Below are 56,761 nucleotides of genomic sequence, written 5' to 3'. Positions count from 1 at the left end.
AGCTGCCGTTTCCGGATAATCACTTCGATTGCGTGACCATTGCCTTCGGCCTGCGCAACGTGACCCGCAAGGAAGATGCACTGCGTTCAATGCTGCGCGTGCTCAAACCTGGCGGTCGTCTGTTGGTCCTGGAGTTCTCCAAACCGACCAACAAGCTGATGTCCAAGGCCTACGACGCCTATTCCTTCGCGTTCATGCCGGTGATGGGCAAGCTGGTGACCAATGATTCGGAAAGCTACCGCTATCTGGCCGAGTCGATCCGCATGCACCCCGATCAGGAAACCCTCAAGTCGATGATGGTCGACGCCGGTTTCGACCGCGTGACCTATCACAACATGACTTCCGGGGTCGTTGCCCTGCACCGGGGCATCAAGCCCTGATGCTGCTGCGAGGCTTGCTGGCCAGTGCCGAACACGGCATCAACCGGGTGCTGCGCATGGACAGCACCGCGTTGCCACGCCTGGGTGCGCTGAGCGGCACGGTGATTGCCGTGGACTGCCGCGACCCGGCGCTGCAACTGTTCATTCTGCCAAGCGACCAAGGTTTGCTGCTGGCCTCGCAATGGGCGGCGCCCGCCGACTGCACCTTGCGCGCCCCGGCCGCGAGCCTGTTGCACCTGGCCTTGAGCCAGGACAAGAGCGCCGTGCTGCATGGCCCGAATGTCGAGCTTGATGGCGACAGCGGCATCCTGCTGGAGCTGGCCGGCATTCTTCAGGACCTGGAACTGGACTGGGAGTACGAGCTGTCACGCTGGCTCGGACCGGTCGCCAGCCAGGTACTGGGCAGCCAGCTGCGCAGCCGCGCCCGCTGGACCCGCAGTAGCCTGGCAAGCCTGGGCCAGAATCTGGCCGATTACCTGAGTGAAGAATCACGTACCCTGGTCGGCAAGCATGAAGCCGAAGCGCACTTCAATGAACTGGACCGGATCAAGCTTGATCTGGAACGTCTTGAAGTACGGGTAGCCCGTCTCTCTCAATCATTGACCCCCAGCGATAGCGATAACGCATGAAGTTGCTTGCCGTCCGCCGCCTGTTGCGCATCCAGCGTGTCGTAATCCGCTACCGCCTCGATGACCTGTTGTTTGGCCTGCCGCTGCCCTGGTGGCTGCTGGCAGTACGCTTCGTCCTGCCATGGCGCTGGTTGCCGCGCAAACCCTCGCCCTTGAGCCGGGGCGAACGTCTGCGCCTTGCCCTGCAGGATCTCGGGCCGATTTTCATCAAGTTCGGCCAGCTGCTCTCGACCCGCCGCGACCTGCTGCCCGAAGACATTGCCGACGAACTGATGCTGCTTCAGGACCGGGTCCCGCCGTTCGACCCGAAGCTGTCGGTCCAGCTCATCGAAGAGCAACTCGGCGCGCGGATCAGCGAAGTGTTCAGCCGCTTCGATGTCGAACCGCTGGCCTCGGCCTCGGTCGCCCAGGTGCATGCTGCACGCCTGAAAAGTGGCGAAGAAGTGGTGGTCAAGGTCGTGCGCCCGGGCCTGAAGCCGGTCATCACCCAAGACATGGCCTGGCTGTTCCTGCTCGCCCGTGTTGCCGAACGGGTATCGGCCGACGCGCGCCTGCTGCACCCGGTGCAAGTGGTCAACGATTACGAAAAAACCATTTACGACGAACTCGACCTGCTACGCGAAGCGGCCAACGCCAGTCAGTTGCGGCGCAACTTCGAAGGCTCGCAACTGCTTTATGTGCCGCAGGTGTACTGGGACTGGTGCCGCCCGAAAGTACTGGTGATGGAGCGCATCTACGGCATTCAGGTCACCGACCTGGCGACCCTGGCCGATCAGCGCACCGACATGAAGATGCTCGCCGAACGCGGCGTGGAGATCTTCTTCACTCAGGTATTCCGCGACAGTTTCTTCCATGCCGACATGCATCCCGGCAATATCTTCGTCAGCACCGTCACCCCCTGGAGCCCGCAATACATCGCCATCGACTGCGGCATCGTCGGCAGCCTGACCCCGGAAGACCAGGACTATCTGGCGCGCAACCTGTTCGCCTTCTTCAAGCGCGACTATCGCCGCGTCGCACAACTGCACATCGATTCAGGCTGGGTACCGGCAGAGACCAAACTCAATGAATTCGAGGCCGCGATCCGTACCGTTTGCGAACCGATCTTCGAAAAACCGCTCAAGGACATCTCGTTCGGTCAGGTGCTGATGCGTCTGTTCCAGACCGCACGGCGCTTCAACATGGAAGTGCAGCCGCAACTGGTGCTGCTGCAGAAAACCCTGTTGAACATCGAAGGCCTGGGTCGCCAGCTGTACCCGGACCTGGACCTGTGGAGCACTGCCCAGCCGTTCCTTGAGCGCTGGATGCGCGAGCGGGTCAGCCCCAAAACCCTGTTGGGCAACCTGCAATCGCAGGTCGAGCAGTTGCCACACATCGCCGGCATGACCCGCGACCTGCTGGAGCGCCTGTCCAGGCCGCATGCCAACGATCCACCGCCACCGGGCCGTGAGCGCGGCGACAGCCGTGCCCTGCGCCTGCTCGGCGCGGCACTGCTGACCGGCGGTGCGATCCAGAGTTGGGCGCTGACCGCCGCGGGGACTGCGCTGCCGGGGCTGACCGGCATACCGGCAGGCATCATGCTGGCCGCAGGACTGTATCTGATCGTTCGTCGATAGCCAGCAGCGCGTGGCGCTGGCACACTGTTCAATCCGCCGGGCAGCGACCCCCGGCAGCGGAGAAGTTATGAAAGACTGGCTGGACGAGATTCACTGGAACAGCGACGGTCTGGTGCCTGCAATCGCTCAGGACCACAAGACCGGTCGGGTATTGATGATGGCCTGGATGAACCGCGAATCGCTGGCGCTGACGGCCGCCGAAAACCGTGCCATATACTGGTCACGTTCGCGTGGCAAACTGTGGCGCAAGGGCGAGGAATCGGGCCATGTGCAGAAGTTGCACGAGCTGCGTCTGGACTGCGATGCCGACGTCATTATCCTGATGGTCGAGCAACTGGGCGGCATTGCCTGCCACACTGGCCGGCAAAGCTGCTTCTACCGCGTGTTCGAAAACGGCAACTGGAAGACCGTCGATCCGGTCCTCAAGGACCCGGACGCCATCTACCACTCAGGACACTGAACATGACCGACACCCTGGCCCGTCTGGCCGAAGTACTGGAGTCGCGCAAAGGCGCGGCTGCTGACAGCTCCTATGTCGCCAGCCTGTATCACAAGGGTCTGAACAAGATCCTGGAGAAAGTCGGCGAAGAGTCGGTCGAAACCATCATCGCTGCCAAGGACGCCGCTGTCAGCGGTGACTGCAGCGATGTCATTTATGAAACCGCCGATCTGTGGTTCCACAGCATGGTCATGCTGGCGGCCCTGGGTCAGCATCCGCAGGCCGTGCTCGACGAACTGGATCGCCGTTTCGGGCTGTCCGGCCACGCGGAAAAAGCTGCGCGCACGCAAGGTTAAGGCCTGGGCGCACGCCTGAAACTTCAAGAGGATTGCTGTAATGGGTATTTTTGACTGGAAACACTGGCTCGTCATTCTGATCGTCGTCGTCCTGGTGTTCGGCACCAAGAAGCTGAAAAACCTCGGCACTGACGTCGGCGAATCGATCAAGGGCTTTCGCAAAGCCATGAACGACGACGAAAAACAGGCTGCACCCGATGCAACGGCTCAGCCGCAGCAGTCTCAGGCCGCGCCACAACCGGCTCAGCCGACCCAGCCGCACACCATTGATGCCCAGGCCCAAAGGGTTCCAGAGCCGCAGCGCAAGGACCAGGTCTGATTCATGTTCGGTATCAGCTTTTCCGAACTGCTGCTGGTCGGCCTGGTTGCCCTGCTGGTGCTCGGCCCCGAGCGTCTGCCAGGTGCCGCACGCACCGCCGGCCTATGGATCGGGCGCCTGCGGCGCAGCTTCAACGCCATCAAGCAGGAAGTGGAGCGCGAGATCGGTGCCGACGAAATCCGTCGACAACTGCATAACGAGCACATCCTGTCGCTGGAAGAAGAGGCCCGCAAGATCTTCTCGCCATTGCAGGAAGAGGTTCTGAACCGTGATGCCTCGGCCGCCGAACCGGACCCGCAGCCCATCGAGCTGCAACCTGAACCACAACCGCAGCCGGCCGTGGCCAACACCCCGGAAAAGCCGCGTCTGAGCCTGGAAAAACAGCCAAAACCGCTGGTCACTGCCGTGCCCGTCGCCCAACCGGCCAGCCCTTCTGATTCGTCATTGCCGCCGCGAGCCCCATGAGCGCTGAAATCCCGGAAAACGACCAGCCGATGCCGCTGGTCTCGCACCTGACCGAACTGCGGACCCGCCTGCTGCGTTGCGTGGCGGCCGTGTTTCTGGTGTTCGCCTGCCTGTTCTATTTCGCCCAGAAGATCTACACCCTGGTTTCGGCCCCGCTGCGCGCCTACTTGCCCGAAGGCGCGACGATGATTGCCACTGATGTGGCCTCGCCGTTCCTGACGCCGTTCAAGCTGACCATGATGGTTGCCCTGTTCGCCTCGATGCCGATCATCCTGCATCAGGTGTGGGGCTTCATTGCGCCGGGCCTGTACAAGCATGAAAAGCGCATTGCGGTTCCGCTGCTGGTTTCCAGCATTATCCTGTTCTATGCCGGCATGGCGTTCGCCTACTTCCTGGTGTTCCCGCTGATTTTCCACTTCTTCGCCAGCGTGACACCTGAAGGCGTGTCGATGATGACTGACATCGCCAGTTATCTGGATTTTGTCATGACCCTGTTCTTCGCCTTCGGCGTGGCCTTCGAGATTCCGGTGGCCGTAGTGCTGCTGGTGTGGATTGGCGTGGTCGATGTGGCGTACCTGAAGAAGATTCGCCCGTACGTGATCATCGGCTGCTTCGTGGTCGGCATGATCCTGACCCCACCGGACATCTTCTCCCAGACCTTGCTGGCCGTGCCGATGTGGCTGCTGTTCGAGCTCGGCGTGCTGTGCAGCGGCATGATCAGCAAGCGCGGCGAACACCCTGAGGATCCCAAGCCCGATCAGCCGCCAGCACCGCTGTCGTGAACCTGCTGTTGCTTGAGGAGGCCGACTTTATCGCGGCCGACCGGGTGATCCTGCGTGATCGCCGCCTGCGGCATATGCAGGAGGTGCAGCGCGTCGAGGTCGGCGACACCCTGCGGGTCGGCCGCATTGACGGCCTGCTGGGCCAGGCCGAGGTGCTGCGCCTGGAGCCGCGTGAAGCCGAGCTGCAGGTGAGCCTGCACAGCGCACCACCGGCCAAGCTGCCGTTGACCCTGATACTGGCCGTGCCACGACCGAAAATGCTCCGTCGGGTGTTCCAGACCATGGCCACCATGGGTGTGCCACGGCTGATTCTGGTCAACAGCTACCGGGTAGAGAAGAGTTTCTGGCAGACACCGTTCCTGCAACCGGCGAGCATCCGCGAGAATCTGATTCTCGGCCTGGAACAGGCCCGCGACAGCGTTCTGCCTGAGGTGTTGATCGAAAAGCGCTTCAAGCCGTTTGTCGAAGACCGCCTGCCCGCGATTGCGCAAGACACCCTGGGCCTGACCGGTCACCCCGGTGACTTCCCCGCCTGCCCGCGGGCTGTGAGCGGGCCGGTCACACTGGCTATAGGCCCCGAAGGCGGCTGGATTCCTTACGAAGTCGAACTGCTGGGCAAGGCCGGCCTGCAACCGGTGCAACTGGGCGAGCGCATCCTGCGCGTCGAGACCGCCGTGACGGCATTGCTGGCGCGTCTGTTTTAAGACGCTGCCAACTGTCATTTTGCTGACTGAACGCTTCAGTTTTAACAACACAGGCCGATGCAGTAGGACGTTTCGCGTTGATACATCCTACAAGGAGCCGCCATGCCTCGCTGGTTTACTGAAAGTCTCGCTAACGCCAGTGTTCGCCTGAAGCTGACTATAGGGTTTAGTCTGGTTGTATTGATGGCACTGGCAATCAGCAGCGTCGGCTGGAGCAGCATCCAGTCCCTGATCGCCCGCAGCGATCGGGTTGCCGCAATCAATGACGTCAACCAGCAGACCCTCGAACTGCGCATTCTGCGTCAGCAGTATGAAGCCAGGGTCAGCCCTGAAGCGGCGAAAAATGTCATCGATGCTCTGGACCGACTCGATGCAGGATTGCTGGCCGCCAAGAGCATGATCAGAACGCCAGAAAATCACCGCCGCCTGGAGACCCAGATCAAGGCCGCCAGTGATTATCGCCAAGCGTTCACAGACATGAGCCGTGCCATTACGACCCGTGAAGGTACGCGTAGTTTGATGGGCGACAGTGCCGATAAAGCCGTGGCCGAAATTGGCAAACTCGAAGCCGAGCTACTCAAGGGCAACGATATTCTGGCCTTCAACAATATCGTCGGGGTCAGCAAACTGCTGCAGCAGGCGCGTTTCCAAGTACGTGGTTATACCTATAGCGGACGGGCCGAATTCGAAAAGAACGCCAACGCGGCCATTGATGAGGCCATGGTCGGTATCAATAGCCTGGCTGGCGACATTCCTGCATCGTTCCTGCCCACCCTGCAAGCGGCACAGGAAGGCCTCAAAGGCTACCGCGCCGCTGTCGGTCAGTACCGCGATGCACATGGCGCAGCCAACGCAGCGCTTGAGCGGATGACGCCACTGGGCGAGACGCTGGTCAAAACCAGTGATGAACTGATTCAGAACCAGAAAGCCAACCGCGATGCGGAAAGTCAAAAGGCGCTGGTGACGATCAGCCTGGCAACTCTGGTGGCGGTGCTGCTCAGCATTCTGGCCGCCTGGATCATCACCCGGCAAATCACCAAACCACTTGAGGACACTCTCAAGGTGGTCGAGCGTGTCGCCTCCGGCGATCTGAGCCATGACCTGAAAATCGATCGTGGCGACGAACTCGGCAAACTGCAAGCCAGTATCCAGCGCATGACCCTCAACCTGCGTGATCTGGTCGGCGGTATCCGTGACGGTGTGACCCAGATTGCCAGCGCCGCCGAAGAGCTGTCCGCAGTGACCGAGCAGACCAGCGCCGGGGTCAACAGCCAGAAGGTCGAAACCGACCAGGTGGCAACGGCCATGCACGAGATGACCGCGACGGTACAGGAAGTGGCACGCAACGCCGAAGAAGCCTCCGAAGCGGCCAAGGCCGCCGACCTGCAGGCACGCGAAGGCGACAAGGTGGTCAACGAGGCGATTCAACAAATCGAACGCCTGGCCTCGGCCATGGGCAACTCGACTCAGGCGATGAGTGACCTCAAGCAGGAAAGCGACAAGATCGGCAGCGTGCTGGACGTGATCAAGTCGGTGGCCGAACAAACCAACCTGCTGGCCCTCAACGCCGCCATTGAAGCGGCGCGGGCGGGCGAGGCCGGGCGCGGCTTTGCCGTGGTGGCCGATGAGGTGCGCAGCCTGGCGCAACGCACCCAGAAGTCCACCGAAGAAATTGAAGCGCTGATTGCCAGCCTGCAAAACGGTACTGCGCAGGTGTCGAGCATCATCGACAGCGGTCTGAGCCTGACCGGCAGCAGCGTGGAGCTGACCCGCCGCGCAGGGGTTTCGCTGGAAAGCATCACCCGTACGGTCTCGGCCATCCAGTCGATGAACCAGCAGATCGCCGCCGCCGCAGAACAGCAGAGCGCCACCGCCGATGAGATCAATCGCAGCGTGATCAACGTCAGCGATATTTCCCAGCAGACCTCGGCCGCCAGCGAAGAAACCGCCGCTTCCAGCGTCGAACTGGCCCGTCTGGGCAACCATCTGCAGACTCTGGTCAGCCGCTTTATCGTCTGACGTGCCCCGTATCACAAGCGCGGCAGGCCGCGCTTGTGATAACTGCATCACCCTCTGCAACCGTTCAGAAATGTCCTACGACCGGTTCAGGTCGACTCTCCCCGACTCCTGCCGATGCGCTCATGACGCACTCAATAGCGCAGGAGCTTCCCGATGTTTGCATTGATCAACCGCACGCTCGACAACCTGAGCGTCAGAGTCAAACTCACCCTGGGTTTCGGCCTGGTCCTGGCCTTGACCCTGGCCATCACCCTCACCGGCTGGCATGGCCTGGACAACATGATCGAACGGTCCGAGGCGATCTCGTCCATCGGCCAGCTCAGCAACCTGACCAAGGACCTGCGTGCCGAGCGGATCATCTTCCGTGAAGAAAGCACCCCACAGAGCGCCGCTCGCGTTGAGAACCGCCTCAACGAACTGGAAAGCCATCTGGGCGTGCTGCGCAAGGAGGTCGAAAGCCCGCAGAGTCTTGACCTGCTGACGGCACAAAGCCGGATCATCGCCAGCCTGGAGAAGACCTTCGCCGAACTGAGCCTGCAACGTCAGATGCGCGACCAGACCAGCCAGAAGCTGGTGCAGCAGTCGGCGCAGGCCGTCACCGCTGTTGGCCAGGTGGAAACCGAGGTGCTCAAGTCACTGAGCCAGGAACAGGACAACGCCGAGCGTCTGGAGGAGTTCACCAACCTGGCGCAGCTCAAGCAGCAGATCCAGCTGGCCCGCTTTCAGGTCCAGGCCTACACCTTCAGCGCCAAACAGGAAGATGAACACGCCGCCGTAATGGCCATCGACGAAGCGCTCAAGGAGGTCCAGGAGATTGCCCGCGAGCAAGCCGACGACAATCTGCAAGCGCTCAAGCCAGCTGCAGAAGCGCTGCAACAGTACAAGGAACAATTGGGGCGTTTTCGCGATGCGCAGGCGGGGGTCGAGCAAAGTCAGGAGGCCATGGAAAGCCTCGGCGACCAGATGCTCGAATCGGTGGCCGAGCTCATCAGCCAGCAAGGCGCACAGCGCGATGATCAGGCCAGCCGCTCGCGCACCGCTCTTACCGGGGTCGCCGTGCTGGCAATGGGTATGGGATTGCTGGCAGCCTGGGTGATGACCCGGCAGATCATCGTGCCGTTGCGCCAGACCCTGGCGGCCGCCGGGCGTATCGCCCAGGGTGACCTGAGCCGCAATCTGATCGTTGAGCGCAATGATGAGCTGGGCCAGTTGCAACGCAGCATGCAAGACATGACCGAGAACCTGCGCGGGCTGCTCAGCGGCATCGGCGATGGCGTCAACCAACTGTCCAGCGCCGCCGAGCAACTGTCGGCAGTCACTGAGCAGACCAGCGCCGGGGTCAACAGCCAGAAGACCGAAACCGACCAGGTCGCTACCGCCATCAACCAGATGGCCGCCACCGTACTGGAAGTGGCCAGCAGCGCCCAACAGGCCTCGAACGCGGCGGTTCAGGCTGACCAGCAAGCCCGCGATGGCGATCGGGTGGTGGGCGAAGCCATCGGCCAGATAGAGCAGCTGTCCCAGGAAATGCTCAACTCCACCCAGGCAATGAATCGCCTGCGCCAGGAGAGTGACAAGATTGCTGGCGTTCTGGATGTGATCAAGTCGGTGTCACAGCAGACCAACCTGCTCGCCCTCAACGCCGCTATCGAGGCCGCTCGTGCCGGCGAAGCAGGACGCGGGTTTGCTGTGGTGGCCGACGAAGTTCGAAGCCTGGCGCAACGCACCCAACAGTCCACCGAAGAAATCGAAGAGTTGATCGCCGCCCTGCAAAGCGGCACGCAGCAGGTGGTCAGCACCCTGGACAACAGCCGCAGCCTGACCGAGCAAAGCGTCGAACTGAGCCGCCGGGCGGGCGCTGCGCTTGAGCAAATCACCCGCACCGTCACCGGCATCCAGGACATGAACCGCCAGATCGCCACCGCCAGTGAGCAGCAGAGTGCAGTGGCCGAACAGATCAACCGCAGCGTGGTTAATGTGCGCGAGATCTCGGAGCAGACCGCCACGGCCAGCGAACAGACGGCCTCCTCGAGCATTGAACTGGCGCGGCTGGGCACCCGGCTCAAGGAACTGGTGAGCCGTTTCAAGGTTTGATTATGCGAGGCTGGCCGGCAGGCGACTGACGTCCTTATCAAACAAGATCACAAACCATTGATCGGGAAGGGATACCCGGTAGGAGCGGCCGAACGACGATCCGCTTTAGCCGCAATACTGTTCAGATAAGCACTGCGGACCCAGTGGGAGGGGGCTCTGCCCGCGAAGAAGCCGGTAAAGTCACAGCATCTGCTGCGACTTTGCCGCCGTCTTCGCGACCAAGGTCGCTCCCACCCAATCCTGATCTGAAATACAGTGGGAACGAGCTTGCTCGTGAAGGCGGCATTACATTCACAGCAAATGTGCGGCCTCGCGCATCAGGCCGGCACCGGTACCGGTTCAGGCCTGACCGGTTGCAACGGCAACAACGGCGCATGCGGGTCGGCGTCGATGGACGCGTGCCAGGCCGCCAGCCACTCAGGATGACGCTGGCTCCACACTTGCTCGTGCAGGCGCGACAGAGCGACCGGGTCACTGAGCAGCATCAACCGCTCATGATTACCAAGCTTCTCTGGCCCGGCCTGCAACGCCTGCTCCACCCGCTCGACGCGCAAGGCCTCGATAGGCGCAGCCTCACGGTGTCGTGAGGTGGCCATGGCACAGGCCAGGGCGTTCTGCTGCGGATCGACCACGGCCCGAACGAAGCCGTCATTAAGGGCATGCCAGCGGTTCTCGTGGGTGTACTGATCAGTGGAGATCAGTTCCTGTGGCGTGTCGTACTCCTCAGGAATCAGGAACAGCTTCTCGTCACGCGCCTTCAGGCCCAGGCCGGTACGGCTGGAAATCACCGAGACGGGAATCGACAGCATAAGCGACACCACGATAGGCGCCAGCCACCACAGAAAGCTCGGGTTCAGCCAGGCCACCAGAGCGGTCCACAACACCCCCAACAGGGTCTGCGGACCGTGACGCTTGATGGCCTCGGACCATGGTGTGGAGTCGTCGTCACGCTGCGGTGAGTTCCAGGTCGCTGCCCAGCCGAGGAACGCGGCCAGTACGAAACGGGTATGAAACAGCATGCGCACCGGTGCCAGCAGCATCGAGAACAGCATCTCGACGAACATCGACACCGTGACCTTGAACTTGCCACCGAACGACTTGGCGCCCTGAGCCCAGATCAGGATCACACTGAGCAGCTTGGGCAGGAACAACAGCACAATGGTCGTCGAGAACAGGGCGATGGCTTTTTCCGGGTGCCACTGTGGCCACAACGGGTACAGCTGGCGCGGCTCCAGGAAGTAGGTCGGCTCCATCAGGGTGTTGACCGCCAGCAGCGCGGTGGACAGCACCAGAAACAGAAACCACAACGGCGCTGACAGGTACGACATCACCCCGGTGAGGAACACCGCACGGTGGACCGGGTGCATCCCCTTGACCAGAAACAGGCGGAAGTTCATCAGGTTGCCGTGACACCAGCGTCGATCACGCTTGAGCTCGTCGAGCAGGTTGGGCGGCAATTCTTCGTAGCTGCCCGGCAGGTCATAGGCAATCCACACGCCCCAGCCGGCACGGCGCATCAGCGCTGCTTCAACGAAGTCATGGGACAGAATCGCACCGGCGAACGCACCTTTACCGGGCAATGGCGCCAGGGCGCAGTGCTCGATGAACGGCTTCATGCGAATGATCGCATTGTGTCCCCAGTAATGGGATTCACCCAGTTGCCAGAAGTGCAGGCCGGCGGTGAACAGCGGGCCGTAGACGCGGGTGGCGAACTGTTGCAGACGCGCGTACAGCGTGTCCATGCCCGACGCCTTCGGCGCGGTCTGGATAATCCCGGCGTCCGGCGTGGCTTCCATCAGGCGCACCAGGCTGGTCAGACACTCGCCACTCATCACGCTGTCGGCGTCGAGCACTACCATGTAGCGGTAGTCGCTGCCCCAACGGCGGCAGAAGTCGTCCAGGTTACCGCTCTTGCGTTTCACGCGGCGACGGCGACGGCGATAGAAGATCTTGCCGAAGCCATTGGTTTCGCGGCACACGTCAAGCCAGGCCTGTTGCTCGGCCACGGCGATGTCGGTGTCGTTGGTATCGCTGAGGACGAAGAAATCGAAGCGATCCAGGTCGCCGGTGGCAGCCACCGACTCGAAGGTCGCACGCAGGCCGGCAAACACCCGTGGTACGTCTTCGTTACAGATCGGCATCACCAGCGCGGTGCGGGCACCGGGTTCAATCGGCTCGTTACCCGCACTGGCTCCGGAGATCCGGTACTTGTCGCGCCCGGTCAGCAGTTCCAGAAAGCCCATCAGAGCGGTCCAGAAACCGGCCGACACCCAGCAGAACAGAATGCCGAACATCAGCAGGATGGTGGTCTGCAAGGCATACGGCAGCACCTGCATGGCGGTCTGCACGAAGGTCTGGCGGGTGATCTCGTCCAGCGACACCAGTGACCAGCCCTGGTACGGCAGGATGCCCTTCATGTACCAGCCCGCCACGGCGGTCTGGCCGAGCATCAGCAGCAGCAGGATATAGCGACGAATCGAGCCTACGGTACGCCAGCGCGACTTGGGCAAGTCCCGCGGCAGATCGCTGTAGTCCGGCTTGGGCGGATTGGTCTTGCCAGTCAGCCGCCGCCAGCCACGCACCAGAATATTGGTGCGCCATGGCTCCGGCACGACCCGGGTACGCTTGATCGGCGGCGCCACCTTGAGGCGGATCCGGCCGTTGGCATCGACATCGAGCAGTTCGGCTTCGCGCAGTTCGTCAGCAGTCGACAACGCCAGGCGGGTGCCCACCGAGGCCTGGGCGGCCTCGTCGGATGCACTGCCAGGCTGCGCCGACAGGCGCCGGTGCAGTTCGGAGAAAGACGTGCAGCCGGCCAGTTCGGCGCGCTGCTCGTCACTCATTGGCAGGTGTGCCAGGTACTCGTTGAGCGACTCTGGCACTGGAACGGAATTACTCATCGCTAGGCAACTGGTAGCTCCAGGTCTCGGTCAGGACTTGCAGAGTCTTGGCCGGTTCTGGAAGGGTGGGCGCAGCCTCGGCAGCAGGCTGCTGGGCGTCTTTGTTGGTGGCATCGGCATCTTTACCTGCTTCAGCCTTGGCCACTTCAGGCTTGCCAGCCTCAGGCTTGGCGGCCTCGGCCTTGCCTGCTTCAGGCTTGGCCGCTTCAGGTTTGCCTGCATCGGCCTTGGCGACTTCGGCCGCTTTGACCGCTTCAGCCTTGACCACCGCTTTGTCGTCTTTGACCGCGTCTTTGGCAGGCGACTTGGCAGCAGCCTTCTTCTCTTCATTGGCCACCAGCACCGCTGGCTCCTTGCCTGGCTCTGCTGGAACTTCACGCAGCAGGTAGGCACGCATCTCGACCGGACGGCTGGCGTCCTTGACCTTGATCCTCAGGCTCAGGCGGTAGCCTTTGGTGACCGGGTTGTAACGCAGGGTGTTTTCGACCAGCTCGGTGTTTTCATCGGTGGTCACCTGGCTGCGAATGGTCTTGTCTTCTGGCTGCGCAGCCAATACAGGACCGACAAAGTCGACCTGGAAGGCAATGCTGCCGTCAGGCTGGCGAATCAGGTTGGCCTGACGCACATCACCCAGAGAACGCAGGGTCTGCTTGACCCAGCCCAGATCTGGCGAGTGGATGGCGTTTTCATCCTTGGTCCAGTGGATCCGGTAGTTGAACTCCATCGGCTCACCCGGAGCCGGCAAAGTGTCAGGCTTCCAGAACGCCACAATGTTGTCGTTGGTCTCGTCGGCAGTCGGGATCTCGATCAGCTCGACCACGCCCTTGCCCCAGTCGCCACGCGGCTCGATCCAGGCACTTGGACGCTTGTCGTAGCGATCGTCGAGGTCTTCGTACTGGCTGAAGTCACGACCGCGTTGCAGCAGGCCGAAACCACGCGGGTTTTCCACCGAGAAACTGCTCACAGCGAGGTGTTTGGGGTTATTCAACGGACGCCATACCCACTCACCATTGGCTGCCTGGATCGACAGACCGCTGGAGTCGTGCAGCTCACGACGGTAGTTGGACATGCGCGGCGGCTGATGGGTGCCGAACAGGAACATGCTGGTCAACGGCGCCACACCAAGCTTGGTGACCTTGTCGCGCAGGAACACCCGCGAGCGGACGTCGACGCGGCTGCCGCTGCCAGGACGCAGGATGAACTGATAGGCACCGGTGGCACGCGGCGAGTCGAGCAGCGCGTAGATCACCAGGTGGTTGTCGTCTGCACCGGGTTTTTCGATCCAGTATTCCTTGAAGCGAGGGAATTCTTCGCCGGACGATACGGCAGTATCGATGGCCAGACCACGGGCCGACAGGCCATAGACCTGGTCCTTGCCGATCACGCGGAAGTAGCTGGCGCCCAGCATGGTCATGATTTCGTCGAGCTTGTCATCCTTGTTGATCGGATACAGCACGCGAAAACCGGCGTAGCCGAGTTTCTCGGTCGCCTTGGGGTCGAACTTCAGTTCGCCGAAATCGAACCGCGAAGGATCGTACTTGATCTCCTCGACCGTGGTAGCGGTGACTTCGTTGATCTTCACCGGCGTGTCGAAATGCATGCCCTGATGATAGAACGACAGCTTGAACGGAATCTTTTCGCCCGCCCACTCGGCCTTGTCTTCGCGGAAACGGATTTTCTGGTAGTCCGCGAATTTCATCTCACGGAACTCGCCCGGCAGGTTGCTCTTCGGAGCTTCAAACTTCTGCCCGGCCAATTCCTTGGCCTTTACCGCCACATCATCAAGATTGAATGCCCATAGCTGGCCTGAGCCAAGCAGGCAAAGCATGGCAGTGCCAGCCATCAACGCGCCACGCAGCCGCGTTACAGGTTTTTTTGGAGCATTACAGGGACTAACGATCACGAGCAACCCTCGCCGAAAACAGATGAAAAAACCAACGGCCAGCTATCCAGTGCCGGTTGGCGAGCATTGTTCCGACTGCGAAAGGGGCCAATGATTCCCCAAATCGCTGCCGAAGGTTTATTTGCCCGACCGTCCGACAGGCCACCAATGATGGCCATTTAGCGCGCGATTATCCTGTAGCGCGCGCCACAACGCATCAGGTGTGACAAAGTTTTTATTGCCTGGTTACCCAATCGATACAGGACGCAGCGTTTGAGCGCTTTTTTCAGGTCTCGAACAGGAAAGTCACAGGACCGTCGTTGGTCAGGTGAACTTGCATGTCAGCTCCGAAACGCCCGGACTCGACTCTTGGATGAACCGTTTTTGCCTGTTGCAGAAGATAGTCGAAAAGTTCGGCCCCGAGAGCCGGCGGCGCTGCTTTGGAGAAACCCGGACGCAAACCGCTGCGGGTATCAGCCGCCAGAGTGAACTGGGAAACCAGCAACAGACCGCCCTGCACGTCGCGCAGAGACAGGTTCATCTTGCCGTCGGCATCGCTGAATACCCGGTAGTTCAGCAGCTTGTGGAGCATCTTGTCGGCACTGGCCGGCGTGTCTTGCGGCTCTACCCCCACCAGAACCAGCAGGCCCTGGTCGATAGCCCCGACCACTTCACCCTCTACTTCAACACGCGCGCCACGCACGCGCTGTAGCAAGCCTTTCATCAAGCATCCTTAACACAGAGAGAGGATGGCCGAGCCGCAGACACCGGGCCGGCCAGACAGATCAGGCCTCTTCAGGCGCCAGATCCAGCAACTGGCGGGCGATCTGCGCCGCGGCCCGTACCAGTGCATCAGTGATACCCGGCTCGGCGGCGGCGTGGCCGGCCTCGCGGATGATTTGCAGTTCACTGCCCGGCCAGGCCTGATGCAGGTCCCAGGCGTTGTCCAGCGGACAAATCACATCGTAGCGGCCATGAATGATGATCCCCGGCAGATGGGCAATCTTGTGCATGTCGCGCAGCAACTGGTTGTCTTCCAGAAACGCATTGTTAACGAAATAGTGCGACTCGATGCGGGCAATCGACAGCGCCCGCTGCGGCTCGCAGAAGCGCTCGACCACCTGCGGATTGGGCCGCAAGGTGGCGGTGCGTCCTTCCCAGCCAGACCAGGCCTTGGCCGCGTGCATCTGGGCGATCTGGTCGCTGCCGGTCAGGCGTTTGTAATAGGCGCCCAACAGGTCATGCCGCTCTTCGACCGGGATCGGGGCCAGGTAATCCTGCCAGTAGTCGGGGAACAGCCGGCTGGCACCGGACTGGTAAAACCACTGAATCTCCTGCGGGCGGCACAAAAATATGCCACGCAGGATCAACGCGTGCACGCTTTCGGGGTGCGCCTGGGCATAGGCCAGGGCCAGGGTCGAGCCCCATGAGCCGCCGAACAGCACCCATTTTTCGATACCCAAATGCAGGCGAATGCGCTCCAGGTCTTCGATCAGATGCGCGGTGGTGTTGTTTTCCAGGCTCGCGTGCGGCGTCGAGCGGCCACAGCCGCGCTGGTCAAAAGTGATAATGCGGTACAGGGTCGGGTCGAAATAACAGCGGCTTGCCGCATCGCAGCCAGCCCCCGGCCCGCCATGAATGAACACCACCGGCAGCCCCTCGGGCGAACCACTTTCATCGACATAGAGCACATGCGGATCTTCCACGGCCAGATCATGCCGGGCGTAAGGTTTGATCTGTGGGTACAAAGTCTGCATAGCGGCTCCATGTTCCGGTTCGAGGGCGTCATCAATACTGCCGAGGTCATCATAAACCCGAAACGAGTCATCAGCATGCTGCACGTTGATGATCGTCCGTTTCTGAACGCCAAGCGTGCGAACCAGAGCGCGCAGCTCCGGTCAGAGACCCCATGCGGTTTTTTATTGATTGCGATTTTTTCAGGAAATAACCGGCGACACGCCTACAGTCAAATAACTTGAGGGCGCCTCTAAAAACGTGAGCGAGACAGCCAGCGCAAGGCAAAAACAGGCGAGCAAGCGGAGTTTACGGGGTGTAAATGAGCAGTGTGAGCCTGTTTTTAACGCAGCGATGGCAACGCAGGCCGTTCTTAGCGGGGCCGTTGAACCTTCACTCGTCTGATAGCTTGAGGTCGTAAAGATGTCTCAGGAACCACTTGTTCGCGACGCTGAAGTGGCCGCATTCCGCGCCGCTGTTCTCGCCAAACTCACCTATGCAGTGGGCAAGGACCCTGACCATGCGTTTGAGCATGACTGGTTCGAAGCGGTAGCCCTGGCTGCCCGCGACCATATGGTCGAACACTGGATGGACCATACCCGGCAGATCTACCGCAAGGTTCAGAAACGGGTGTATTACCTGTCGCTGGAGTTCCTGATCGGCCGCCTGCTTTACGACAGCCTGAGCAATCTGGGTCTGCTGGAAGTGGCCCGCGAGGCGCTGACCGAGCTGGGTGTGGACATCGAGCGTATTCGTCTGCTCGAACCGGATGCCGCGCTGGGCAATGGCGGCCTGGGCCGTCTGGCCGCCTGCTTCATGGAGAGCATGTCGACCCTCGGCATTGCCGGGCATGGCTACGGCATCCGCTACGAACACGGCCTGTTCCGTCAGGCCGTGGTCGATGGCTGGCAACAGGAGCAGACCGAAAACTGGCTGGACTTCGGTAACCCCTGGGAGTTCGAGCGCCCTGAAGTGGTCTACCCTGTCGGCTTCGGCGGCTACGTCGAAACCGTACCGGGCGAGGATGGTGAAACCCATCAGGTCTGGCGGCCCGGCGAAACCGTGCGCGCGATTGCCTACGACACCCCGGTGGTCGGCTGGCGCGGCGCCAGCGTCAACACCTTGCGCCTGTGGCGCGCCCGGGCCATGGAAGACCTGCACCTGGAGCGTTTCAATGCCGGCGATCACTTTGGCGCGGTAGCCGAGGTGGTGCGTGCCGAGAGTATTTCCCGCGTGCTGTACCCGAACGATGCCACTGAAGCGGGCCAGGAATTGCGCCTGCGTCAGGAGTACTTCTTCGTTTCGGCGTCGCTGCAAGACCTGCTGCGCCGCCACCTGAACATGCACGCCACGCTGACCGACCTGGCCGATCATGCGTCGATCCAGATGAACGACACCCACCCGTCCATCGCGGTGGCCGAGCTGATGCGCCAGTTGATCGACACCCACGGCATCGCCTGGGACCAGGCCTGGAAGATCACCGTCAACACCCTGTCCTACACCAACCACACCTTGCTGCCTGAAGCACTGGAAACCTGGTCAGTAGGCCTGATGGAGCGCATGCTGCCGCGCCACATGCAGATCATCTACCTGATCAACGCCCAGCACATCGACGACCTGCGCGCCAAAGGCATCCATGATTTCGACGTGCTGCGCGCCGTCTCGTTGATCGAAGAAGACAATGGCCGCCGGGTACGCATGGGCAACCTGGCGTTCCTCGGCTCGCACAGCATCAACGGCGTTTCGGCGTTGCACACCCAATTGATGCGCAAAACCGTGTTCGCCGACTTGCACAAGCTGTACCCCGAGCGCATCAACAACAAAACCAACGGCATCACCTTCCGCCGCTGGCTGTTCCAGTCCAACCCACGCCTGACCCGGATTCTGGTCGAGACCCTGGGCGAGGACGTGCTGGACAACGCTGAAACCCGGCTGATCGACCTTGAGCCGTTTGCCGAGAAAAGCTCGCTGCGCAAGCAGTTCGCTGACCAGCGCCTGCATAACAAACGCGCCCTGGCGGCGATCATCCAGGATCGGCTGGGCATTGCCGTCAACCCGGCGGCGATGTTCGACGTTCAGGTCAAACGGATCCACGAGTACAAGCGCCAATTGCTCAACCTGTTCCACACCGTGGCGCTGTACCAGGCAATCCGCGCCGAACCCGGTACTGACTGGGTACCGCGGGTAAAGATCTTCGCCGGCAAGGCAGCGGCCAGCTATCACTCGGCCAAGCTGATCATCAAGCTGACCAACGACATCGCCCGTACTGTGAACAACGACCCGACCGTGCGCGGTCTGCTCAAGGTGGTGTTCCTGCCCAACTACAACGTCAGCCTGGCCGAAAGCATCATCCCGGCGGCCGACCTGTCGGAGCAAATCTCCACCGCCGGCCTGGAAGCTTCGGGCACCAGCAACATGAAATTCGGCCTCAACGGCGCACTGACCATCGGCACCCTGGACGGCGCCAACGTGGAGATGAGCGAACAGGTCGGCCTGGAGCACATGTTCATTTTCGGCATGAGTTCGCAGCAGGTTGAATCACGCAAGCGCAGCGGCGACTTCAGTGCCCATCCTGACGTGACAGCCTCGCCACGCCTGGGTGATGTGCTGCAAGCGATTCGCGGCGGAGTCTTCTCACCCGATGACCCGAACCGCTACGTCGGCCTGGTCGATCAACTGCTGGCCTATGACCGCTTCCTGGTCTGCGCCGACTTCGACTCTTACTGGAATGCTCAACTCAAGGTCGAAGAAACCTGGCACGACTCGAAGAAGTGGTGGCGCTCGGCGGTGCTCAACACCGCACGCATGGGCTGGTTCTCTTCGGACCGGACCATTCGTGAATACGCCACCGAGATCTGGAAGGCACTGGACTGACCGTTTGCCGTGGGGGCGCCCGCCCCCACGGCCACTTGCAGCGCCCCCCGAAATTTTTCCTTTCTTGATGTGTCCAACCGGCCAATATACTTACCCTTGTTGCTGTTAAACCGGCCGAAAAGGATGTCATCACGTGCCATGGTTCGTTCTGGTCTTCGGCGCAGCGGCGCTGGGCTACCTCCTCAGTTATCCAGACTCTGAAGCCGGCACGGCCTTCGGTGCACTGCTTGGTTGGCTGGTCTGGCAAGGTTTGCGCTTGCGTGAACTGGGCCGGCAGACCGATGCCCAGGCCCAGCTGCTCAATACGGTGCAAAAGGACCTGCAAACGCTGCAGCAGCGGCTGGAGCAGACCGCGCCTGCCGGCCTTAGCGGCCTGGCTGCTGCCGCCTCTGTTCCGAGCCCGCCGCCACAAGCCGAACTCCATCCAGAACCCGAACTGGTCTGGGAGCTGCCGCCCATGGCGGTGCAAAACACCCCGCAAGCCGATGCCTGGCAGCCTGGCCAGCATGCTCCAAACCTGTTCGAACGGGCTTTGGGCGCAGCGCGCGACTGGCTGCTTGGCGGCAATACCGTGTTGCGGGTCGGGGTGGTGCTGTTGTTTCTTGGCCTGGCCTTTCTGTTGCGCTATGCCACCGAAGGCATGGTGGTGCCGATCGAGGCGCGCTATGCCGGGGTCGCGGCCAGCGCCCTGGCCTTGCTGGGCCTGGGCTGGTGGCTGCGCGGCCGTAATCCGGGATTTGCCCTGATGCTGCAAGGCACCGGGGTCGCCGTGTTGTACCTGACGGTGTTCGCAGCAATGAAACTGCATCCGCTGCTGGACCCGACCCTGGGGTTCGCCCTGCTGGTAATCATCATGGCCTGCTCGGCGATTCTGGCGGTGGCCCAGGACTCGCTGGCGCTGGCCTGCGCCGCAACCCTCGGCGGTTTTGCCGCGCCCTTGCTGGCATCAACCGGGCAAGGCAGCCATGTGGCGCTGTTCAGTTACTTTGCCCTGCTCAATACCGGTATTTTTGCCATTGCCTGGTTCAAGGCCTGGCGACTGCTGAACCTGATCGGCTTCATCGGCACCTTCGGCATCGGATTTGCCTGGGGGCTCAACACATACACCCCTGCCCTGTTCTGGAGCACCGAGCCGTTCCTGGTGCTGTTCTTCTTGATGTACCTGGCCATCGGCTTGCTATTTGCCCGACGCAAACTGTTACAAGCGCCGCAGCCAACTGCGCATGACAGCCCCGCAGCACAGCTGCGCTGGGCTGCCCGGCAAAGTGACTACGTCGATGGCAGCCTGCTGTTCGGCACACCGCTGGTCGGCTTTGGCCTGCAATACGCAATCGTTGAACACCTGCAGTTCGGCGCAGCCTTCAGCGCGCTGGTGCTGGGTCTGGTGTACATGGGCATCGCCCGCCTGCTGGCCAGTCGCGCCACCGGGCAAACCCGGTTGTTGCTGGAAGCCTGCCTGGCCCTGGGCGTGGTGTTTGCCACGCTGACGATCCCGCTGGGCCTGGATGCGCAATGGACGACCGCCGCCTGGGCAATCGAAGGCGCGGCAGTATTCTGGCTGGGCCTGCGCCAGCAGCGGTTGCTGGCCCGCGGCTTTGGTTTGTTGCTGCAACTGGCCGCCGGCCTGGTGTTCAGCGCCCAACTCAGTGACAGCTACCTGCTGCAAGCGGCGGCCAGCCTGGATTTCTGGACCCCGATGCTGCTCGCCCTGGCCGGCTTGAGCAGTGCCTGGTGCGCCTGGCATCTGCGCACTGCGTTGCGGATCGACCCGCTGACCCTGGGCATTGTATTGCTGACCTGGAGCGGCGCTTGGTGGGCGTGTTCACTGGGCACGGCGGTGCTGCGTTTTGCCCCCCAAACCTGGCAACTGACCTGGCTGCTGCTGGCCGCAGCCGTCAGCGTGCTGCTCTGGACGCTAGTGTCTGCCCGCCTGCGCTGGCCGGGGCTGGCCTTGCTGTGCTGCGCCTTGATGCCGGTCAGCGCCCTGTTGCTGCTCGGCGCGTTGGCCAATGACTACCATCCGGCCGACCATGGTGGCTGGTTCGCCTGGCTCGCGGTCATTGCCGTGCACCTGCTGAGCCTGCGTCGTCTGGCCGACCAGTTGCCCGACTGGGTACAGGATGGCGCCCATGCCTTGGGCTGTTGGGTGATATTGGGCGTATTGGCCATGGAACTGCGCTACCTGCTGCTGCAACTGGCCGAGCAACGCAATGCCTGGCGCTGGCTGGGCTGGGCGCTGTTGCCGAGCCTGTATCTCTGGGCCATGGCGGCGCAGCGCAACTGGCCGTGGCCTGTGGCCGAGCGGCCGCGCGCCTACCGTCAATGGGCTGGCGCGCCATTGGCAGCGCTGATGCTGCTGTGGTTCTGGCTGGCCAATGCGCTCAGTGATGGCAGCGCCGCGCCCCTGCCATACATTCCGCTACTCAACCCGCTGGAGATCGGTCTGTTACTGGCCTGCGGCGGCATCGTGCTGTGGCTGCACAGACACCTGCCGGCGTTTGGCATCGCCCCGGCCAGGTCGAGCCAATTGGCAGCACTGGTCGCTGGCAGCTCGTTATTCGCCCTGCTCACGGCGATGGTGATGCGCACCGGCCACCACTGGAGCGATGTGGCCTGGGATACCGCTGCCTTGCTGGATTCCATGCGTGTGCAGGCAGGCCTGTCGATCGTCTGGACCCTGATGGCCCTGGCCTTGATGATCGGCGGACACCTCAAGGCACGCCGCGAGGTATGGCTGGCCGGCGCAGCGCTGATTGGCCTGGTGGTGATCAAGCTATTCTTTGTCGAACTGAGCGATCGCGGCTCGCTGGAGCGGATTGTTTCGTTCATAGGTGTTGGCATATTGCTATTGGTAGTGGGATATTTCGCACCACTACCGCCGAAATCTTCTGTCATAAAAATCGGCGACGAGCCCGGTCATCACCCCCTGCAAGACCCGGCAAAACCGTGAGGAACACTGCTTGAGCCGTCCGCTGATGATGAAAATCGCCGCACTGGGCATGGTCTGGTGCGCGGCGATCAACGCTTACGCCCAGGACAAACTGGCCGATTTCGCCAGCCAGACGCCGCTGACCGTGAGCGGCGAAGGCCCGTGGTACAAGCTGCAATTACCACTGGCCGTACAGCTCAATGCCCGCCAGGCCAATCTGGGCGATCTGCGGGTATTCAATGCGCAGGGTCAGGCCATGGCCTATGCCTTCACTCGCGACGCTGCGGTGATCGAAACTGAAGCAGAGCCGATTGCAGTGAAATGGTTTCCGCTGTACAGCACCGCAGAAGCCAGCGACAGCGCACCGGGGATTCGTATCGAACGCTCCAGCACCGGCGCCCTGATCGAAGTCCAGCCGCTGGGTGCCATTGAAGCGGGCGAAGAGGTGCTGCGTGGCTGGTTGCTCGATACCAGCACCGTCCAGGCACCGCTGGAGCAGTTGATCATTGACTGGAGCACCGAGCGCGAAGGTTTTCAGCAATTCAGCATTGAGGCCAGTGACGACCTGCAAAGCTGGCAGCCGTGGGGCGAAGGCCGGGTGGCGCGCCTGTCGTTCGCAGATGAGGTGGTCGAGCAACGCGAGGTCGGCTTGCCCGGCCTGAACGCCCGCTATTTGCGCCTGCTCTGGTCATCGGCCCAGAACGCCCCGACCCTGACCGCCGCCCATGTGGTCAGCGCCCGCCCGGAAAGCCCGGCACTGCCGCTGAGCTGGTCGCCACCGGTTGGCGGCAGCCTGGCCCAGCCGGGCCAATACCTCTGGCAATTACCGGTCAGCCTGCCGTTGCAGCGGGTCAGCATCGACATCGAGCAGCCCAACAGCCTGGCGCCGGGCACCTTGTATGGCCGCCTGGATGCCAGCCAGCCTTGGCAACTGCTCGGCAGCAGCCTGCTGTATCGCCTGACCCAGAACGGCCAGGACGTCGTGCAAAACGAAATCCAGCTCGACGGCCAGACGGTGCGGCAATTGAAACTGGACGTGGACGAACGCGGCGGTGGCCTGGGCGACCAGGTGCCGAAACTGCGCTTTGCAATGCAGGCGACCCAAGTGGTGTTTCTGGCCCGCGACAAAGGCCCGTTCACCCTGGCCATCGGCAACCCGACCGCCACCGCGGCCAACCTGCCGCTGACCACACTGATTCCTGAACTCAACCCGCAGACCCTGGCCACTCTGGGCAAGGCCGCGCCGGTAGCCGCCAAGGTGCCCGACCTGAGCGCGCCACTGCCTGTAGCGGCGCCCGGCCCTGACTACAAACGTCTGGGCCTGTGGGGCGTTCTGCTGCTCGGTGCACTCATCCTCGCCTGGATGGCCTGGAGCACGCTGCGCGCCATGCGCTCCAGACCCTGATATGCGGCGCCTCTGGCAGCCGTTTTTGCGGCTACGCTTTGCCCACACATGAACCAGCCCCTGCAGATCCGGTCTGACAGGGCAGTATTACCTTGCGACTCGCGCTAAACTGCGCGGGTTTTTTACTCCCCCCTGTTTCGGAGCTATCCATGTCCCGCGTTACCCTGAGTCGCTATCTGATTGAGCAGACCCGCAGCAACAACACTCCTGCCGATCTGCGTTTCCTGATCGAAGTGGTGGCGCGTGCGTGCAAAGAGATCAGCCACGCGGTGTCCAAAGGCGCCCTGGGCGGCGTGCTGGGCAGTGAAGGCACCGAAAACGTGCAAGGCGAGGTCCAGAAGAAGCTCGACGTGATCTCCAACGAGATCCTGCTTGAAGCCAACGAATGGGGCGGTCACCTGGCCGGCATGGCCTCCGAAGAAATGGACAACGCCTACCAGATCCCCGGCAAATACCCCAAAGGCGCCTACCTGCTGGTTTTCGACCCGCTGGACGGCTCGTCGAACATCGACATCAATGCCCCGGTCGGCACCATTTTCTCGGTTCTGCGCTGCCCTAACGAATACCTGAGCCAGAACGAAGCACTGAACGAAAAAGCCTTCCTGCAGCCAGGTTCGCAGCAGGTTGCCGCCGGTTACGCGATCTACGGCCCACAGACCATGCTGGTCCTGACCTTGGGCGACGGCGTCAAGGGCTTCACGCTGGACCGCGAGATGGGCAGCTTCGTGCTGACCCACGAAGACATCAGCATTCCTGAGTCCACCCAGGAATTTGCCATCAACATGTCCAACCAGCGCCACTGGGAAGCCCCGGTAAAACGCTACGTGGACGAGCTGCTGGCTGGCGAAGAAGGCCCGCTGCAAAAGAACTACAACATGCGCTGGGTCGCGGCGATGGTCGCCGATGTACACCGCATTCTGACCCGTGGCGGCCTGTTCATGTACCCGCGTGATTCGCGCGAGCCATCCAAGCCCGGCAAATTGCGCCTGATGTACGAAGCCAACCCGATGTCGTTCCTCATCGAACAGGCCGGCGGCGCTTCGACCAACGGCAAGCAACGGATCCTCGACATTCAGCCTGAAGGCCTGCACGAGCGCGTTGCGGTATTCCTCGGTTCCAAAGAGGAAGTGGCGCGCGTTACCGGTTACCACCAGCAATAAGCCATGCCAGCTCCTTGGCAGGCGTTGCTGGACTGGTGGTTCGGCGATTTCGAATCGGCCGGCGAGACCGCCAGCGCCAGGAACACGCTGTGGTTCGGTAAGCGCAAGGCTAACGACACCGAGACGCACGAGCGCTTCGGTGATCTGGTGCAACAGGCCCTCGAGGGTGGCCAGGAACACTGGCTCAATGACCCGCAGGGTTGGCTGGGCACGATCCTGCTGCTCGACCAGTTGCCGCGCATGATCTACCGCGACACCCCTCGTGCCTGGAGCGGCGATGCCCGCGCCCAGGCACTTTTGCATGAAGGTCTCAGGCAAGGCCATGACCTTAAGCTGTCCCCCGTGCACCGCAGCTTCGCCTACCTGGTGCTGGAGCACAGCGAAAACCTTGACGACCAGAATCAGGCGGTAGCTTGCTTTACCAGCCTGTTGCAGACGGCATCCGATGCCGACCGCGCCTATTTGCGCCAGAGCCTGGACTACGCCGAGCGCCATCAGCGGATCGTTGAGCGCTTTGGTCGCTTCCCGCATCGCAATGCCGTGCTTGGCCGGACCAGCACCGCTGAGGAAATCGCCTTCCTGAAGACATCGGGTTCAAGTTTCTAAATGTAAACCTGCGTCACAAATCGTTTCAATGGTCGGGAACCTGAGAGCATTTCGCTCATCAAAGTTCGTGGCACGGTATCGCTCGAATACCGGCCCACATCTTTCAGGAGCTCTCGTTCATGCCTCTGCGTTACATTGCCTTGCTGGCATCGCTGGTCTTTCTTGGCGCGTGCAACAAGATCAATCAGGAAAACTACTCGAAACTGTCGTCAGGCATGCAAAAAGCCCAGGTCGAAGACCTGCTTGGCAAGCCGACCGAATGCTCTGGCGCACTGGGCATGTCCAGTTGCACCTGGGGTAACGAGAAAACCTTTATCAGCGTGCAGTACGCCGGTGACAAGGTGCTGATGTTCTCTGGCCAGGGCCTGAATTGAGTTATGGCGATCCGACTGCTGCGCTTTGCCCTCGTCGTTCTGGCCGGTTTTCTGGCCATTGGCTTTGCCCACTCGGCAGAGAACCTGGACCCTAAAACGGCCGGCAATATCGACCTTAAACGCTACCAGGGCACCTGGTATGAACTGGCGCGCCTGCCCATGCACTTCCAGCGCGACTGCGCCCGCTCAGAGGCACGCTATCTGCTCAAGGATGATGGCAACGTAGCGGTCACCAATCGCTGCCAGAACCATGACGGCGAATGGCAAGAAGCCAAAGGCACGGCTTCGCCGCAGGTTGAGGGCAAGACCGACAAGCTGTGGGTGGTATTCGATAATTGGTTCTCGCGCCTGCTGCCATGGGTTGGCAAGGGCGATTACTGGGTCCTGTACGTCGACGACCACTACAAGACCGCAGTGGTCGGTAACCCCAATCGCAAGTACCTGTGGTTGCTGTCTCGCACGCCCAGCGTACCGGAATGGGTCAAACAGGAAATGCTCAGCAAGGCTCGCCAACAAGGCTACGACACCAGCCGACTGATCTGGCGCGAGGCGGACCTGAAGGCCGCCCGCAACCAGTAAGGCGGATCGAGCAGCTTCAGGCTTCAGGCGATCTTTTCGAACTTCAGATCCCACACACCGTGGCCAAGGCGCTCACCGCGACGCTCGAACTTGGTGATCGGGCGCTCTTCAGGGCGCGGTACATACTGGCCATCGGCAGCCTGGTTACGATAACCCGGCGCCACACTCATCACCTCAAGCATGTACTCGGCATACGGTTCCCAGTCGGTGGCCATATGGAACACACCACCTGGCTTGAGCTTGCTGCGCACCAGTTCAGCAAACTCGGGCTGCACGATACGCCGCTTGTGATGGCGGCTCTTGTGCCAGGGGTCCGGGAAAAACAGCATCAGCCGATCAAGGCTATTATCGGCCACGCAGCGGTTGAGCACTTCGATCGCATCGCAATCGTAGACCCGCACGTTACTCAACCCCTGAGTCAGCACACCGTTGAGCAGCGCACCCACACCCGGTGAATGCACCTCGACACCAATGAAGTCATGCTCTGGCGCAGCAGCGGCCATCTCCAGCAGCGAATGACCCATGCCAAAACCGATCTCCAGCGTGCGCGGCGCAGCGCGACCGAACACCTGGTCGAAGTCCACCGGCGCATCGCTCAGTTGCAGACCGAATTGAGGCAAGCCCTGGTCCAGGCCGCGCTGCTGGCCTTCAGTCATGCGCCCGGCGCGCATCACGAAGCTTTTGATACGGCGGTGCGGACGCGCATCAGCGGCTTCGTCAGCAGGTGACTCTGGATGTGGAACGTGTGGATCAGTCATCAACGGGCTCTTACTTGATCAGGCCATCCAGCGGCGAAGACGCGCTGGCGTAGAGTTTGCGGGGCATGCGGCCGGCCAGATAGGCCAGGCGGCCAGCGATCACCGCGTGTTTCATGGCTTCAGCCATCTGTACCGGATGCTGGGCATGGGCGATAGCCGAGTTCATCAGTACCGCTTCGCACCCCAGCTCCATGGCGATGGTGGCATCCGAAGCCGTACCGACACCGGCATCGACCAGCACCGGTACTTTGGTTTCTTCCAGGATGATCTGCAGGTTGTACGGGTTGCAGATCCCCAGGCCACTGCCGATCAGCCCGGCCAGCGGCATGATCGCAATACAGCCGATTTCCGCCAGTTGACGGGCGACGATAGGGTCATCGCTGGTGTAGACCATGACGTCAAAACCATCCTTGACCAGCACTTCGGCGGCCTTGAGGGTCTCGATGACATTGGGAAACAGGGTCTTCTGGTCGGCCAGCACTTCGAGCTTGACCAGATTGCGCCCGTCGAGCAGCTCACGGGCCAGGCGGCAAGTGCGCACCGCTTCGGCGGCATCGAAGCAGCCAGCGGTATTGGGCAAAATGGTGTAGCGATCCGGCGGCAGCACGTCGAGCAGGTTTGGCTCACCTGGGTTCTGGCCCAGATTGGTGCGGCGCACGGCAACCGTGACGATCTCGGCACCCGAAGCCTCGATGGCCTCGCGGGTCTGGTTCATATCCACGTACTTGCCGGTGCCGACCAGCAGGCGCGACTCGAAAGTGCGACCCGCCAGGACGAACGGCTTGTCGCTGCGAACATTGCTCATCGTGATTCCTCTAGAGATACGTTTTGACCTTTACTCAGACGCGTTGAGAACGTAACGCCATCTGACTCAGCCGCCGCCGATGGCATGAACCACTTCAACCTGATCGCCTTCGCGCAGGGCAGTGGTGTCATGCTGGCTACGCGGCACGATGTCCAGGTTCAATTCCACAGCGACGCGCCGCCCGGCAAGGTCCAGACGGGCCAGCAATGCGGCGACGGTCTCGCCGTCAGGCAATTCAAAGGTTTCACCGTTCAACTGAATGTGCATGCGCGACAGCAGCCATCATTGTTAGGGGGCCAGCATTCTAGCCCGGCCAGCCGGTCTGACCAAGCTGCAGCCGCACCATTCGTCTCAGGCGCTGCCCACCCGCCAGGCCAGCACCCCGAGGATCGACCAGCCGAACAAGAAGCACAGCCCGCCGAAGGGGGTGATGATACCCAGCTTGCCGATACTGCTCAGGGTCAACAGATACAGGCTGCCGGAGAACAGCACGATGCCGGCGGCGAAGGCGTAACCGGCCCAGTTCACCAGACGGCCAGGCATATGCATCGCCAGCAGAGCGACCCCGAACAGCGCCAGGGCATGGACCAACTGATACAGCACCCCAGTCTGGAAAATCGCCAAATACTCGGCACTCAGACGCCCCTTGAGGCCGTGCGCGGCAAAAGCGCCAAGCGCTACACCGGTGAAGCCGAAAAACGCCGCCATCATTAAAAAACCACGAAACATCTGCAGCTCCAGGCAAAAATCGTTCAATCATCTGTGGTCTGTATAATGGCCCGCTCAATCGGTTCGGCCAAGCGATCTCTATGCTGCGTATCCTTTTCCGTCGTCTAGCAAAAGCGCTGCTGTGGTTTGCTGCAGGCAGCTTTGTGCTGGTACTCGTATTGCGCTGGGTCCCGCCACCGGCTACGGCATTGATGGTCGAGCGCAAGATTGAATCATGGATTGATGGTCAGCCCATTGACCTGCAGCGCGATTGGGTGGCCTGGGAGCAAATCGCCTCGCCCCTGAAAGTCGCGGTGGTCGCCGGTGAAGACCAGAAGTTCGCTGAACACTGGGGCTTTGACGTGGCAGCCATCCAGGCGGCAATTGCCCATAACGAACGCGGCGGCTCGCTTCGCGGCGCCAGTACCCTCTCCCAGCAAGTGGCCAAGAACCTGTTTCTGTGGTCGGGTCGCAGCTACCTGCGCAAAGGGCTGGAGGCCTGGTTCACCGCATTGATCGAGTTGCTGTGGTCCAAACAGCGCATTCTTGAGGTGTATCTCAACAGCGTGGAATGGGACGATGGCGTGTTCGGCGCCCAAGCGGCTGCCCGGCATCACTTCAACACCAGCGCCGCGAACCTGAGCACCCAGCAGGCCAGCTACCTGGCCGCGGTGCTGCCCAACCCGCGCCGCTGGAGCGCCAGCAGTCCCGGCAGCTACATTGCACGCCGCGCCGGCTGGATCCGCCAGCAGATGCGTCAGCTGGGCGGCGACAGCTACCTGACAGCGCTGGAGGGAAAACCATAACGGCTGGGCGGCGAACACGGAGCGCCGTAGGAGCGGCTTTAGCTGCGAAGCCTTTCGCGGCTAGAGCCACATTCACTTAGGTACTGTATGCCCTCGGTGGGAGCCACCTTGGTCTGGGCGGCATTCCGACGCAGAGGCCAGTAAAGTCACAGCATCTGTTGCGAATGTGCCGACGCTTTCGCCAGCAAGCAAGCTCCCAACGGGATTCGGGCCTTCAAACACATGGTATGGGCATTGGCCATAAACAAAAACGCCCCGACAAGTCGGGGCGTTTTGCACAGTGCTCAGATCAGGCCGCTATGGACGTCTTGAGCTTGTTCATCGCGTTCTTTTCAAGCTGGCGAATACGCTCGGCAGAGACGTTGTATTTCTCGGCCAGGTCATGCAGCGTGGCCTTTTCTTCGGCCAGCCAGCGCTGGTAGAGGATGTCCCGGCTGCGCTCGTCGAGCACTTCCAGCGCCTGATGCAGGTTGGCGGTTGAGTTGTCGCTCCAGTCGGCGTCTTCCAACTGGCGAGCCGGGTCGTAGCGGTGGTCTTCGAGGTAGTTGGCCGGCGACTGGAACGCGCTGTCGTCATCAGCCTCGGAGGCCGGGTCGAAGGCCATGTCCTGGCCGCTAAGACGGCTTTCCATCTCGCGCACTTCACGCGGCTCGACACCCAGGCTCTCGGCCACACGATGCACTTCGTCGTTGTTCAGCCAGGCCAGACGCTTTTTCTGGCTGCGCAGGTTGAAGAACAGCTTGCGCTGCGCCTTGGTGGTCGCCACTTTGACGATCCGCCAGTTGCGCAGGATGAACTCGTGAATTTCAGCCTTGATCCAGTGCACGGCGAACGACACCAGACGCACGCCCATTTCCGGGTTGAAGCGTTTTACTGCCTTCATCAAGCCGACGTTGCCTTCCTGGATCAGGTCGGACTGGGCCAGACCATAACCGGAATAGCTGCGCGCGATATGCACCACGAAGCGCAGGTGCGCCAGAACCATCTGGCGGGCGGATTCCAGATTTTGCTCGTAGTAGAGACTGTCTGCCAGTTCGCGCTCCTGCTCGGGCGTCAGCATCGGGATGCTGTTGACCGCATGCACGTAAGCCTCCAGGTTGGCACCCGGGACCAGAGCATAGGCAGGTTGCAAGGAATTGGTCATACGAAAGAAACCTCCGACTCACATGACTCGTGCAGTTCAGCACTGCGAAATTGACCGGGAACCGCTAGACAAGTTCCCTGAACAAGAAGTCAATTGATTAAAAAACGATCAACCCCGATGCTGATTTACCGGGGGGCGAGCTCACTCAAATGACGAGCCACCGCGATCCATGCACCGATATAACCCAAGAACACTGCTCCAAGCAAGAGCGAGAAACCATCTGCAACAGGAACACCGGCCAAGGCAAAGTCACTGCCATAGAGCCCGGCAAGGTCGATGACCGACTCGTTCAGCCAGTCCAGGCCAAATGCCAGCACCCCCCATGACAGCAGCCCGGCACCAATGCCATACAGCGCCCCCATGTACAGGAACGGCCTGCGCACATAGCTGTCGGTACCGCCCACCAGCTTGATGACCTCAATCTCGGTACGCCGGTTTTCGATATGCAGACGAATGGTGTTGCCGATCACCAGCAACAGCGCCGCCACCAGCAGCACGGTCAGGCCGAAGACGAAGCGGTCACCGAGCTTGAGAATTGCCGCCAGCCGCTCAACCCATACCAGGTCCAGTTGCGCCTGTTGCACCTTGGGCAATTCAGACAAACGGGTGCGCAAGGCTTCCAGCGCCGGTTTGTCGACCTTTTCGGGAGTTACCACCACGACGCCCGGCAACGGGTTGCTGGGCAGCTCCTTGAGCGCCTCGCCCAGACCGGAGTCCTTCTGGAACTCCTTGAGTGCCTGTTCGCTGCTGACATATTCGGCCTCAGCCACACCGGGCATGGCCTTGATCTGTTCGCGCAGGCGATTGCCGTCAGCCTGACCGGCGTCGATATTCAGATACACCGAGATCTGCGCCGCACGCTGCCAGGACCCGCCCAGACGCTCGACGTTACTCAACAACAGCGACAAGCCCATCGGCAGGCTCAAGGCCACTGCCATCACCAGACAGGTAAAAAAACTGCCGATCGGCTGCTTGCCCAGCCGCCGCAGGCTGTCGAGCAGGCTGCTGCGATGGCTCTCGACCCAGGCGGCCAGCAAGGTGGAAAAATCCGGCCCGTCATCATCGTGCGCGCCACGTTTTTTCTTGGGCGGCTCCTGGTCTGCCGCACGGGCCGCGGCGCGGTCGGAAATTTTTGCATTGCTGCGTGACGAGTTGCTCATACGCCGGCCTCCCCGTCACCGATCAGACGCCCACGCTGCAAGGTCAACATGCGATGGCGCATGCGCGCAATCAGTGCCAGGTCGTGGCTGGCAATCAGCACACTGGTGCCAAGCCGGTTGATATCTTCAAATACACCCATGATTTCCGCCGCCAGCCGGGGATCGAGGTTGCCGGTCGGCTCATCGGCCAGCAACAGTGCCGGGCGATGGACAATGGCGCGTGCGATACCGACCCGCTGCTGCTGGCCGGTGGACAGGTCGCCCGGATACAGCGTGGCCTTGTCGGCCAGCGCAACACGCTCCAGCGCCGAGTCGACACGCTTGGCGATCTCGGGCTTGGACAGCCCGAGAATCTGCAATGGCAGGGCGACGTTGTTGAACACCGTACGGTCGAACAGCAACTGGTGGTTCTGGAACACTACGCCGATCTGGCGGCGCAGGAAGGGAATCTGCGCCGTACTGATCTGCCCCAGGTCCTGACCGGCCAGCAGCAGCTTGCCCGAGGTCGGGCGCTCCATGGCCAGCAACAGGCGCAACAGGGTACTTTTACCGGCCCCGGAGTGGCCGGTGACAAACAGAAACTCACCGCGACGCACTCGAAAGCTCAGCTCATGCAACCCGACGTGACCGTTCGGATAACGCTTACCGACCTGCTCGAATCGAATCATGTGCGCTCCCGCTCCGCGAACAGGGCCTGAACGAAAGGTTCGGCCTCGAAAGTGCGCAGGTCGTCGATGCCCTCGCCTACGCCGATGTAACGAATCGGCAGGCCAAACTGCTTGGCCAGGGCGAAAATCACCCCGCCTTTGGCCGTACCGTCGAGTTTGGTCAGGGCCAGGCCGGTCAACGACACGGTCTGGTTGAATTGCCTGGCCTGGTTGATGGCGTTCTGGCCAGTACCGGCGTCGAGCACCAGCAAGACCTCATGAGGCGCGTGCTCATCGAGCTTGCCGATCACCCGGCGAACCTTCTTGAGTTCTTCCATCAGATTGTCTTTGGTGTGCAGACGCCCGGCCGTATCGGCGATCAGCACATCGACACCACGGGCCTTGGCCGCCTGCACGGCATCGAAGATCACCGACGCCGAGTCGGCGCCAGTGTGCTGGGCGATCACCGGGATCTGGTTACGTTCGCCCCAGACCTGCAGCTGTTCCACGGCAGCGGCACGGAAAGTGTCGCCAGCGGCCAGCATGACCTTCTTGCCTTCAAGCTGCAGCTTCTTGGCCAGTTTGCCGATCGTGGTGGTCTTGCCGGCACCGTTCACGCCCACCACCAGAATCACATAAGGCTTGTGCGTGGTGTCGATCAGCAGCGGCTGCTCGACCGGTTTGAGCATGGCAGCCAGCTCGGCCTGCAGCGACTGGTACAGGGCTTCGGCGTCGGTCAGTTGCTTGCGGGCAACCTTCTGGGTCAGGTTCTGGATGATCACCGAGGTTGCCTCGACACCCACGTCGGCGGTCAGCAGACGGGTTTCGATCTCTTCGAGCAAGTCATCGTCAATCGCCTTGCGGCCCAGAAACAGACTGGCCATCCCTTCGCCAATGCTGGCGCTGGTCTTTGACAGGCCTTGCTTGAGACGGGCAAAGAAGCCGGTTTTCGCAGGTTCTGCGGCAGGCGCGGGGGCAGCAGGCACCAGGGCGGTCTCGGCAACCGGTGCTGGTTCAATCACCGGTGCAGGCGCAGGAATCACTGGCTCCGGGGCGACAACAACAGGGGCTGGCACAACAACCGGCTCTACGACCGGTGCAGGAGCAGAGGCAGCCGGTTCAGGCGCGACAACAACTGGCGCAGGCGTACTGACAGGAGCGACAACCACAGGCTCTACAGGCGCAGGCGTCGGCTCGGCTTGCACCGGCACAACCGGGGCCGCAGGCTCGACGGCTGGCGGTACAACCACAGGCTCAACAGGGGCAAAGGCAGCCGCAGCCACATGCTGCACTTCAGCAGCCGGAGCAGGCTCGGGTTGCGCGTCAGGCTGGACCGCGGGTGTTTCCTGGGGCGCCGGAGCAGGCTCCGGGGCTTTCTTGCGAAACCATCCGAACAGGCCTTTCTTTTCTCCAGCCTCGGCTGGGGTCTTCTTGTCGTCGTTGGAACCAAACATGGAGGACGGCTATCTCAAAGTAGCGAAACACCCACAGGCGTTCCGGAAAAAAGGCGACATGCCAACAGACTGCGATCAGGGCCGCTTGTTCAGAGTGCGTCTACAAAATGGCTGCACTCGGCAATACTGCGTTGAAATTGACCTCAAAAAGCTCATGTACAAAATGTACACTGCGCTTTTTGGGCCAATCTCGCCTTGTCTTGCCTTCGCTCGCCTATTTTATAAACACCCCCTCGTTAAGCGGCACCCGATTCACCCTTGCCTGAAACAAGTTTCATGGGCCGCGGGCCCTTGAGGGTTGTTCGCGCCGCAAACGGATCAGTATCCTAACACCCCCGTGCCCGCAGACGCTAAGTCCTGGCGGCCCGTCTTACAGGTTCAAATGACCAATGAACGCTTTAGCCCGCCGCGCCGCAGGCCTGTTGCTCAGCACTCTCTGCCTGCCGCTGGCTGCCTTGGCAGCCGATCCGCAACCGACTCATGAATTCACCCTCGACAACGGCCTGAAAGTCATTGTGCGTGAAGACCACCGCGCACCGGTGGTGGTCTCCCAGGTCTGGTACAAGGTCGGCTCCAGCTACGAGACCCCCGGCCACACCGGGCTGTCTCACGCTCTTGAACACATGATGTTCAAGGGCAGCAGCAAGACCGGTCCCGGCGAAGCTTCGCTGATCCTGCGCGATCTGGGCGCCGAAGAGAACGCCTTCACCAGCGACGACTACACCGCTTATTATCAGGTGCTGGCCCGCGACCGCCTGAGCGTAGCGCTGGAGCTGGAAGCCGATCGCATGGCGACGCTGAAAATTCCGGCCGACGAGTTCAGCCGCGAGATAGAGGTCATCAAGGAAGAACGCCGCCTGCGTACCGATGACAAACCGGTCAGCAAGGCCTATGAGCGTTTCAAGGCCATGGCCTATCCGGCCAGCGGCTATCACACCCCGACCATCGGCTGGATGGCCGACCTCAATCGCATGACGGTCGAGGACCTGCGCCACTGGTATCAACAGTGGTACACCCCTAACAACGCCACGCTGGTGGTGGTCGGCGACGTCAAGCCCGATGAAGTGAAAGCCCTGGCCGAGCGTTTCTTCGGCTCGATCCCGCGCCGCGACGTGCCGCCCGCCAAGAAACCGCTGGAACTGGCCGAGCCTGGCCAGCGGCAGATCACCCTGCATGTGAAGACCCAGTTGCCGAGCCTGATCTACGGCTTCAATGTGCCGAGCCTGTCGACCGCCGAAGACCCGCGCTCGGTGCATGCCCTGCGCCTGATCGCCGCCTTGCTCGACGGCGGCTACAGCGCGCGTATTCCGACCCGCCTGGAGCGTGGTGAAGAGCTGGTAGCCGGTGCTTCGTCGCAATACGACGCCTTTGCCCGCGGTGACAGCCTGTTCCTGATCAGCGCCACGCCCAACGTGCAGAAGAAGAAAACCCTGGCCGACACCGAAGCCGGTATCTGGCGCCTGCTCGACGAACTCAAGACCAAGGCGCCGTCCAGCGAAGAACTGGAGCGGGTCCGGGCCCAGGTCATCGCCGGCCTGGTCTATGAGCGCGACTCGATCACCAGCCAGGCCACAACTATCGGCCAACTGGAAACCGTCGGCCTGTCCTGGAAGTTGATCGACGAAGAGCTGGCTGCGCTGCAAGGCGTGACCCCGACCGACATCCAGAACGCCGCCAAGACCTATTTCACCCGTGAGCGCCTCAGCGTTGCGCACGTGCTGCCTGAGGAGAAGAAGGCCAAATGATCATGCGCAAACATTCGCTGCCCGGCCTGTTACTGGCCGCCTCGCTCAGTGCGCTGGTCGCCCTGCCCGCTGCTGCCAATAATGCCGTAGCCCCTGATGCGCCGCGTGGCGACGCGCCATTGGGGCAAAACCTGCAATCGCTCAAAGAGCTGGACGGCAAAGCCCCGGCACGCCGGGAAATGAACATCCAGAGCTGGACCACCGCCGAAGGCGCCAAGGTGCTGTTCGTCGAATCGCGCGAACTGCCGATGTTCGACCTGCGCCTGATCTTTGCCGCCGGCAGCAGCCAGGACCCGCAGAACGCTCCAGGCCTGGCGCTGATGACCAACGCCATGCTCAACGAAGGCGTCAAAGGCAAGGACGTCACCGCCATCGCGCAAGGCTTCGAGGGCCTGGGCGCCGATTTTGGCAACGGCTCCTACCGCGACATGGCCATGGTCTCGCTGCGTAGCCTCAGTGGCCAGGACAAACGCGAACCTGCCTTGAAGCTGTTCAACGAGGTGATTGGCAAGCCTACCTTCCCGGCCGACTCGCTGGCGCGGATCAAGAACCAGATGCTGGCCAGCTTCGAGTACCAGAAGCAGAACCCCGGAGTGATCGGCAGCAAGGCGCTGTTCGAGAAACTCTACGGCAACCATCCGTACGCCCACCCCAGCGACGGCAACCCGAAAAGCATCGGCGCCCTGACCCAGGCCCAGCTCAAGGCTTTCCACGCCAAGGCCTATGCCTCCGGCAATGCGGTCATCGCGCTGGTTGGCGACCTGTCGCGCGACGAGGCTCAGACCATCGCCGCGCAAGTCTCTGCCTCGCTGCCCAAAGGCCCGGCCCTGACGAAAATGCCGGAGCCTGCCGAACCCAAGGCCGGCGTGACGCATATCGAGTTCCCGTCCAACCAGACCCACCTGCTGCTGGCGCAACTGGGCATCAGCCGCAACGACCCGGACTACGCCGCACTGATGGTCGGCAACTCGGTACTGGGCGGCGGTGGCTTCGGCAGCCGCCTGATGACCGAAGTGCGCGAAAAGCGCGGCCTGACTTACGGTGTGTCGTCCGGCTTCACCGGCATGCGCGTGCCCGGTCCGTTCACCATCGGACTGCAAACCCGCGCCGAACTGAGCGAAAACACGCTCAAGCTGGTCCAGGATCAGGTGCGCGAGTTCCTCGACAAAGGCCCGACCCAGAAAGAAATCGACGACGTGAAACGCGAACTGTCGGGCAGCTTCCCGCTGTCGGCGGCCAGCAACTCATCGATTGCCGCGCAACTGGGCGCGATTGGCTTCTATGATTTGCCGCTGACCTTCCTGGAAGACTACCTGACCGAAGCCCAGGCGGTGACGGTCGAGCAGGTCAAGGCCGCGATGAACAAACACCTCAGCGCCGACCAGATGGTCATCGTTACCGTTGGCCCGACCGTGGAGCAAAAACCGCTGCCACCCCCCACTGACAAACCTGCCCGGCAACCTGTCGGCGTTCCGGAGCATTGATGGCCAATCCACGAGCAAAAGCGCATAACGGCCAGGGTCAACTGCGCATCATCGGTGGCGAATGGGGCAGCCGCAAACTGAGCTTCCCCGACGGTCCCGGCCTGCGCCCGACCCCTGACCGGGTGCGTGAAACGCTGTTCAACTGGCTGGCGCCATACATCATCGGCGCGCGGGTGCTGGACCTGTTCAGTGGCAGCGGCGCGCTGTACTTCGAGGCGCTGTCGCGCGGTGCCAAGGCAGGGCTGGCGCTGGACACCAACCCGGCGGCCATCGCCAGCCTGCGGCAGAACCTGGCGCTGCTCAAATGCGAGAACGGCCAGGTTCAGCAAAGTGATGCCCTGCGCCACCTGGAGACCTGCCCCGCAGAAACCTTCGATGTGGTGTTTCTCGACCCGCCGTTTCATCAGGAGCTGCTGGCCAACGCCTGCACCCTGCTGGAAAACAACGCCTGGCTGAGCGAACGGGCGTGGATCTACACCGAAAGCGAGACACCGCCTTCGACCACCGGGCTGCCAGGCAACTGGCGTCTGCACCGTGAGAAAAAGGCAGGTCAGGTCTATTACGCGCTCTGGCAACGCGGTTAACAGGCTGCTACGCCGGTATCGCGGGGCGGGCCGCTGGCCCTGCCCCCCTTACATCGCGCACCACTTAGTGGCAACGTAGGCGCTGACCCGCCAGCTTAACGATGACTGCCGCCATGCCTGCACCTTCGTTTCATCCTGCCCATGTCAGCCCCTTTGCCCCGGCCATCGGGCTGGGTAACCCGCATCTGCAAACCCTCTGGGGTCCGCTGTTGCGGCGCGGCTTGCCGATTGAGCGAAGGCGCGAGCGCATGTGGCTGGATGACGGTGATTTTCTCGACCTGGACTGGAACGGCCCGCATTGCCCGGATGCACCGCTGGTGCTGGTCCTGCACGGCCTGACCGGCTCGTCGAACTCGCCTTATGTGGTGGGCCTGCAACGGGCCATGCAAGCGCAGGGCTGGGCCAGCGTGGCGCTGAACTGGCGCGGCTGCTCCGGTGAGCCGAACCTGCGCTCACGCAGCTATCATTCCGGGGCCAGCGAGGACCTGGCCGCAGTGGTCGCCCACTTGCGCGCCTTGCGACCACTGGCGCCGTTGTATGCCGTGGGTTACTCGCTGGGCGGTAATGTACTGCTCAAGTACCTGGGCGAGTCCGGCGAACACAGCCAGTTGCTCGGTGCGGTGGCCGTCTCGGTGCCGTTTCGTCTGGATCAATGCGCCAACCGTATCGGCCAGGGGTTTTCGCGTATCTATCAACGCCACTTCATGCGCGAAATGCTCGGCTACATCCGTGACAAACAGCGCCGTTTTCAACACGAGGGGCTCAGCGAAGGGCTGGCCGAACTGGCCGCGCTCGGCTCGCTGGAAAACATGCGCACCTTCTGGGATTTCGACGGCCGGGTCACCGCGCCGCTGCACGGTTTTACCGACGCCGAGGACTATTACCGACGGGCTTCAAGCCGCTACTTTCTTGGCCAGGTGCGCACCCCGACGCTGATCATCCAGTCCATCGATGACCCGTTCGTGTTCGCCCACAGCCTGCCTGCGCCGGATGAACTGGCCTCGTGCATCGAATTCGAGCTACAGGCCAAGGGCGGCCATGTGGGCTTTGTCGAGGGTTCGTTGCGCCGCCCCGAATACTACCTGGAGCGGCGTATCCCACTGTGGCTGGGCATTGCCCACGAGCGGGACAATCCCTATCCCGCGACCTGACAACGCCTGACCCGGCCTCAGCCGCCGGTGGCGATTTCGCGCTTGGGGTCGGTAATCCACTCACTCCACGAGCCGGCATACAGGGCGCCCAACGGGTAACCGGCCAGCGCCATGGCAAACAGGTTATGACAGGCCGTCACGCCTGAGCCGCAGTAGGCCACCAGCTCACTGGGAGGGCGGTCCTGCAGGGCGGCGGCAAAGCGCTCGCGCAGCTTTTCGGCCGGCAAAAAGCAGCCATCGGCGCCAAGGTTCTCGGTAAACGCCAGGCATTGCGCGCCGGGGATGTGCCCTGCCACCGGATCAATCGGCTCGACTTCACCACGAAAGCGCGGTTCGGCACGTGCATCGATCAGGCTCAGGGTTGGCCGCCCGAGACGCTTTTGCAGGCGTTCGGCGCTCAACACCAGTGAATTGTCCGGTTCGCCATTGAAATGACCTGGCTCGTTACCGGCCGGATCAAGGCTCAGTGGCAGGCCTGCCGCATGCCAGGCCTTGAGGCCACCATCGAGCAAATACACGCCGTCGCGCTTGCCCAGCCAGGCCAGCAGCCACCAGGCTCTGGCGGCAAAAGCGCCGGGGCCGTCATCGTAAAGCACCACCGTGCTGTCGTTGTTGATGCCCCAACTGCGCAACCGCTCGACCAGTGCGCGGGGCTCGGGCAGTGGATGACGGCCGGTCTTGCCCTTGCTCACCGGGCCACTGAGGTCGCGCTCCAGATCGGCGAACCAAGAGCGCTCGATATGGCCCTGGGCATAGCTGCGCTGCCCGTAGTCGGCATCTTCCAGAGCAAAACGGCAATCGAGAATCACCAGCCCTGGCTCCTCCAGCCTGGCGGCCAGTTCCCGGGGGCTGATCAGTTGCGCGAGAGGCATAAAACGAACTCCTGCAGACAGACAATCGAATAATCAGGCGACATCTATTTGTCGAGCATAGGCCGTGAGCAGGCACGCCGTCGACTGGCCTTTGGTAGACATGCCGCTTATGCAGTTGATCGGCAGGCATTGTAGAGTGGCCACGGTTCATACCCCAAGGATCTGCCATGAGCGACACGCAGCAACGGCTGGACGCCGCCTTTTCTCTCCAGCGCCAGGCCTTTGCGGCCAACCCGATGCCATCAGTTGCGCAGCGCCAGGCGTGGTTGCGTGAGTTGGCGCAGCAGCTCAAGGCGCAGCGCCAGGCACTGGTGACGGCAATCAGTACCGATTTCGGCCATCGCAGTGCCGATGAAACCCTGCTGGCCGAACTGCTGCCCAGCCTGATGGGCATCCGCGATGCAAGGCGGCGCCTGAAGGGCTGGATGAAACCCTCGCGACGCCACGTCGGGCTGGCCTTCCAGCCGGCATCGGCGAAGGTCATGTACCAGCCGCTGGGGGTGGTTGGCATCATCGTGCCGTGGAACTACCCGTTGTTTCTGGCTATCGGCCCGCTGACCGGAGCCCTGGCAGCCGGCAACCGGGTGATGCTCAAACTCAGCGAGTCGACCCCCGCCACCGGTCAGTTGCTCAAGCAGATGCTGGCGCAGATTTTCCCGCAAGACCTGGTGTGCGTGGTGCTGGGTGAAGTCGAGGTCGGCATGGCGTTTTCCCGACTGCCGTTCGACCACTTGCTGTTCACCGGCGCAACCGGCATAGGCAAGCAGGTGATGCGGGCCGCTGCCGAGCACCTGACCCCGGTGACCCTGGAACTGGGCGGCAAGTCGCCGGCCATTGTGTCTCGTGACGTGCCGCTAGCGGATGCCGCGCAACGGCTGGCCTTCGGCAAGACCCTCAACGCCGGGCAAACCTGTGTGGCCCCGGATTACGTGCTGGTGCCCCGGGAACGCCTCGACGGCCTGGTCGAAGCCTTGCGCCACACAGTCCAAGGCTTCTACCCGGAGCCGACCCGCAACCGCGACAGCACGCACATCATCAATCAACGCCAGCGCCGTCGCCTGCAGCATTATGTGGATGACGCCATCGGCAAAGGCGCCCAGGCAATCGTCCTGCAACCGCAGGGTCAGGACGGCCAAATGCCGTTGACACTGCTGCTGGATGTCGACGACAGCATGCAGGTAATGCAGGAAGAGATCTTCGGGCCGCTGTTGCCGGTATTGCCTTACGACACCCTGGAACAGGCGCTGGGCTGGATCAACCAGCGCCCACGGCCACTGGCCCTGTATTTCTTTGGCTACGACAAACACGAGCAGCGACAGGTGCTGGAGCGCACCCACTCAGGCGGGGTGTGCATCAACGACACCTTGCAACATGTCGCGGTGGACGACCTGCCGTTCGGCGGCATCGGCCCTTCGGGGATGGGCCATTACCATGGCCGCGAAGGTTTTCTGACCTTCAGCAAAGCCAAGAGCGTGCTGATCAAGCCGCGCCTGAACACCGCACGGCTCATTTACCCGCCGTACGGCAAAACCCTGCAGCGGCTGATCCAGTGGCTGTTTATTCGCTGACAGCGCAACGTTGGCCGATCGGCGCCAATGTCCGATAATCGGCCCTTTACGACTGATGTCGCAAGGCTGCCGACTTGGCCCGATGGGCGCGGCTGCGATACCATCCCAGTCCCTCAACGGACTCCTGACAGGACGACGCGATGAACCGAGTGTTGTATCCAGGCACCTTCGACCCGATTACCAAGGGCCACGGCGATCTGGTCGAACGCGCCTCGCGCCTGTTCGATCATGTGATCATTGCCGTGGCGGCCAGCCCCAAGAAGAACCCCTTGTTCCCGCTCGAGCAACGGGTTGAGCTGGCCAGGGAAGTAACCGCCCATCTGCCCAATGTCGAAGTCATCGGCTTCTCGACCCTGCTGGCGCAACTGGCCAAGGAGCAGAATGCCAATATTCTGCTGCGCGGCCTGCGTGCGGTGTCAGACTTCGAGTACGAATTCCAGCTGGCCAACATGAACCGACAACTGGCCCCGGACGTGGAAAGCCTGTTCCTGACTCCGTCGGAGCGTTACTCGTTCATCTCTTCGACCCTGGTCCGGGAAATCGCCGCTTTGGGTGGCGATATCACCAAGTTCGTCCACCCGGCCGTGGCCAATGCGCTGACCGAGCGGTTCAAGAGCAACTGAAAGCGACAGCCTGCTGCAGCACTTTCAGGTAATAACCCTAGAAACCTCAAGGTGCATCCTGGAGCCTAATGCGGCACAATTCGCCGCATTGGCTTTCATATGCCCGGATGCGACCCGCGGCAGGAGTGTTTCATGTCCCTTATCATCACTGACGATTGCATCAACTGCGACGTCTGCGAACCAGAGTGCCCGAACGAAGCGATTTCCCAGGGCGAAGAAATCTACGTGATCGACCCCAACCTGTGCACCGAGTGCGTGGGCCACTACGACGAGCCGCAATGCCAGCAAGTCTGCCCGGTCGATTGCATCCCGCTGGATGAAAACCGGGTCGAAAGTAAAGACGAGCTGATGACCAAATACCGGCTCATCACCGGTAAAGCCTGACCATCATTGCTTGGCAAGGAATGCCTGTTGTTGAATCCTGATCGAAGACATTCCGGCCTGCTCGGCGCTCTGTTCGCGTTCTGCGTTCTGCTTGCGCCACTGGCTCAGGCCGCGCCGCTGCCAGACCAGGCGGCCATCGCCAGCCCTCACGCCCAAGCGACCGAGGCCGGTCAGCGAATTCTGGCGGCAGGCGGCAATGCCTTCGATGCCGCCGTGGCAGTCAGTGCCGCCCTGGCGGTCGTCGAGCCGTATGGCTCCGGTCTTGGCGGCGGCGGCTTCTTCCTGCTGCGCGAGGGGGGTGATCAGCCGCAGTATCGGTTTATCGATGCACGGGAAAAGGCGCCACTCCAAGCCACTTACGATCTGTATCAGCGCGACGGCAAGGTGCAGGCCCAGCTGTCGCTCAACGGTGCACTGGCCGCTGCGATTCCGGGTTTGCCCGCTGCACTGGTGGAACTGGCCGAGCACTATGGCCAGTTGCCGCTCAAGACCTCATTGGCACCGGCCATCGCCTTGGCCAACAGCGGTTTTGCAGTAGACCCCATCTACCAGAAGCGCGCCCGCATGCGCCTGTCAGCCTTGCGCGACGACCCGGAAAGCGCACGGCTGTTTCTCGACAACGGTGATATCCCAAGTATCGGCACCCTGATCCGCCAACCGGAACTGGCCGTGACCCTGGAGCGCCTGGGCCGCGATGGCCGCGAAGGTTTTTATGGCGGTGAGACCGCGCACCAGTTGATCGCCGGTGTCCAGGCTGCAGGCGGTATCTGGACCCATCAGGACTTGCAGCAATACCAGGTCGCCACTCGCCAGCCGCTGCGCTGGCCACTGGCACAACAACGCGAGTTGATCAGCGCCCCGCCGCCCTCCGCCGGCGGCGTGGCGCTGGCCCAGAGCCTGACCATGCTTGAACACCTGCCATGGAGTGAAGCCCAGGGCAGCCAGCGCATCCATTACGTGCTGGAGGTGCTGCGCCGCGCCTACCGTGACCGTGGCCAGTTGGGCGACCCGGATTTCGTCAGCAATCCGATCCCGCAGTTGCTGGACCGTCAGTACCTGAAAACCCTGGCCGCCAGCATCGATCCACAGCGTGCGACCCCAAGTGCCGAGTTACCGCCCTCGCCCGCCTGGCGCGAAGGCGATCACACCACCCATTTCGCCGTGCTCGACCGCGCCGGCAATGCGGTGTCGGCGACTCTGTCGATCAATCTGCCATTCGGCGCAGCCTTTAGCGTGCCCGGCACCGGTGTGGTGCTCAACGACGAGATGGATGACTTTGCCGCCGACCCGCAAGGCAGTAATGCTTACGGGCTGGCGGGCAGCCAGGCCAATTCGATTGCGGCGGGCAAGCGACCATTGTCGAGTATGAGCCCCAGCTTCATCGAAAGCCCCCAGGCCTTCACTGCGTTCGGCACACCGGGTGGCAGCCGTATTCCGAGCATGGTACTGCTGGCCATGCTGCAGTACCTGGACGGCCAGCCAGTCCCGGCCTGGCCAGCACTGCCCCGCTATCACCACCAATATCTGCCGGACGTGGTGGAATTCGAACCGGGAGCGCTGAGCGCGCAGATCCAGGCACAGCTAAAGAGCCGCGGCTACAGCCTCAAGCAGACCGCCGACACCTTCGGCAACCAGCAGGTGCTGTTGTGGGACAAGCAAAAACGCAGCGTTGAGGCGGCCAGTGACCCACGTGGCGTGGGGGCTGCGAGGGTCTTTGATTGATCTTCACGCTGTCTTGCAAAGACGGGCCTTGTGGAACTGCCGGGACGCCTTCGCGGCTGAAGCCGCTCCTACCGGTTTCGACAGCCGTCATTCCTGCCTGTTGTAACCATCTCCGGTGCAGCCCAGACAGCGCACGAAGGCAGCCTTGCCCGGATCGACCACCAGTGCCTTGCCTGCACGACCGATGCCGCCGCCGGTGGCGGTGAATGGCAGGGAGATGACAAACAGGCCGGCACCGGCCACGGTGGCGGCAATCAGTAGCGGTCGGGCGATCAGCAGGTCACCGATCATGGCAAAAGCCGGCGGGTTCTGGATTTCATAGACCGGGTCGCCACTGGCATCCGGGCGATCAAACGCGGCCATGGCCGGCATGGCCTGCAGGCCGATGGACAAGGCCAGAGTGGCAGCGAGAATGCGAAACGGGCTCATGCTGGATCCTTGGGCTGGGTAAGTGCAATGCGCCTAACTATAAACAGCGACTGCGGTTACGCAAGGCCCAAGGTCATGCAACAAATCTCCGGCCGGTAACAGATCAGGCTCAGCGCTGACACTTCGGACAAAAGACCGTGGCGCGCTGACCCAGTTTGATTTCCCGCAACAGGCTGCCGCACACCTTGCACGGCAGCCCACCCCGGCCATAGGCGAACAGCTCCTGCTGGAAATAGCCGGGCTTGCCGTCACCACCGATGAAATCACGCAAGGTGGTGCCGCCACGCTCGATGGCATAGGCCAGGATACGCTTGATTTCGACGGCCAGCTTTACATAACGCGCTCTGGAAATGCTGCCCGCCTCACGGCGCGGGTCGATACCGGCAGCGAACAAAGCCTCGGTGGCGTAGATATTGCCGACCCCGACCACCACCGCGTTGTCCATGATGAACGGCTTGACCGCGATGGACTTGCCCCGCGACTTCTCGTACAGGCGCAGGCCATCGAACAGATCGGTCAGCGGCTCCGGCCCCAGGCGCACCAGCAACTCGTGATTATGCGGGTCCTGGCTCCAGAGCATGGCGCCAAAGCGCCTTGGGTCGGTGTAGCGCAGCGCCAGCCCCGACTCCAGCTCGATATCCACATGTTCGTGCTTGAGCGCCGGCAGACCCGCCTCGACCAGGCGCAGGTTACCGGACATGCCCAGATGGCTGATCAGCGTACCGACTTCGGCCTGGATCAACAGGTATTTGGCGCGTCGCCCGACCTCGACAATGCGTTGCCCCGAGAGGCGCACATCCAGGTCTTCCGGCACCGGCCAGCGCAGGCGGTGATCGCGCACGATCACCCGGCTGACCCGCTGACCTTGCAGATGTGGCGCGATACCGCGGCGGGTGGTTTCGACCTCTGGCAATTCAGGCATCAGTGGCCGCTCAGTTCGCGGATGCTTTCTTTGAGGTACTCAAAATCGTATTCGGACAAGCCGACATAATCGAGGACCAGCGGGCCGACCACTTCCCACTCATGGTCGGTCTCCTGATTGCCCAGCACCTGGAAGGACTGGCAGATGTGCTCGGCCATCTTCAGCGGCCCCAGCAGGTTTTTCAGCGGGGCATTGCGGCTCGATTCGTCCTGGAAGATCGCCAGGGCATTGTGGTGGTTGGCGATGGCCGCACACAGGTGTTCGGGCAACCGCCATGATCTGGCCGTGTAGTAACCGACCACCGCATGGTTGGTATCGAACGCGGCATTTTCGGTGTCCACCACCCGGTGGCTCTCGTTGGCATTGGCGTAGGCGTTTTCCAGCACTTGCATGTAGTCGGGGAAACGCTTGAGCATCAGCGGCACACCGCAATCGTGAAACAGCCCCAGGGCATAGGACTCGTCGACCGTCTGCGAGCCGATGCGCTTGGACAGGGTCAAGCTGGTCATCGCCACGTCCTGGGCTGTGTCCCAGAAGCGGTTGAGGGTCACGATGGTCTCGTCGCTCATCTCGCCCTTGATCGACTGGGCGTTGATGAGGTTGATCACCGTACGACTGCCGAGCAGGTTGACCGCACGGTCGATGGACGCAATTTTGTTGGTCAACCCGAAATGCGCCGAATTGACGATTTTAAGCAAAGCCCCGGAAAGCCCCGGGTCTTGGGAAATCAGTTTGGCGATGGTGCCCAGATCAGGATCGGGCATGTACTGCTCCATCTGCAAATCGACAAGGATCTGCGGCTGCGCAGGCACGCTGATACCTTGCAGGGCTTGCTGAATCTGCTCGGGGGTCAGTTCGGGGGTCAGCTCTTGGGGCATAGGTACGTACTCGAGGCCATGATCGGATTTTGCCCCCTTAATCAATAACGGTCCATCACCAAAACGGGTGATTTATTCTGAACTTTGCCGCCAGCCATGCTTCGGAACTAAAGACACCGGCAGCCAGCGAGCGGCCTCGACCGCCCGCCTGACAAGGCCTGCCCCAAGTCTGCACACCGATTCAGGAGAGCCTCATGTCCACATCCCTGCAGGGTAAACGCGTCGCATTTTTGGTAACCGATGGTTTCGAACAGGTCGAGCTGACCGGCCCGCAACAGGCTCTGGAAGCCGCTGGCGCGGCCACCGAGATTCTGTCCAGCCAGTCAGGCCAGGTCAAAGGCTGGAACCATGACCAGCCGGCCGATGATTTCAAGGTCGACCGCACCTTCAAACAGGCCGCCGAACAAAACTACGACGCCGTCGTGTTGCCGGGCGGAGTACAGAACTCCGATACCATCCGCATTGACCCCGACGCTCAGCACATCGTACGCCTGATCAACGGCCAGAACAGGCCATTGGCCGTGATCTGCCACGGTAGCTGGCTGCTGATCAGCGCTGACCTGGTGCGCGGCAAGAAGCTGACCAGCTACAAGACACTCAAGGATGACCTGGACAATGCCGGTGCCGACTGGGTCGATGAACCGGTGGTCATCGACGGCAACCTGATCAGCAGCCGCGACCCCAATGACATCCCGGCCTTCAACGAGGCGTTGCTCAAAGCCTTGTCCTGATCGTCGATTAATTCACGTCATCCCGGCCGGTAACCGGGGTGACGCGCTATAATCCCGCTCTTTTTTCCGGAGCGACGTGATGTCTCTGCCCAGCCTGCGCCTCAAAGCCAACGCCGACCGCCGCCTGCGGGCCGGTCACCTGTGGGTCTACAGCAACGAGATCGACGTTGCCGCCACGCCCCTGAACAGGTTTTCGGCAGGTGACCAGGCCGTCCTGGAAGCCGCCAGCGGCAAACCGCTGGGCATCGTGGCCATGAGCCCGAACAACCTGATCTGCGCCCGCCTGTTGTCGCGCGACATCAAGCTGCCGCTGGACAAGTCGCTGCTGGTGCACCGCCTCAACGTTGCCCTGTCGCTGCGTGAACGGCTGTTCGACAAACCCTTCTACCGTCTGGTCTACGGCGACTCAGACTTGCTGCCAGGCCTGGTGGTAGACCGCTTCGATCACATTCTGGTCGTGCAACTGGCCTCAGCCACCATGGAACAGCACAAGGACGACGTGATCGCCGCGCTGGTCCAGGTGCTCAAGCCCAGCGGCATTCTGTTCAAGAACGATTCCAGCGCCCGCGACGCCGAAGGGCTGAACCGCTACGTCGAAACCGTCTACGGCGCCGTACCTGACTGGGTCGCGCTGGAAGAAAACGGCGTGAAGTTCGAAGCACCGGTGCTTGACGGCCAGAAGACCGGCTGGTTCTACGACCACCGCATGAACCGCGCGCGCCTGGCACCCTACGTCAAAGGCAAGCGCGTACTGGACCTGTACAGCTACATCGGTGGCTGGGGCATCCAGGCCGGTGCGTTCGGCGCCAGCGAAGTATTCTGCGTCGACGCCTCGGCCTTTGCCCTGGACGGCGTAGAGCGTAACGCGGCGCTGAACGGCTTCGCGGAAAAGGTCACCTGCATCGAAGGTGACGTGTTCGAAGCCTTGAAAGAACTCAAGGCCGCCGAAGAGCGTTTCGACGTGATCGTCGCCGACCCGCCAGCCTTCATCAAGCGCAAGAAAGACCTGAAGAACGGCGAAGGCGCCTACCGTCGCCTGAATGAACAGGCCATGCGCCTGCTCAGCAAGGACGGCATCCTGGTCAGCGCCTCGTGCTCGATGCACCTGCCTGAAGATGACCTGCACAACATCCTGCTGACCAGCGCCCGCCATCTGGATCGCAACATGCAAATCCTTGAGCGCGGCGGCCAGGGCCCGGACCATCCGGTGCACCCGGCGATTCACGAGACGCGCTACATCAAGAGCATCACCTGCCGGTTGCTGCCTAACAGCTGATACACAAAGCAGCTTCAGTTACCCGGGTCTTTTTCAGGATCCGGGGCATTCTCCCCGCTTGACTCCATAGCCACTACGCCCTGCAGGTCCATGCTCAAACCCTCCGTAGCTTTCCTGAAGGACGCACCGACAGCCAGCTGAACACCCAACGCAATGACAAACCCTAGCATCACCACGCCATCCGGTATGGGATCGTCCGTAGAAAGGCGATAAAGCACCATGGCGAAGAAGCCCCCACCAAGAATACCCATAATGGCCAAGACAGGCCTGAAAGAACTTATCGGATTTCCCAGTGCACGAATCGCATCGCACTGCGCTTCAGTGGCAACCTGCTCAGCACAGCAGGAAGGACACGCAATAGGCTCCAGAGCAAAAATCCTGATTTGCTGTTTATAGCCAGGTACAAATTGCTTCTGACATTCGCCACACGTCACCTTGAGCCCCACCACAGCGACAAACTTGCTGCCCACCTCTTCACCTCATCACTTGAGCCGACCGACGCCAGCGAGATCCATTCAGTGCGGGCATCCTATCGGGACGATAAACGAGGGAAAAACCCTCGACAGCAACTTCAGAAAATCCCTACAAACAAAACTGCTTTGTCGCAGGATGATTTACCGCACGACGATCAGACGCCATGCCAAGCACGCCCGAGCGGTGTAGAATCGGCGCTATTCATCGCCAGTCATCCCCCGGCGGGTTTATGAGCTCAGGCCGAGTGCACGGTGATCCCGTAGCTTTCGGTTATTTCCCTGCATGCGATCAATGCCGTCTTGCATGTGGATCACTAGAAGCTCACTCCCCTTGATGGGCACCTCTGAAAACTTAGGCGAGGCAGTCAGCGCAAGGCGAAACAGGCAAGGAAGCGCAGTGTGCTGAAGCACATGAGCATTCCGAGTCCGGTTTCAACGCAGCAATGACAACGCAGGCCGTTTTTAGAGGTGTCCGACTGATTAGCCTGATTTGCCGGAGTCCCCCAATGCCTGATTATCGTTCCAAGACTTCCACCCATGGCCGTAACATGGCCGGTGCCCGTGCCCTGTGGCGTGCCACCGGCATGAAAGATGACGACTTCAAAAAGCCGATCATCGCCATCGCCAACTCCTTCACCCAGTTCGTACCGGGCCATGTGCACCTCAAGGACCTGGGCCAACTGGTCGCCCGTGAAATCGAACGCGCCGGTGGCGTGGCCAAAGAGTTCAACACCATCGCCGTGGACGACGGAATCGCCATGGGCCACGACGGCATGCTGTACTCGCTGCCGAGCCGCGAGATCATCGCCGACGCCGTCGAGTACATGGTCAACGCGCACTGCGCCGATGCCATCGTGTGCATTTCCAACTGCGACAAGATCACCCCCGGCATGCTGATGGCCGCCCTGCGCCTGAACATTCCAGTGATCTTCGTTTCCGGCGGCCCGATGGAAGCCGGCAAGACCAAACTGGCCAGCCACGGTCTGGACCTGGTCGATGCCATGGTCATCGCCGCCGACTCGACCGCTAGTGACGAAAAAGTCGCCGAGTACGAGCGCAGCGCCTGTCCGACCTGCGGTTCGTGCTCCGGCATGTTCACCGCCAACTCGATGAACTGCCTGACCGAAGCCCTGGGCCTGGCCCTGCCGGGCAACGGTTCGACCCTGGCGACCCACAGCGACCGCGAGCAGCTGTTCCTGCAGGCCGGGCGCACCATCGTCGAGCTGTGCAAGCGCTACTACGGCGAGAACGACGAGTCGGTGTTGCCGCGCAACATCGCCAACTTCAAGGCGTTCGAGAACGCGATGATGCTCGACATCGCCATGGGCGGTTCGACCAACACCATCCTGCACCTGCTGGCAGCGGCTCAGGAAGCCGAGATCGCCTTCGACCTGCGCGACATTGATCGCCTGTCGCGCGTGGTGCCGCAGCTGTGCAAGGTGGCACCGAACATCCAGAAGTACCACATGGAAGACGTGCACCGCGCCGGCGGCATCTTCAGCATCCTCGGTTCGCTGGCCCGTGGTGGCTTGCTGCACACCGACCTGCCGACGGTGCACAGCCGCTCCATGGAAGAAGCCATCGCCAAGTGGGACATCACCCAGACTGACGATGAAGCCGTGCACACCTTCTTCAAGGCAGGCCCGGCCGGCATCCCGACCCAGACCGCGTTCAGCCAGTCGACCCGCTGGGAAAGCCTGGACGACGACCGTGAGAACGGCTGCATCCGCAGCTTCGAGCACGCCTACTCCAAAGAAGGCGGCCTGGCCGTGCTGTACGGCAACATCGCCCTGGACGGCTGCGTGGTGAAAACCGCCGGCGTGGACGAGTCGATCCATGTCTTCGAAGGCAACGCCAAGATCTTCGAAAGCCAGGACAGCGCGGTGCGCGGTATCCTCGCTGACGAAGTGAAAGCCGGCGATATCGTGATCATTCGCTACGAAGGTCCGAAAGGCGGCCCGGGCATGCAAGAAATGCTCTACCCGACCTCCTACCTGAAATCCAAAGGCCTGGGCAAAGCCTGCGCCCTGCTCACCGACGGCCGCTTCTCGGGCGGTACTTCGGGCCTGTCCATCGGCCACGCTTCGCCTGAAGCAGCATCCGGCGGTGCCATCGGCCTGGTGCGTGACGGCGACAAGGTCCTGATCGACATCCCGAACCGTTCGATCAACCTGCTGGTCAGCGACGAAGAACTGGCCGCCCGCCGCGTCGAGCAAGACAAGAAAGGCTGGAAGCCGGTCGAAGTCCGCCCACGCAAGGTGACCACCGCCCTGAAAGCCTACGCCCTGCTGGCCACCAGCGCCGACAAGGGTGCGGTGCGTAACAAGGCGCTGCTCGACGGTCTCTGAGTTGGTGCGGTAAATAAAAAACCGGTGCATTGCGCCGGTTTTTTTATGCTGCCGAGGGTAGGAGCGGCTTCAGCCGCGAAATCTTCGCCGCTAAAGCGGCTCCTACGAGGCTCCGTGTTTGCTGTGCGGCAGCGCGGCGCCGAGGCAGCGGGTAATCTTTTACTGAATCTCTTCCGGCTTGACGATCACCCAGTTCTTGTCCGCCGTTACCGGCAGCCCTTCTTTGGCCTGAGCTTCGGCATTGGCCTTGATCATGCCGTTAAGCTGGGTCATGTACTTGTCCTTGCGGTTGATCCACAGGTGTACGCCGCCCTTGTTGACGTCTACCCCGTGAAACAGCATGTAGCCGTCGCTGGTCGGTGTATCGCCAGCCACCAGTACCGGTTTTTTCCACTGGTCGATATAGGTCAGGATCGCCGCCTGTTTGCCCGCCATCCAGGTGGCCGGGGTCCACAGGTAGGGGGTCAGTTCCAGATCCAGGTTGGCTTTGGGGTCATATTGCTTGTCGGTGATCTGTTTGCGCGCGGTGGTCAGTTGCTGGGTTTTGCGATCCTTGAGCATCATGGTCACGCCGATGACGTTTTCCGGTTTGACGTTGTAGCCGTACTTCGGATCGGAGGCGACCATGCGCACCAGTTCTTCGGAAGCGGCGGTCATCACATAGACCTCGATGCCGTTCTCCATCAGCTTGTTGTACAGCTCGGTCTGCCCGGTAAAGATTTTCGGCCGCTGGACTTCAAGGGTCTTGACCGTGTCGCCATCGTAATAAGTGGCCGGGATCGGCTTGTCGAGGGCCATCAGCTCATCGACGTAGCCTTTGAGTTCCTTGAGGGTAAAGCCTGAGAACACCTGGGCCACCCACGGGTAGCAGACCATATCGTCCAGTTCGCACAGGCGGTAGTAGTAACTGAACAGGCTTTCTTTATGTTCGGCGGTGTCTTTGAAGGGGATGAGTTTCAGCGAGGGGTCGAGCTTGTCACGGGTGATCAGGCCTTTGCTTTCCATGTACGGCAGCAGTGACTCTTCGAGGTCGAAGCGATAGCTGGTGTTGTCCATGTCGAACACCGCGTAATTGCCTTTGTTGGCGTTGGCCGCAATCATCGCGTCCAGCGCCTTGGCGGCGGGTTCTGGCCAGTGTTTGAGTTCCGTGGCCGATGCCTGCAGGCTTAGCCCCAGGCCCAACCCCATGCAAAGTGCGGCCGCTAACAGTCGTGGTGCAAAGTTCATCGTGGTGCCCCTTCGTGATAGATGAGGCCGACCGTAACAAAATTGCATTGCAGCTAGCGCATCGCTGCGACCGCTTCGATTCCGATCACGCCAGACTCTTTGCCATGCGCGACAACCGACCACGAAAGCGACACTTTTATGACACAAAGATGACTTAGGCGCCCCGGCGTTCCCAGACATCGAAGTGGTAAGCCGGCTTGTCGCCCTCTGCCGCATTGGGCTGGGTCGACACCACCTGCCATTGTGCGGTGTCGAACTCAGGGAACCAGGCATCGCCCTCAATGCTGAGTTCAATGCGAGTCAGGTACAGACGGTCTGCGTGGGGCAAGCCCTGCGCATATAACTGCTGGCCGCCGATGAGCATCACCTCGGTTACGCCCTGCTCTTGCGCCCATTGCTCGGCACGCTCCACTGCGGCCTCCAGCGAGCTGAACACCTCGGCACCATCGAGGTGCAGGTCGCGCTGGCGGCTGACCACCAGGTTCAACCGGCCAGGCAAGGGTCGCCCCAGCGAATCCCAGGTCTTGCGCCCCATGATGACTGGCTTGCCCAGGGTCGTGGCCTTGAAGTATTTAAAGTCCCCCGGCAGATGCCAGGGCATGGAGTTGTCGATGCCGATCACCCGGTTTTCGGCCATGGCGGCGATCAGGCTGAGAGGAAGATGCTTTTTCATGCGCCCAAGAATACAGGGAACTGTTAGCCCTCAATAGCTCTCCCAGCGGTTATGCTCGCTATCTGTAATCTTTCAAGAGATGTTGTGTGACTGCCCCGACTCCTCTAGACACCCTCTGGCTGACTGAAGCCGTACGCCTGCGCGAAGCCCAGGCCGGCCTGCTTGATGACCAGCAGGCCAACCGCCAGGCGCGCAGCGCCGGTGGCGACCTGCAGGCCCGTATTCAACAGCGCGCCCTGTGGCTGGCTGAACGCGACGGCATGACGGCTGCATTGCGGCGCTGGAAGCAGGGCGCCCGCCTGGCATTACTGGCGTTGCTGCTGGTCGCGGTCATCAGCGGCGCCGGGCTGGCGTTCGCCGCGCTCGGGGATACACCCGGCTCGATCAACGTGTTCCGGGCACTGGGCAGCTTGCTGGGGCTCAACCTGCTGCTGTTGCTGGGCTGGGCGCTGGGCATGCTACTGAGCCGGCATACCGGCGCCGGCCTGGGCCAATTGTGGCTGTGGCTGAGCAACCGGCTGGCCCGCGATGCGCAAGCCGTGCAACTGGCGCCCGCCTTGCTGGTGATGCTGCAACGCCAGCGCCTGGAGCGCTGGGTGCTGGGTTTGTTAAGCAATGCGCTGTGGCTGGTGGCGCTGTTGAGTGCGTTGATCACTCTGCTGGCAATGCTCGCCACCCGGCGTTACGGGTTTGTCTGGGAAACCACCATTCTGGGCAGCGACACCTTCGTCAGCCTCACTCAGGCGCTGGGCCGCCTGCCAGCCCTGCTCGGCTTCAGCGTACCGGATGCCGAGACCATCCGCGCCAGTGGCAACAGCATCAACGGGCTGGAACAGGCCAGGCAAACCTGGGCGGCCTGGCTGATCGGGGTGTTGCTGATCTACGGCATCCTGCCACGTCTGCTGTTGACCCTGCTGTGCCTGTGGCGCTGGCGGCGCGGTCGTGACGCACTGGCCCTGAACCTCGACGATCCGGCCTGGCAACCGCTGCGCGAGCGACTGATGCCGAGCAGCGAGCGGCTCGGCATCAACGATGCAGCCCCCGAGCGGCTGCATGAGGTGGGCACACCTGGTGCTGCACTCAGTAGCGACGGCGCGGTGCTGGTCGCCCTCGAACTGGACAACCAGCACGACTGGCCGCCCCGGCACGCACCGCACGTACTCGACGCAGGCATTCTCGACAGCCGCGAATCCCGCCATCGCCTGCTGGAGCAACTGACCGGTACGCCACCGGCACGCTTGCTGATTGCCTGTGATCCACGCCGCTCACCGGATCGAGGCAGCCTGGCGCTGCTCGCCGAGCTGGCGCGCAATGCCGGCCAAACCCGCCTGTGGCTGCTGCCGGCACCCGCAGGGCAAAGCCTTGATCCCGAGCGGCTTGGCGACTGGCACGAGGCGCTGAATGCGCTGCAACTGCCTTACACTGAGCAACCCGCCATGACCTGGCTGGAGTCCGGCCATGACTGAAACCACTCATGTATTGAAACTGGCTGTGGTCGGCCACACCAATGTTGGCAAGACCTCGCTGTTACGCACCCTGACTCGCGATGTCAGCTTCGGTGAAGTCTCGCATCGGCCCAGCACCACCCGGCACGTGGAAGGTGCCCGGCTTTCGGTAGACGGCAAGCCGCTGCTGGAGCTGTACGACACGCCCGGCCTGGAAGATGCCATCGACCTGCTCGACTATCTGGAGCGACTGGCCAGCGGCGAACGTCTGGATGGCCCGGCACGTCTGGCGCGTTTTCTCGATGGTAGCGAAGCCCGCCAGCGCTTCGAGCAGGAAGCCAAGGTGTTGCGCCAGTTATTGAGCTGCGATGCCGGCTTGTACGTGATTGATGCCCGCGAACCGGTACTGGCCAAGTACCGTGACGAGTTGGCGGTACTGGCCAGTTGCGGCAAACCCTTGTTGCCGGTGCTCAATTTCGTCAGCAGCGCGCAAGCCCGTGAAGGCGACTGGCGCGAAGCGTTATCGCGATTGGGCCTGCATGCGCTGGTACGCTTCGACAGCGTTGCCCCACCAGAAGACGGTGAGCGGCGCCTGTACGAGAGCCTGGCGTTATTGCTGGAAACCGCGCGACCGCGCCTTGAGCGGCTGATTGACGATATCGAGACGCAGCGCGTTGCCCGCCGTCAAAGTGCCGCATTACTGATTGCCGAGCTGTTGATTGACTGCGCTGCCTGCCGACGCAGTGTCCAGGCCAGTGCCGATCCGGAACGTGAGGCCATCGAAGCCTTGCACCAGGCCATCCGGCAACGCGAACAGCACTGCGTCGAAGCCTTGCTCAAGCTCTATGCGTTTCGTCCGCAGGATGCTTCAGCCGCCGATCTGCCGTTGCTCGACGGCCGCTGGGGGGATGACCTGTTCAACCCGGAAACCCTGCGCCTGCTGGGCGTGCGGGTCGGTGGCGGCGTCGCGGCCGGAGCCGCCGCCGGAGCCGGTGTGGATTTGCTGGTGGGCGGCATCACTCTGGGCGCTGCCGCACTGGCAGGCGCCATTGCCGGGGGCGCGCTGCTGACGGCTCGCAGTTACGGCAATCGCCTGCTCGGCAAACTCAAGGGCCAACGCGAGCTGACCGTGGACGATGCCGTGCTGCGCCTGCTGGCCTTGCGACAACGGCAACTGCTGCAAGCACTCGGCAGCCGGGGTCATGCAGCGATGCAAAGCATCGAACTCAGCGCCCCGCAAGACACGCAATGGCGCGAAGGCAAACTGCCCGCCCCGCTGCGCAAGGCCAGGGCACATCCGCAGTGGTCGATGCTCAATACAGGTGCAAAGCTCAACCAGGCTGAACGCCAGGAGGCGCGGGAAGCGCTGGCGCAGAAACTGCTGGACCTTTAGCCAGCCACCTCCCGTCGCTTGCCTGCATTCACGGATACATCCGCGTCTACCCCAAACGATGGCGGCCCGGTATGATCGCGCGCCCGTGCTTGGCCCTATATATAGAATTCAAAAATGAAACCTCAGTTGATTGCCGCCGCCGAAATCGACCGCCTGGAAACCTGGGCCAAATATTCCAGCCACATGTGCGGAGGCTGTATGTCCAGCTGCTGCACACTCCCTGTGGAAGTAAAGATCAAGGACCTGATCCGCATCGGGGTCGTCGATGCGTTCGAGCAGGGTGAGCCGCCGAAGAACATTGCCAAGCGCTTGCTCAAGGAAGGCATCATCGAGCGTTTCAATCAAAAGTCGGGGATTTTTACCATCCAGCGCATGAGCAACAACGATTGCCTGTACCTGGACCGCAAGAGCCGGCTGTGTACCATCTACGACAAGCGCCCTGACACCTGCCGCAACCATCCGAAGATCGGCCCTCGGCCGGGTTACTGCGCTTACAAGCCCAAAGCCGAGGAGCGCAGTAGTAGCAACGCGCTGAATCAGAACTCGGCGCGGGTACCAATCAAATTCTGAGTTTCTAATGAATCAAAACCCCCGGGCGGTGCCCAGGGGTCTAAGCGTGCAACGAATAGCGCTGGGTGCTAGTTAGCCCAGATGGAACCCTGTAATGCTTCCTGCCTCGTCAACCTGGATGTGGAGGCGATTAGGGTCCATTTCTCTGCTGGTACTTTCATCTGGCCCGACAATACGGCCGATTTGGGTCAGTTCGGAGATGTAACCTTTGAGAGTGCCGGCATATTCGGCACCAATCAGATGATCGATGCGCTTGAGGGCTTCTTCACGGGGAACACGGCCAATAATTTTCATTTTAATGATCCTTCATTTAATAGAGACGCCCTTGATTGGGCCAGCTCGATTCTCCACCTCACCCAGTCGCCTCACGCGGTACATATTCATATTGCCCGCCTTGTAAATCTCTCCGCATGTTTCCAGTTGTGTCTCACACCCTCCAGCGCCTCGTCATGCTCACCACGTTTTTTCAGCCATAAAAAAACAAGCACACCTTCTTGTGCGGAGGGGGGGGGGGTTCCGCCGGGGGCGCCGGACC

General features: G+C 61.7%; 53 protein-coding genes and 1 pseudogene (1 of these 54 only partly in view). 34 read left to right on the top strand and 20 right to left on the bottom strand.

The window, feature by feature from the left end:
* The 12 genes and pseudogenes from ubiE to NRB16_RS29690 all read left to right on the top strand — a co-directional run.
* Nucleotides 1-380, top strand: the final stretch of a protein-coding gene (gene ubiE / locus NRB16_RS13035; RefSeq protein ID WP_045486465.1) for a bifunctional demethylmenaquinone methyltransferase/2-methoxy-6-polyprenyl-1,4-benzoquinol methylase UbiE. Its footprint begins 391 nt before the window's first position; 380 of the gene's 771 nt are visible here — the last part of the coding sequence; the start codon falls outside the window, past its left edge; it ends in the stop codon at nucleotides 378-380.
* A complete protein-coding gene (locus NRB16_RS13030; RefSeq protein WP_257106284.1) occupies nucleotides 380-1,009 on the top strand; it encodes an SCP2 domain-containing protein in 630 nt (209 codons plus the stop codon). Before ubiE ends, NRB16_RS13030 begins: the two co-directional genes overlap by 1 nt.
* The gene (ubiB, locus tag NRB16_RS13025; RefSeq protein ID WP_045486459.1) at nucleotides 1,006-2,625 is read left to right on the top strand and encodes a ubiquinone biosynthesis regulatory protein kinase UbiB; all 1,620 of its coding nucleotides are present in this window, start codon (nucleotides 1,006-1,008) and stop codon (nucleotides 2,623-2,625) included. The genes NRB16_RS13030 and ubiB overlap by 4 nt, the downstream gene beginning before the upstream one ends.
* 67 nt (nucleotides 2,626-2,692) lie before the next feature.
* Nucleotides 2,693-3,085 carry a phosphoribosyl-AMP cyclohydrolase gene (gene hisI, locus NRB16_RS13020; RefSeq protein ID WP_257106283.1) on the top strand — a complete coding sequence of 131 codons (393 nt, stop codon included), beginning with the start codon at nucleotides 2,693-2,695 and terminating at the stop codon, nucleotides 3,083-3,085.
* 2 nt (nucleotides 3,086-3,087) lie between these two features.
* Complete coding sequence (locus NRB16_RS13015; RefSeq protein WP_045486453.1) at nucleotides 3,088-3,420, top strand: phosphoribosyl-ATP diphosphatase; 333 nt, start codon at nucleotides 3,088-3,090, stop codon at nucleotides 3,418-3,420.
* Between the two features lie 40 nt (nucleotides 3,421-3,460).
* A complete protein-coding gene (locus NRB16_RS13010) occupies nucleotides 3,461-3,739 on the top strand; it encodes a twin-arginine translocase TatA/TatE family subunit (protein WP_045486450.1) in 279 nt (92 codons plus the stop codon).
* Nucleotides 3,740-3,742: 3 nt separating this feature from the next.
* Nucleotides 3,743-4,204 carry a Sec-independent protein translocase protein TatB gene (gene tatB, locus NRB16_RS13005; RefSeq protein WP_257106282.1) on the top strand — a complete coding sequence of 154 codons (462 nt, stop codon included), beginning with the start codon at nucleotides 3,743-3,745 and terminating at the stop codon, nucleotides 4,202-4,204.
* Nucleotides 4,201-4,986 (top strand): twin-arginine translocase subunit TatC, encoded by a 786-nt coding sequence (gene tatC / locus NRB16_RS13000; protein ID WP_045486444.1) that lies wholly within the window; start codon nucleotides 4,201-4,203, stop codon nucleotides 4,984-4,986. Before tatB ends, tatC begins: the two co-directional genes overlap by 4 nt.
* The gene (locus NRB16_RS12995; RefSeq protein WP_257106281.1) at nucleotides 4,983-5,690 is read left to right on the top strand and encodes a 16S rRNA (uracil(1498)-N(3))-methyltransferase; all 708 of its coding nucleotides are present in this window, start codon (nucleotides 4,983-4,985) and stop codon (nucleotides 5,688-5,690) included. Before tatC ends, NRB16_RS12995 begins: the two co-directional genes overlap by 4 nt.
* 183 nt (nucleotides 5,691-5,873) lie before the next feature.
* Nucleotides 5,874-7,709, top strand: coding sequence for a methyl-accepting chemotaxis protein (locus NRB16_RS12990; protein ID WP_373568465.1), 1,836 nt, complete (start codon nucleotides 5,874-5,876; stop codon nucleotides 7,707-7,709).
* Nucleotides 7,710-7,862: 153 nt separating this feature from the next.
* Nucleotides 7,863-8,945: pseudogene (locus NRB16_RS29695) on the top strand (methyl-accepting chemotaxis protein); the annotation flags it as partial.
* Nucleotides 8,931-9,803 carry a methyl-accepting chemotaxis protein gene (locus NRB16_RS29690; protein WP_373568464.1) on the top strand — a complete coding sequence of 291 codons (873 nt, stop codon included), beginning with the start codon at nucleotides 8,931-8,933 and terminating at the stop codon, nucleotides 9,801-9,803. The pseudogene NRB16_RS29695 and the gene NRB16_RS29690, both read left to right, overlap by 15 nt.
* Nucleotides 9,804-10,120: 317 nt before the next feature.
* Here NRB16_RS29690 and mdoH read toward each other — a convergent pair whose 3' ends face one another.
* From mdoH to pip, 4 genes are all read right to left on the bottom strand, one after another.
* Entirely contained in the window at nucleotides 10,121-12,703 is a 2,583-nt protein-coding gene (gene mdoH / locus NRB16_RS12980; RefSeq protein WP_045486435.1) for a glucans biosynthesis glucosyltransferase MdoH, read from the bottom strand.
* Complete coding sequence (locus NRB16_RS12975) at nucleotides 12,696-14,612, bottom strand: glucan biosynthesis protein G (protein WP_269451205.1); 1,917 nt, start codon at nucleotides 14,610-14,612, stop codon at nucleotides 12,696-12,698. Before NRB16_RS12975 ends, mdoH begins: the two co-directional genes overlap by 8 nt.
* A 259-nt stretch (nucleotides 14,613-14,871) precedes the next feature.
* Nucleotides 14,872-15,309: a D-aminoacyl-tRNA deacylase gene (gene dtd, locus NRB16_RS12970; RefSeq protein ID WP_045486432.1), complete on the bottom strand. Its 438-nt coding sequence runs from the start codon at nucleotides 15,307-15,309 to the stop codon at nucleotides 14,872-14,874.
* Nucleotides 15,310-15,370: 61 nt separating this feature from the next.
* Nucleotides 15,371-16,342: a prolyl aminopeptidase gene (gene pip, locus NRB16_RS12965; protein ID WP_253140261.1), complete on the bottom strand. Its 972-nt coding sequence runs from the start codon at nucleotides 16,340-16,342 to the stop codon at nucleotides 15,371-15,373.
* A 400-nt stretch (nucleotides 16,343-16,742) separates the two neighbouring features.
* Here pip and NRB16_RS12960 point away from each other — a divergent pair, with 400 nt between their 5' ends.
* The 7 genes from NRB16_RS12960 (at nucleotide 16,743) to NRB16_RS12930 (ending at nucleotide 26,246) form a co-directional block, all read left to right on the top strand.
* Nucleotides 16,743-19,193: a glycogen/starch/alpha-glucan phosphorylase gene (locus tag NRB16_RS12960; RefSeq protein ID WP_045486423.1), complete on the top strand. Its 2,451-nt coding sequence runs from the start codon at nucleotides 16,743-16,745 to the stop codon at nucleotides 19,191-19,193.
* A gap of 133 nt (nucleotides 19,194-19,326) precedes the next feature.
* The gene (locus NRB16_RS12955; RefSeq protein ID WP_257106278.1) at nucleotides 19,327-22,143 is read left to right on the top strand and encodes a DUF2339 domain-containing protein; all 2,817 of its coding nucleotides are present in this window, start codon (nucleotides 19,327-19,329) and stop codon (nucleotides 22,141-22,143) included.
* A gap of 28 nt (nucleotides 22,144-22,171) precedes the next feature.
* Nucleotides 22,172-23,527 carry a DUF3999 domain-containing protein gene (locus NRB16_RS12950; RefSeq protein ID WP_257106307.1) on the top strand — a complete coding sequence of 452 codons (1,356 nt, stop codon included), beginning with the start codon at nucleotides 22,172-22,174 and terminating at the stop codon, nucleotides 23,525-23,527.
* A 149-nt stretch (nucleotides 23,528-23,676) separates the two neighbouring features.
* A complete protein-coding gene (locus NRB16_RS12945; protein WP_045486418.1) occupies nucleotides 23,677-24,687 on the top strand; it encodes a class 1 fructose-bisphosphatase in 1,011 nt (336 codons plus the stop codon).
* A 3-nt stretch (nucleotides 24,688-24,690) separates the two neighbouring features.
* Entirely contained in the window at nucleotides 24,691-25,293 is a 603-nt protein-coding gene (locus NRB16_RS12940) for a DUF924 family protein (protein ID WP_257106277.1), read from the top strand.
* A 119-nt stretch (nucleotides 25,294-25,412) separates the two neighbouring features.
* Nucleotides 25,413-25,667, top strand: a complete 255-nt coding sequence (bamE, locus tag NRB16_RS12935; protein ID WP_045486415.1) for an outer membrane protein assembly factor BamE — start codon at nucleotides 25,413-25,415, stop codon at nucleotides 25,665-25,667.
* Nucleotides 25,668-25,670: 3 nt separating this feature from the next.
* Complete coding sequence (locus tag NRB16_RS12930; RefSeq protein ID WP_045486413.1) at nucleotides 25,671-26,246, top strand: lipocalin family protein; 576 nt, start codon at nucleotides 25,671-25,673, stop codon at nucleotides 26,244-26,246.
* Nucleotides 26,247-26,269: 23 nt separating this feature from the next.
* Here the strand turns inward: NRB16_RS12930 and trmB are convergent, their stop codons facing one another.
* The 4 genes from trmB to NRB16_RS12910 form a co-directional block, all read right to left on the bottom strand.
* A complete protein-coding gene (gene trmB, locus NRB16_RS12925; RefSeq protein ID WP_231906578.1) occupies nucleotides 26,270-26,917 on the bottom strand; it encodes a tRNA (guanosine(46)-N7)-methyltransferase TrmB in 648 nt (215 codons plus the stop codon).
* Between the two features lie 97 nt (nucleotides 26,918-27,014).
* On the bottom strand, nucleotides 27,015-27,809 hold the full coding sequence (locus tag NRB16_RS12920) for a thiazole synthase (RefSeq protein ID WP_045486407.1): 795 nt from the start codon (nucleotides 27,807-27,809) through the stop codon (nucleotides 27,015-27,017).
* 66 nt (nucleotides 27,810-27,875) lie between these two features.
* Nucleotides 27,876-28,076, bottom strand: a complete 201-nt coding sequence (gene thiS / locus NRB16_RS12915; protein WP_045486405.1) for a sulfur carrier protein ThiS — start codon at nucleotides 28,074-28,076, stop codon at nucleotides 27,876-27,878.
* An 84-nt stretch (nucleotides 28,077-28,160) separates the two neighbouring features.
* Entirely contained in the window at nucleotides 28,161-28,538 is a 378-nt protein-coding gene (locus NRB16_RS12910; RefSeq protein ID WP_045486404.1) for a DUF423 domain-containing protein, read from the bottom strand.
* A gap of 80 nt (nucleotides 28,539-28,618) precedes the next feature.
* Between NRB16_RS12910 and mtgA the strand changes: the two genes are divergently transcribed.
* Nucleotides 28,619-29,323 carry a monofunctional biosynthetic peptidoglycan transglycosylase gene (gene mtgA / locus NRB16_RS12905; RefSeq protein WP_253140259.1) on the top strand — a complete coding sequence of 235 codons (705 nt, stop codon included), beginning with the start codon at nucleotides 28,619-28,621 and terminating at the stop codon, nucleotides 29,321-29,323.
* 289 nt (nucleotides 29,324-29,612) lie between these two features.
* Here mtgA and rpoH read toward each other — a convergent pair whose 3' ends face one another.
* From rpoH to ftsY, 4 genes are all read right to left on the bottom strand, one after another.
* Nucleotides 29,613-30,467 carry an RNA polymerase sigma factor RpoH gene (gene rpoH / locus NRB16_RS12900; RefSeq protein WP_045486399.1) on the bottom strand — a complete coding sequence of 285 codons (855 nt, stop codon included), beginning with the start codon at nucleotides 30,465-30,467 and terminating at the stop codon, nucleotides 29,613-29,615.
* Nucleotides 30,468-30,592: 125 nt separating this feature from the next.
* The gene (gene ftsX, locus NRB16_RS12895) at nucleotides 30,593-31,627 is read right to left on the bottom strand and encodes a permease-like cell division protein FtsX (RefSeq protein WP_257106276.1); all 1,035 of its coding nucleotides are present in this window, start codon (nucleotides 31,625-31,627) and stop codon (nucleotides 30,593-30,595) included.
* Complete coding sequence (gene ftsE / locus NRB16_RS12890) at nucleotides 31,624-32,295, bottom strand: cell division ATP-binding protein FtsE (protein ID WP_045486392.1); 672 nt, start codon at nucleotides 32,293-32,295, stop codon at nucleotides 31,624-31,626. The genes ftsX and ftsE overlap by 4 nt, the downstream gene beginning before the upstream one ends.
* The gene (ftsY, locus tag NRB16_RS12885; protein WP_253140258.1) at nucleotides 32,292-33,728 is read right to left on the bottom strand and encodes a signal recognition particle-docking protein FtsY; all 1,437 of its coding nucleotides are present in this window, start codon (nucleotides 33,726-33,728) and stop codon (nucleotides 32,292-32,294) included. Before ftsY ends, ftsE begins: the two co-directional genes overlap by 4 nt.
* Before the next feature lie 389 nt (nucleotides 33,729-34,117).
* Here ftsY and NRB16_RS12880 point away from each other — a divergent pair, with 389 nt between their 5' ends.
* The 4 genes from NRB16_RS12880 (at nucleotide 34,118) to NRB16_RS12865 (ending at nucleotide 38,692) form a co-directional block, all read left to right on the top strand.
* Entirely contained in the window at nucleotides 34,118-35,473 is a 1,356-nt protein-coding gene (locus tag NRB16_RS12880) for a pitrilysin family protein (protein ID WP_257106275.1), read from the top strand.
* Complete coding sequence (locus tag NRB16_RS12875) at nucleotides 35,470-36,957, top strand: pitrilysin family protein (protein ID WP_257106274.1); 1,488 nt, start codon at nucleotides 35,470-35,472, stop codon at nucleotides 36,955-36,957. Before NRB16_RS12880 ends, NRB16_RS12875 begins: the two co-directional genes overlap by 4 nt.
* A complete protein-coding gene (gene rsmD / locus NRB16_RS12870) occupies nucleotides 36,957-37,541 on the top strand; it encodes a 16S rRNA (guanine(966)-N(2))-methyltransferase RsmD (protein WP_045486378.1) in 585 nt (194 codons plus the stop codon). The genes NRB16_RS12875 and rsmD overlap by 1 nt, the downstream gene beginning before the upstream one ends.
* Nucleotides 37,542-37,654: 113 nt before the next feature.
* On the top strand, nucleotides 37,655-38,692 hold the full coding sequence (locus NRB16_RS12865; RefSeq protein WP_045486375.1) for a hydrolase: 1,038 nt from the start codon (nucleotides 37,655-37,657) through the stop codon (nucleotides 38,690-38,692).
* Between the two features lie 17 nt (nucleotides 38,693-38,709).
* Here the strand turns inward: NRB16_RS12865 and NRB16_RS12860 are convergent, their stop codons facing one another.
* On the bottom strand, nucleotides 38,710-39,564 hold the full coding sequence (locus NRB16_RS12860; RefSeq protein ID WP_253140256.1) for a sulfurtransferase: 855 nt from the start codon (nucleotides 39,562-39,564) through the stop codon (nucleotides 38,710-38,712).
* Nucleotides 39,565-39,731: 167 nt separating this feature from the next.
* Here NRB16_RS12860 and NRB16_RS12855 point away from each other — a divergent pair, with 167 nt between their 5' ends.
* From NRB16_RS12855 to ggt, 4 genes are all read left to right on the top strand, one after another.
* A complete protein-coding gene (locus NRB16_RS12855) occupies nucleotides 39,732-41,132 on the top strand; it encodes a coniferyl aldehyde dehydrogenase (protein ID WP_257106273.1) in 1,401 nt (466 codons plus the stop codon).
* Between the two features lie 140 nt (nucleotides 41,133-41,272).
* Nucleotides 41,273-41,755 (top strand): pantetheine-phosphate adenylyltransferase, encoded by a 483-nt coding sequence (gene coaD, locus NRB16_RS12850; protein ID WP_045486366.1) that lies wholly within the window; start codon nucleotides 41,273-41,275, stop codon nucleotides 41,753-41,755.
* Nucleotides 41,756-41,887: 132 nt separating this feature from the next.
* Nucleotides 41,888-42,139: a YfhL family 4Fe-4S dicluster ferredoxin gene (locus NRB16_RS12845; protein ID WP_045486363.1), complete on the top strand. Its 252-nt coding sequence runs from the start codon at nucleotides 41,888-41,890 to the stop codon at nucleotides 42,137-42,139.
* Nucleotides 42,140-42,196: 57 nt separating this feature from the next.
* The gene (gene ggt, locus NRB16_RS12840) at nucleotides 42,197-43,861 is read left to right on the top strand and encodes a gamma-glutamyltransferase (protein WP_373568463.1); all 1,665 of its coding nucleotides are present in this window, start codon (nucleotides 42,197-42,199) and stop codon (nucleotides 43,859-43,861) included.
* 87 nt (nucleotides 43,862-43,948) lie between these two features.
* On the opposite strand, the gene NRB16_RS12835 is transcribed toward ggt, so the two are convergent.
* From NRB16_RS12835 to NRB16_RS12825, 3 genes are all read right to left on the bottom strand, one after another.
* Nucleotides 43,949-44,290 (bottom strand): hypothetical protein, encoded by a 342-nt coding sequence (locus tag NRB16_RS12835; protein WP_045486360.1) that lies wholly within the window; start codon nucleotides 44,288-44,290, stop codon nucleotides 43,949-43,951.
* 109 nt (nucleotides 44,291-44,399) lie between these two features.
* Nucleotides 44,400-45,212 carry a bifunctional DNA-formamidopyrimidine glycosylase/DNA-(apurinic or apyrimidinic site) lyase gene (mutM, locus tag NRB16_RS12830; protein ID WP_045486357.1) on the bottom strand — a complete coding sequence of 271 codons (813 nt, stop codon included), beginning with the start codon at nucleotides 45,210-45,212 and terminating at the stop codon, nucleotides 44,400-44,402.
* Nucleotides 45,212-46,024, bottom strand: coding sequence for an HDOD domain-containing protein (locus NRB16_RS12825; protein ID WP_257106305.1), 813 nt, complete (start codon nucleotides 46,022-46,024; stop codon nucleotides 45,212-45,214). Before NRB16_RS12825 ends, mutM begins: the two co-directional genes overlap by 1 nt.
* A 260-nt stretch (nucleotides 46,025-46,284) precedes the next feature.
* Between NRB16_RS12825 and NRB16_RS12820 the strand changes: the two genes are divergently transcribed.
* Nucleotides 46,285-46,821 (top strand): type 1 glutamine amidotransferase domain-containing protein, encoded by a 537-nt coding sequence (locus NRB16_RS12820; protein WP_045486355.1) that lies wholly within the window; start codon nucleotides 46,285-46,287, stop codon nucleotides 46,819-46,821.
* 79 nt (nucleotides 46,822-46,900) lie between these two features.
* A complete protein-coding gene (locus NRB16_RS12815; protein ID WP_045486352.1) occupies nucleotides 46,901-48,097 on the top strand; it encodes a class I SAM-dependent rRNA methyltransferase in 1,197 nt (398 codons plus the stop codon).
* 14 nt (nucleotides 48,098-48,111) lie between these two features.
* Here NRB16_RS12815 and NRB16_RS12810 read toward each other — a convergent pair whose 3' ends face one another.
* Nucleotides 48,112-48,567: a hypothetical protein gene (locus NRB16_RS12810; protein ID WP_257106272.1), complete on the bottom strand. Its 456-nt coding sequence runs from the start codon at nucleotides 48,565-48,567 to the stop codon at nucleotides 48,112-48,114.
* 509 nt (nucleotides 48,568-49,076) lie between these two features.
* Between NRB16_RS12810 and ilvD the strand changes: the two genes are divergently transcribed.
* Entirely contained in the window at nucleotides 49,077-50,918 is a 1,842-nt protein-coding gene (gene ilvD, locus NRB16_RS12805) for a dihydroxy-acid dehydratase (protein ID WP_253112151.1), read from the top strand.
* 159 nt (nucleotides 50,919-51,077) lie between these two features.
* Here the strand turns inward: ilvD and NRB16_RS12800 are convergent, their stop codons facing one another.
* Together NRB16_RS12800 and NRB16_RS12795 are read right to left on the bottom strand one after the other, a co-directional pair.
* Nucleotides 51,078-52,145: a phosphorylcholine phosphatase gene (locus tag NRB16_RS12800; protein ID WP_045486345.1), complete on the bottom strand. Its 1,068-nt coding sequence runs from the start codon at nucleotides 52,143-52,145 to the stop codon at nucleotides 51,078-51,080.
* Between the two features lie 154 nt (nucleotides 52,146-52,299).
* Nucleotides 52,300-52,818, bottom strand: a complete 519-nt coding sequence (locus NRB16_RS12795; protein WP_253140253.1) for a dihydrofolate reductase — start codon at nucleotides 52,816-52,818, stop codon at nucleotides 52,300-52,302.
* A gap of 86 nt (nucleotides 52,819-52,904) precedes the next feature.
* Between NRB16_RS12795 and NRB16_RS12790 the strand changes: the two genes are divergently transcribed.
* From NRB16_RS12790 to NRB16_RS12780, 3 genes are all read left to right on the top strand, one after another.
* Nucleotides 52,905-54,284, top strand: a complete 1,380-nt coding sequence (locus tag NRB16_RS12790; RefSeq protein ID WP_253112146.1) for a DUF2868 domain-containing protein — start codon at nucleotides 52,905-52,907, stop codon at nucleotides 54,282-54,284.
* Complete coding sequence (locus tag NRB16_RS12785) at nucleotides 54,277-55,656, top strand: GTPase/DUF3482 domain-containing protein (protein ID WP_257106271.1); 1,380 nt, start codon at nucleotides 54,277-54,279, stop codon at nucleotides 55,654-55,656. Before NRB16_RS12790 ends, NRB16_RS12785 begins: the two co-directional genes overlap by 8 nt.
* Before the next feature lie 114 nt (nucleotides 55,657-55,770).
* On the top strand, nucleotides 55,771-56,226 hold the full coding sequence (locus NRB16_RS12780; protein WP_257106270.1) for a YkgJ family cysteine cluster protein: 456 nt from the start codon (nucleotides 55,771-55,773) through the stop codon (nucleotides 56,224-56,226).
* A 72-nt stretch (nucleotides 56,227-56,298) separates the two neighbouring features.
* Here NRB16_RS12780 and NRB16_RS12775 read toward each other — a convergent pair whose 3' ends face one another.
* Complete coding sequence (locus NRB16_RS12775; protein WP_257106269.1) at nucleotides 56,299-56,520, bottom strand: hypothetical protein; 222 nt, start codon at nucleotides 56,518-56,520, stop codon at nucleotides 56,299-56,301.
* Between the last annotated feature and the right edge of the window lie 241 nt (nucleotides 56,521-56,761).

The sequence above is a fragment of the Pseudomonas sp. LJDD11 genome (genome assembly GCF_024584215.1).
Lineage (GTDB): Bacteria > Pseudomonadota > Gammaproteobacteria > Pseudomonadales > Pseudomonadaceae > Aquipseudomonas.
Note: the sequence above shows the minus strand (reverse complement) of the source record. Positions and strands in the feature narration are given on the sequence as shown.

Coding starts and splice junctions, on each gene's coding strand:
- NRB16_RS12880 (WP_257106275.1), top strand. CDS start 34,118: ATGAACGCTTTAGCCCGCCGCGCCGCAGGCCTGTTGCTCAGCACTCTC.
- ubiB (WP_045486459.1), top strand. CDS start 1,006: ATGAAGTTGCTTGCCGTCCGCCGCCTGTTGCGCATCCAGCGTGTCGTA.
- ftsE (WP_045486392.1), bottom strand. CDS start 32,295: ATGATTCGATTCGAGCAGGTCGGTAAGCGTTATCCGAACGGTCACGTC.
- NRB16_RS12775 (WP_257106269.1), bottom strand. CDS start 56,520: ATGAAAATTATTGGCCGTGTTCCCCGTGAAGAAGCCCTCAAGCGCATC.
- NRB16_RS12950 (WP_257106307.1), top strand. CDS start 22,172: ATGAAAATCGCCGCACTGGGCATGGTCTGGTGCGCGGCGATCAACGCT.
- mtgA (WP_253140259.1), top strand. CDS start 28,619: ATGCTGCGTATCCTTTTCCGTCGTCTAGCAAAAGCGCTGCTGTGGTTT.
- NRB16_RS12930 (WP_045486413.1), top strand. CDS start 25,671: ATGGCGATCCGACTGCTGCGCTTTGCCCTCGTCGTTCTGGCCGGTTTT.
- NRB16_RS12960 (WP_045486423.1), top strand. CDS start 16,743: ATGTCTCAGGAACCACTTGTTCGCGACGCTGAAGTGGCCGCATTCCGC.
- NRB16_RS12820 (WP_045486355.1), top strand. CDS start 46,285: ATGTCCACATCCCTGCAGGGTAAACGCGTCGCATTTTTGGTAACCGAT.
- NRB16_RS12860 (WP_253140256.1), bottom strand. CDS start 39,564: ATGCCTCTCGCGCAACTGATCAGCCCCCGGGAACTGGCCGCCAGGCTG.
- trmB (WP_231906578.1), bottom strand. CDS start 26,917: ATGCGCGCCGGGCGCATGACTGAAGGCCAGCAGCGCGGCCTGGACCAG.
- pip (WP_253140261.1), bottom strand. CDS start 16,342: ATGCAGACTTTGTACCCACAGATCAAACCTTACGCCCGGCATGATCTG.
- NRB16_RS12785 (WP_257106271.1), top strand. CDS start 54,277: ATGACTGAAACCACTCATGTATTGAAACTGGCTGTGGTCGGCCACACC.
- dtd (WP_045486432.1), bottom strand. CDS start 15,309: ATGAAAGGCTTGCTACAGCGCGTGCGTGGCGCGCGTGTTGAAGTAGAG.
- ftsY (WP_253140258.1), bottom strand. CDS start 33,728: ATGTTTGGTTCCAACGACGACAAGAAGACCCCAGCCGAGGCTGGAGAA.
- bamE (WP_045486415.1), top strand. CDS start 25,413: ATGCCTCTGCGTTACATTGCCTTGCTGGCATCGCTGGTCTTTCTTGGC.
- NRB16_RS12990 (WP_373568465.1), top strand. CDS start 5,874: ATGGCACTGGCAATCAGCAGCGTCGGCTGGAGCAGCATCCAGTCCCTG.
- NRB16_RS12945 (WP_045486418.1), top strand. CDS start 23,677: ATGTCCCGCGTTACCCTGAGTCGCTATCTGATTGAGCAGACCCGCAGC.
- NRB16_RS12835 (WP_045486360.1), bottom strand. CDS start 44,290: ATGAGCCCGTTTCGCATTCTCGCTGCCACTCTGGCCTTGTCCATCGGC.
- coaD (WP_045486366.1), top strand. CDS start 41,273: ATGAACCGAGTGTTGTATCCAGGCACCTTCGACCCGATTACCAAGGGC.
- tatC (WP_045486444.1), top strand. CDS start 4,201: ATGAGCGCTGAAATCCCGGAAAACGACCAGCCGATGCCGCTGGTCTCG.
- NRB16_RS12780 (WP_257106270.1), top strand. CDS start 55,771: ATGAAACCTCAGTTGATTGCCGCCGCCGAAATCGACCGCCTGGAAACC.
- NRB16_RS12855 (WP_257106273.1), top strand. CDS start 39,732: ATGAGCGACACGCAGCAACGGCTGGACGCCGCCTTTTCTCTCCAGCGC.
- rpoH (WP_045486399.1), bottom strand. CDS start 30,467: ATGACCAATTCCTTGCAACCTGCCTATGCTCTGGTCCCGGGTGCCAAC.
- NRB16_RS12910 (WP_045486404.1), bottom strand. CDS start 28,538: ATGTTTCGTGGTTTTTTAATGATGGCGGCGTTTTTCGGCTTCACCGGT.
- NRB16_RS12865 (WP_045486375.1), top strand. CDS start 37,655: ATGCCTGCACCTTCGTTTCATCCTGCCCATGTCAGCCCCTTTGCCCCG.
- ftsX (WP_257106276.1), bottom strand. CDS start 31,627: ATGAGCAACTCGTCACGCAGCAATGCAAAAATTTCCGACCGCGCCGCG.
- NRB16_RS12815 (WP_045486352.1), top strand. CDS start 46,901: ATGTCTCTGCCCAGCCTGCGCCTCAAAGCCAACGCCGACCGCCGCCTG.
- NRB16_RS29690 (WP_373568464.1), top strand. CDS start 8,931: ATGCAAGACATGACCGAGAACCTGCGCGGGCTGCTCAGCGGCATCGGC.
- NRB16_RS12920 (WP_045486407.1), bottom strand. CDS start 27,809: ATGAGCAATGTTCGCAGCGACAAGCCGTTCGTCCTGGCGGGTCGCACT.
- NRB16_RS13030 (WP_257106284.1), top strand. CDS start 380: ATGCTGCTGCGAGGCTTGCTGGCCAGTGCCGAACACGGCATCAACCGG.
- ilvD (WP_253112151.1), top strand. CDS start 49,077: ATGCCTGATTATCGTTCCAAGACTTCCACCCATGGCCGTAACATGGCC.
- hisI (WP_257106283.1), top strand. CDS start 2,693: ATGAAAGACTGGCTGGACGAGATTCACTGGAACAGCGACGGTCTGGTG.
- NRB16_RS12845 (WP_045486363.1), top strand. CDS start 41,888: ATGTCCCTTATCATCACTGACGATTGCATCAACTGCGACGTCTGCGAA.
- NRB16_RS13015 (WP_045486453.1), top strand. CDS start 3,088: ATGACCGACACCCTGGCCCGTCTGGCCGAAGTACTGGAGTCGCGCAAA.
- rsmD (WP_045486378.1), top strand. CDS start 36,957: ATGGCCAATCCACGAGCAAAAGCGCATAACGGCCAGGGTCAACTGCGC.
- thiS (WP_045486405.1), bottom strand. CDS start 28,076: ATGCACATTCAGTTGAACGGTGAAACCTTTGAATTGCCTGACGGCGAG.
- NRB16_RS13010 (WP_045486450.1), top strand. CDS start 3,461: ATGGGTATTTTTGACTGGAAACACTGGCTCGTCATTCTGATCGTCGTC.
- mdoH (WP_045486435.1), bottom strand. CDS start 12,703: ATGAGTAATTCCGTTCCAGTGCCAGAGTCGCTCAACGAGTACCTGGCA.
- NRB16_RS12875 (WP_257106274.1), top strand. CDS start 35,470: ATGATCATGCGCAAACATTCGCTGCCCGGCCTGTTACTGGCCGCCTCG.
- NRB16_RS12800 (WP_045486345.1), bottom strand. CDS start 52,145: ATGAACTTTGCACCACGACTGTTAGCGGCCGCACTTTGCATGGGGTTG.
- NRB16_RS12940 (WP_257106277.1), top strand. CDS start 24,691: ATGCCAGCTCCTTGGCAGGCGTTGCTGGACTGGTGGTTCGGCGATTTC.
- mutM (WP_045486357.1), bottom strand. CDS start 45,212: ATGCCTGAATTGCCAGAGGTCGAAACCACCCGCCGCGGTATCGCGCCA.
- tatB (WP_257106282.1), top strand. CDS start 3,743: ATGTTCGGTATCAGCTTTTCCGAACTGCTGCTGGTCGGCCTGGTTGCC.
- NRB16_RS12795 (WP_253140253.1), bottom strand. CDS start 52,818: ATGAAAAAGCATCTTCCTCTCAGCCTGATCGCCGCCATGGCCGAAAAC.